55 protein-coding genes (2 of these 55 only partly in view) are annotated in these 57,133 nt (G+C 68.5%); 31 read left to right on the forward strand and 24 right to left on the reverse strand.

Annotated elements, in window-relative coordinates:
• From ACFOWZ_RS00760 to ACFOWZ_RS00815, 12 genes are all read left to right on the forward strand, one after another.
• Positions 1–316, forward strand: partial view of a hypothetical protein gene (locus ACFOWZ_RS00760; protein WP_382367135.1) — the final stretch only. The gene continues 506 nt to the left of window position 1, outside the view; only the last 316 of its 822 coding nucleotides appear in the window; the start codon falls outside the window, past its left edge; the stop codon is at positions 314–316.
• A gap of 38 nt (positions 317–354) precedes the next feature.
• Entirely contained in the window at positions 355–954 is a 600-nt protein-coding gene (locus ACFOWZ_RS00765; RefSeq protein WP_382367137.1) for a hypothetical protein, read from the forward strand.
• Positions 955–1,246: 292 nt separating this feature from the next.
• Complete coding sequence (locus ACFOWZ_RS00770) at positions 1,247–7,915, forward strand: LamG domain-containing protein (RefSeq protein ID WP_382367473.1); 6,669 nt, start codon at positions 1,247–1,249, stop codon at positions 7,913–7,915.
• Positions 7,916–7,934: 19 nt separating this feature from the next.
• Entirely contained in the window at positions 7,935–14,084 is a 6,150-nt protein-coding gene (locus ACFOWZ_RS00775) for an RHS repeat-associated core domain-containing protein (protein ID WP_382367139.1), read from the forward strand.
• Between the two features lie 25 nt (positions 14,085–14,109).
• On the forward strand, positions 14,110–14,544 hold the full coding sequence (locus tag ACFOWZ_RS00780; RefSeq protein ID WP_382367141.1) for a barstar family protein: 435 nt from the start codon (positions 14,110–14,112) through the stop codon (positions 14,542–14,544).
• A gap of 171 nt (positions 14,545–14,715) precedes the next feature.
• Complete coding sequence (locus ACFOWZ_RS00785; protein ID WP_382367143.1) at positions 14,716–15,249, forward strand: general stress protein; 534 nt, start codon at positions 14,716–14,718, stop codon at positions 15,247–15,249.
• A gap of 192 nt (positions 15,250–15,441) precedes the next feature.
• On the forward strand, positions 15,442–16,695 hold the full coding sequence (locus tag ACFOWZ_RS00790; RefSeq protein WP_382367145.1) for an ABC transporter substrate-binding protein: 1,254 nt from the start codon (positions 15,442–15,444) through the stop codon (positions 16,693–16,695).
• Between the two features lie 35 nt (positions 16,696–16,730).
• Complete coding sequence (locus ACFOWZ_RS00795; protein ID WP_382367476.1) at positions 16,731–17,654, forward strand: carbohydrate ABC transporter permease; 924 nt, start codon at positions 16,731–16,733, stop codon at positions 17,652–17,654.
• A complete protein-coding gene (locus ACFOWZ_RS00800; RefSeq protein ID WP_382367147.1) occupies positions 17,654–18,499 on the forward strand; it encodes a carbohydrate ABC transporter permease in 846 nt (281 codons plus the stop codon). Before ACFOWZ_RS00795 ends, ACFOWZ_RS00800 begins: the two co-directional genes overlap by 1 nt.
• A gap of 8 nt (positions 18,500–18,507) precedes the next feature.
• A complete protein-coding gene (locus ACFOWZ_RS00805; protein ID WP_382367149.1) occupies positions 18,508–19,692 on the forward strand; it encodes an ABC transporter ATP-binding protein in 1,185 nt (394 codons plus the stop codon).
• 252 nt (positions 19,693–19,944) lie between these two features.
• Complete coding sequence (locus ACFOWZ_RS00810; protein WP_382367151.1) at positions 19,945–20,832, forward strand: SDR family NAD(P)-dependent oxidoreductase; 888 nt, start codon at positions 19,945–19,947, stop codon at positions 20,830–20,832.
• Between the two features lie 72 nt (positions 20,833–20,904).
• Positions 20,905–21,750 carry a hypothetical protein gene (locus ACFOWZ_RS00815; protein ID WP_382367153.1) on the forward strand — a complete coding sequence of 282 codons (846 nt, stop codon included), beginning with the start codon at positions 20,905–20,907 and terminating at the stop codon, positions 21,748–21,750.
• 4 nt (positions 21,751–21,754) lie between these two features.
• Here ACFOWZ_RS00815 and ACFOWZ_RS00820 read toward each other — a convergent pair whose 3' ends face one another.
• Positions 21,755–22,555, reverse strand: a complete 801-nt coding sequence (locus tag ACFOWZ_RS00820) for a metalloregulator ArsR/SmtB family transcription factor (RefSeq protein WP_382367155.1) — start codon at positions 22,553–22,555, stop codon at positions 21,755–21,757.
• Positions 22,556–22,613: 58 nt separating this feature from the next.
• Between ACFOWZ_RS00820 and ACFOWZ_RS00825 the strand changes: the two genes are divergently transcribed.
• From ACFOWZ_RS00825 to ACFOWZ_RS00835, 3 genes are all read left to right on the forward strand, one after another.
• Positions 22,614–22,838 carry a hypothetical protein gene (locus ACFOWZ_RS00825; protein ID WP_382367157.1) on the forward strand — a complete coding sequence of 75 codons (225 nt, stop codon included), beginning with the start codon at positions 22,614–22,616 and terminating at the stop codon, positions 22,836–22,838.
• A gap of 90 nt (positions 22,839–22,928) precedes the next feature.
• On the forward strand, positions 22,929–23,921 hold the full coding sequence (locus tag ACFOWZ_RS00830) for a hypothetical protein (RefSeq protein ID WP_382367159.1): 993 nt from the start codon (positions 22,929–22,931) through the stop codon (positions 23,919–23,921).
• 60 nt (positions 23,922–23,981) lie between these two features.
• The gene (locus ACFOWZ_RS00835) at positions 23,982–24,257 is read left to right on the forward strand and encodes a hypothetical protein (protein WP_382367161.1); all 276 of its coding nucleotides are present in this window, start codon (positions 23,982–23,984) and stop codon (positions 24,255–24,257) included.
• On the opposite strand, the gene ACFOWZ_RS00840 is transcribed toward ACFOWZ_RS00835, so the two are convergent.
• The 3 genes from ACFOWZ_RS00840 to ACFOWZ_RS00850 form a co-directional block, all read right to left on the reverse strand.
• The gene (locus ACFOWZ_RS00840) at positions 24,250–24,726 is read right to left on the reverse strand and encodes a GNAT family N-acetyltransferase (protein WP_382367163.1); all 477 of its coding nucleotides are present in this window, start codon (positions 24,724–24,726) and stop codon (positions 24,250–24,252) included. The two genes, ACFOWZ_RS00835 and ACFOWZ_RS00840, sit on opposite strands and share 8 nt — an antisense overlap.
• Positions 24,727–25,231: 505 nt before the next feature.
• A complete protein-coding gene (locus ACFOWZ_RS00845) occupies positions 25,232–26,089 on the reverse strand; it encodes a hypothetical protein (RefSeq protein WP_030473025.1) in 858 nt (285 codons plus the stop codon).
• On the reverse strand, positions 26,079–26,747 hold the full coding sequence (locus ACFOWZ_RS00850) for a metallophosphoesterase family protein (RefSeq protein WP_382367165.1): 669 nt from the start codon (positions 26,745–26,747) through the stop codon (positions 26,079–26,081). The genes ACFOWZ_RS00845 and ACFOWZ_RS00850 overlap by 11 nt, the downstream gene beginning before the upstream one ends.
• Positions 26,748–26,811: 64 nt before the next feature.
• Here ACFOWZ_RS00850 and ACFOWZ_RS00855 point away from each other — a divergent pair, with 64 nt between their 5' ends.
• Positions 26,812–27,888, forward strand: a complete 1,077-nt coding sequence (locus ACFOWZ_RS00855) for a DUF2332 domain-containing protein (protein WP_382367167.1) — start codon at positions 26,812–26,814, stop codon at positions 27,886–27,888.
• Here ACFOWZ_RS00855 and ACFOWZ_RS00860 read toward each other — a convergent pair.
• Together ACFOWZ_RS00860 and corA are read right to left on the reverse strand one after the other, a co-directional pair.
• On the reverse strand, positions 27,872–28,249 hold the full coding sequence (locus tag ACFOWZ_RS00860; protein ID WP_382367169.1) for a hypothetical protein: 378 nt from the start codon (positions 28,247–28,249) through the stop codon (positions 27,872–27,874). The two genes, ACFOWZ_RS00855 and ACFOWZ_RS00860, sit on opposite strands and share 17 nt — an antisense overlap.
• Before the next feature lie 139 nt (positions 28,250–28,388).
• A complete protein-coding gene (gene corA / locus ACFOWZ_RS00865; protein ID WP_382367171.1) occupies positions 28,389–29,468 on the reverse strand; it encodes a magnesium/cobalt transporter CorA in 1,080 nt (359 codons plus the stop codon).
• Between the two features lie 291 nt (positions 29,469–29,759).
• On the opposite strand from corA, the gene ACFOWZ_RS00870 reads away from it, so the two are divergent.
• Entirely contained in the window at positions 29,760–30,266 is a 507-nt protein-coding gene (locus ACFOWZ_RS00870; protein ID WP_030473030.1) for a MaoC family dehydratase, read from the forward strand.
• Positions 30,267–30,280: 14 nt separating this feature from the next.
• Entirely contained in the window at positions 30,281–31,279 is a 999-nt protein-coding gene (locus ACFOWZ_RS00875) for a DUF2332 domain-containing protein (RefSeq protein WP_382367173.1), read from the forward strand.
• A gap of 28 nt (positions 31,280–31,307) precedes the next feature.
• On the opposite strand, the gene ACFOWZ_RS00880 is transcribed toward ACFOWZ_RS00875, so the two are convergent.
• Positions 31,308–31,727 (reverse strand): NUDIX hydrolase, encoded by a 420-nt coding sequence (locus ACFOWZ_RS00880; RefSeq protein WP_372497496.1) that lies wholly within the window; start codon positions 31,725–31,727, stop codon positions 31,308–31,310.
• A 135-nt stretch (positions 31,728–31,862) separates the two neighbouring features.
• Here ACFOWZ_RS00880 and ACFOWZ_RS00885 point away from each other — a divergent pair, with 135 nt between their 5' ends.
• Positions 31,863–32,021 (forward strand): hypothetical protein, encoded by a 159-nt coding sequence (locus ACFOWZ_RS00885; protein ID WP_167971300.1) that lies wholly within the window; start codon positions 31,863–31,865, stop codon positions 32,019–32,021.
• 64 nt (positions 32,022–32,085) lie between these two features.
• Positions 32,086–32,646 carry a PH domain-containing protein gene (locus ACFOWZ_RS00890; protein ID WP_382367176.1) on the forward strand — a complete coding sequence of 187 codons (561 nt, stop codon included), beginning with the start codon at positions 32,086–32,088 and terminating at the stop codon, positions 32,644–32,646.
• On the opposite strand, the gene ACFOWZ_RS00895 is transcribed toward ACFOWZ_RS00890, so the two are convergent.
• Positions 32,603–33,892, reverse strand: coding sequence for an RNA-guided endonuclease InsQ/TnpB family protein (locus ACFOWZ_RS00895; protein WP_382367178.1), 1,290 nt, complete (start codon positions 33,890–33,892; stop codon positions 32,603–32,605). The two genes, ACFOWZ_RS00890 and ACFOWZ_RS00895, sit on opposite strands and share 44 nt — an antisense overlap.
• A 258-nt stretch (positions 33,893–34,150) precedes the next feature.
• On the opposite strand from ACFOWZ_RS00895, the gene ACFOWZ_RS00900 reads away from it, so the two are divergent.
• Both ACFOWZ_RS00900 and ACFOWZ_RS00905 read left to right on the forward strand, forming a co-directional pair.
• A complete protein-coding gene (locus ACFOWZ_RS00900) occupies positions 34,151–35,008 on the forward strand; it encodes a PHP domain-containing protein (protein WP_382367180.1) in 858 nt (285 codons plus the stop codon).
• A complete protein-coding gene (locus tag ACFOWZ_RS00905) occupies positions 35,009–35,629 on the forward strand; it encodes a MarC family protein (protein ID WP_382367182.1) in 621 nt (206 codons plus the stop codon).
• Here ACFOWZ_RS00905 and ACFOWZ_RS00910 read toward each other — a convergent pair.
• Complete coding sequence (locus ACFOWZ_RS00910; protein WP_382367184.1) at positions 35,626–35,928, reverse strand: ArsC/Spx/MgsR family protein; 303 nt, start codon at positions 35,926–35,928, stop codon at positions 35,626–35,628. The two genes, ACFOWZ_RS00905 and ACFOWZ_RS00910, sit on opposite strands and share 4 nt — an antisense overlap.
• 100 nt (positions 35,929–36,028) lie before the next feature.
• Here ACFOWZ_RS00910 and ACFOWZ_RS00915 point away from each other — a divergent pair, with 100 nt between their 5' ends.
• Positions 36,029–36,865: a RecB family exonuclease gene (locus ACFOWZ_RS00915; protein WP_382367186.1), complete on the forward strand. Its 837-nt coding sequence runs from the start codon at positions 36,029–36,031 to the stop codon at positions 36,863–36,865.
• A gap of 230 nt (positions 36,866–37,095) precedes the next feature.
• Positions 37,096–37,398: a hypothetical protein gene (locus ACFOWZ_RS00920; RefSeq protein WP_382367188.1), complete on the forward strand. Its 303-nt coding sequence runs from the start codon at positions 37,096–37,098 to the stop codon at positions 37,396–37,398.
• 555 nt (positions 37,399–37,953) lie between these two features.
• On the opposite strand, the gene ACFOWZ_RS00925 is transcribed toward ACFOWZ_RS00920, so the two are convergent.
• From ACFOWZ_RS00925 to ACFOWZ_RS00970, 10 genes are all read right to left on the reverse strand, one after another.
• Positions 37,954–38,598 carry a response regulator transcription factor gene (locus ACFOWZ_RS00925; RefSeq protein WP_382367190.1) on the reverse strand — a complete coding sequence of 215 codons (645 nt, stop codon included), beginning with the start codon at positions 38,596–38,598 and terminating at the stop codon, positions 37,954–37,956.
• 108 nt (positions 38,599–38,706) lie between these two features.
• Entirely contained in the window at positions 38,707–39,594 is an 888-nt protein-coding gene (locus ACFOWZ_RS00930; protein WP_382367192.1) for a type II secretion system F family protein, read from the reverse strand.
• Between the two features lies 1 nt (position 39,595).
• The gene (locus ACFOWZ_RS00935; protein WP_382367194.1) at positions 39,596–41,212 is read right to left on the reverse strand and encodes a VWA domain-containing protein; all 1,617 of its coding nucleotides are present in this window, start codon (positions 41,210–41,212) and stop codon (positions 39,596–39,598) included.
• On the reverse strand, positions 41,209–42,561 hold the full coding sequence (locus ACFOWZ_RS00940) for a CpaF family protein (RefSeq protein ID WP_030474092.1): 1,353 nt from the start codon (positions 42,559–42,561) through the stop codon (positions 41,209–41,211). Before ACFOWZ_RS00940 ends, ACFOWZ_RS00935 begins: the two co-directional genes overlap by 4 nt.
• On the reverse strand, positions 42,558–43,721 hold the full coding sequence (locus tag ACFOWZ_RS00945; RefSeq protein WP_382367196.1) for an AAA family ATPase: 1,164 nt from the start codon (positions 43,719–43,721) through the stop codon (positions 42,558–42,560). Before ACFOWZ_RS00945 ends, ACFOWZ_RS00940 begins: the two co-directional genes overlap by 4 nt.
• Positions 43,722–43,729: 8 nt before the next feature.
• Positions 43,730–44,479 (reverse strand): Flp pilus assembly protein CpaB, encoded by a 750-nt coding sequence (cpaB, locus tag ACFOWZ_RS00950; RefSeq protein ID WP_382367198.1) that lies wholly within the window; start codon positions 44,477–44,479, stop codon positions 43,730–43,732.
• A 15-nt stretch (positions 44,480–44,494) separates the two neighbouring features.
• The gene (locus tag ACFOWZ_RS00955; protein ID WP_382367200.1) at positions 44,495–45,577 is read right to left on the reverse strand and encodes a TadE/TadG family type IV pilus assembly protein; all 1,083 of its coding nucleotides are present in this window, start codon (positions 45,575–45,577) and stop codon (positions 44,495–44,497) included.
• The gene (locus ACFOWZ_RS00960) at positions 45,565–46,038 is read right to left on the reverse strand and encodes a TadE/TadG family type IV pilus assembly protein (protein WP_382367202.1); all 474 of its coding nucleotides are present in this window, start codon (positions 46,036–46,038) and stop codon (positions 45,565–45,567) included. The genes ACFOWZ_RS00955 and ACFOWZ_RS00960 overlap by 13 nt, the downstream gene beginning before the upstream one ends.
• Positions 46,031–46,189, reverse strand: coding sequence for a Flp family type IVb pilin (locus ACFOWZ_RS00965; RefSeq protein WP_382367204.1), 159 nt, complete (start codon positions 46,187–46,189; stop codon positions 46,031–46,033). Before ACFOWZ_RS00965 ends, ACFOWZ_RS00960 begins: the two co-directional genes overlap by 8 nt.
• Positions 46,189–46,377, reverse strand: a complete 189-nt coding sequence (locus ACFOWZ_RS00970; protein WP_030474087.1) for a Flp family type IVb pilin — start codon at positions 46,375–46,377, stop codon at positions 46,189–46,191. Before ACFOWZ_RS00970 ends, ACFOWZ_RS00965 begins: the two co-directional genes overlap by 1 nt.
• 205 nt (positions 46,378–46,582) lie before the next feature.
• Between ACFOWZ_RS00970 and ACFOWZ_RS00975 the strand changes: the two genes are divergently transcribed.
• From ACFOWZ_RS00975 to ACFOWZ_RS00995, 5 genes are all read left to right on the forward strand, one after another.
• Positions 46,583–47,191 (forward strand): prepilin peptidase, encoded by a 609-nt coding sequence (locus ACFOWZ_RS00975; RefSeq protein WP_382367206.1) that lies wholly within the window; start codon positions 46,583–46,585, stop codon positions 47,189–47,191.
• Positions 47,192–47,281: 90 nt separating this feature from the next.
• Positions 47,282–48,595, forward strand: a complete 1,314-nt coding sequence (locus ACFOWZ_RS00980; protein WP_382367208.1) for an O-antigen ligase family protein — start codon at positions 47,282–47,284, stop codon at positions 48,593–48,595.
• Complete coding sequence (locus ACFOWZ_RS00985) at positions 48,592–49,020, forward strand: hypothetical protein (protein ID WP_382367210.1); 429 nt, start codon at positions 48,592–48,594, stop codon at positions 49,018–49,020. The genes ACFOWZ_RS00980 and ACFOWZ_RS00985 overlap by 4 nt, the downstream gene beginning before the upstream one ends.
• Positions 49,021–49,285: 265 nt before the next feature.
• A complete protein-coding gene (locus ACFOWZ_RS00990; RefSeq protein WP_382367212.1) occupies positions 49,286–50,593 on the forward strand; it encodes an O-antigen ligase family protein in 1,308 nt (435 codons plus the stop codon).
• Entirely contained in the window at positions 50,590–51,021 is a 432-nt protein-coding gene (locus ACFOWZ_RS00995; protein WP_382367214.1) for a hypothetical protein, read from the forward strand. The genes ACFOWZ_RS00990 and ACFOWZ_RS00995 overlap by 4 nt, the downstream gene beginning before the upstream one ends.
• 9 nt (positions 51,022–51,030) lie before the next feature.
• Here ACFOWZ_RS00995 and ACFOWZ_RS01000 read toward each other — a convergent pair whose 3' ends face one another.
• From ACFOWZ_RS01000 to ACFOWZ_RS01010, 3 genes are read right to left on the reverse strand one after another with little or no spacing between them, the layout of a single operon-like run.
• Positions 51,031–51,909 (reverse strand): alpha/beta fold hydrolase, encoded by an 879-nt coding sequence (locus ACFOWZ_RS01000; RefSeq protein ID WP_382367216.1) that lies wholly within the window; start codon positions 51,907–51,909, stop codon positions 51,031–51,033.
• A 7-nt stretch (positions 51,910–51,916) separates the two neighbouring features.
• Positions 51,917–53,260 carry an Rv3212 family protein gene (locus ACFOWZ_RS01005; protein ID WP_382367218.1) on the reverse strand — a complete coding sequence of 448 codons (1,344 nt, stop codon included), beginning with the start codon at positions 53,258–53,260 and terminating at the stop codon, positions 51,917–51,919.
• Between the two features lie 5 nt (positions 53,261–53,265).
• Positions 53,266–54,891: a DEAD/DEAH box helicase gene (locus ACFOWZ_RS01010; RefSeq protein ID WP_382367220.1), complete on the reverse strand. Its 1,626-nt coding sequence runs from the start codon at positions 54,889–54,891 to the stop codon at positions 53,266–53,268.
• Positions 54,892–55,192: 301 nt separating this feature from the next.
• Here ACFOWZ_RS01010 and ACFOWZ_RS01015 point away from each other — a divergent pair, with 301 nt between their 5' ends.
• The gene (locus ACFOWZ_RS01015; protein WP_382367222.1) at positions 55,193–55,834 is read left to right on the forward strand and encodes a ferritin-like fold-containing protein; all 642 of its coding nucleotides are present in this window, start codon (positions 55,193–55,195) and stop codon (positions 55,832–55,834) included.
• A gap of 43 nt (positions 55,835–55,877) precedes the next feature.
• Positions 55,878–56,102, forward strand: coding sequence for a DUF3107 domain-containing protein (locus tag ACFOWZ_RS01020; RefSeq protein ID WP_030474076.1), 225 nt, complete (start codon positions 55,878–55,880; stop codon positions 56,100–56,102).
• 69 nt (positions 56,103–56,171) lie between these two features.
• Here ACFOWZ_RS01020 and ACFOWZ_RS01025 read toward each other — a convergent pair whose 3' ends face one another.
• Positions 56,172–56,474: a DUF4873 domain-containing protein gene (locus ACFOWZ_RS01025; RefSeq protein WP_382367224.1), complete on the reverse strand. Its 303-nt coding sequence runs from the start codon at positions 56,472–56,474 to the stop codon at positions 56,172–56,174.
• On the reverse strand, positions 56,475–57,133 hold the 3' portion of the coding sequence (locus ACFOWZ_RS01030; RefSeq protein WP_382367226.1) for a TetR/AcrR family transcriptional regulator. It continues 25 nt past the right edge of the window; the window shows 659 of its 684 coding nt (coding positions 26–684); its start codon lies beyond the right edge, outside the window; the stop codon is at positions 56,475–56,477.

Consider the following 57,133-nt stretch of genomic DNA (forward strand, 5'->3'; position numbering starts at 1 on the left):
GGCGTCCGGTGGCTGGATCACGCTGGACAGGGTCGGCGTGCGGACCGCGCACGAGGTGGCGGTGGGCGTGGGGCTCGACGAATCCCTTTTCATGGCAGCGGAGTTGGCCCGCGGCCCGCACTGGGCGACGTTGCTCGGCCCGCGTCAGGTCGCCGCTTTGGGTGGCGTGCAAGAGGTCTGCGCTTCCGCACCGTGCTTTTCCGTTGAGCACCTGGGTGGTGGCCGCATACTTCTGCAGCTGACCGAACACCTCGACGAGGTGCCGCAGGACGCGGTGGAGAAGCTGACCGAGTTCCTCCGGCCGGTGCTGCACTGACCCTGCCGAGTGCGGTCATCGGTGGGACGCTGTCGTCCGTGAGGCCTTCCCCGAAAACCGACGTGCTCGTGGCCGTGGACACCGCACTGCGCCCGACGGGCTTCGTCCGCCGCGGCCACGTCTGGCTGCAGAACCGCGGCGACGGCGTCTCCGGCTGGCTCGGCTTCGGCGTGTCCGGGTCTCTTGAGCTCACCCCGCTGGTGGGCGTGTGCTTCCGCCGCTACGACGAGGTCTGCCGAGCCCTGGGCGTGGGGATCGCGGGGACGCCCCTGGTCTCGGCGCCACTCGGCTCGCTGATGGGGGACAAGCCCGTCTGGCAGTGGACGTTCGAGGCGGGCGGCGACCACGCGGCGGTCGCTTCGTCACTGGTCGGCGCGTTCCTCGAGCACGGCCTGCCGTACGTCGACAAGCACGCGAAGTGGGACGCGCTGGCTCGCGAGCTCGTCGCGAAGCCGGAGTCGTTGCTCGACTTCGAACGGGCGCGCAAGCTCGCGATCATCCACGTGCTGGGCGGGAACGTCGGCGCCGCTCGTGAGGTGTTGGCGAAGGAGCGGGAACGGGTGGCGGACAGCGCCGACGTCTACGCACGGTCGTACCGGGCTTTCGCACACCGGTTCGAGCTGGCGTTCCGAGCCTGATCAGTCTCGAACACGTGTTCGATCATTTCGGCCCAATCAATGCTGATTGAGCGGCTTTTATCCGAAATGCCCGAAACCACACTTCGCTCACACGTGACGGGTATCACCCAGTTGGACTATAGGTAACCCCCGCACCGTTTGTGACTATTCGCGGGTCGATGTTTAGTCCGCGTGTTGTCGGGGGACATGCGCGTGACCACGGGGGACCCACGTGTTCAACCGCCGCCCTGCGGCGAGGCAGTCATGCCTGCGCGCGCCCAGAAACGTTGTAGCGGCACTTCTCGCCGTGACCATGGCGGCCACCGCCGTGGTCGTCACCGCGAGCGCGCCGCAAGCGCCGCCCGTGGCAGTTCCGATCACCGAGGCCCCCGACACCGGCAGCGCGCTGGTCGCCGCCCGAGCTCAGGGCACCGAGGTCGAGGCGATCAGCATGCGGACTTCGACGCGTGAGGTGTTCGCTCAGCCGAACGGACAGCTCAAGGCCCTTCTCTCCGCTGTTCCACAACGGCTTCAGCGCGACGGCAAGTGGTTGCCGATCGAGACCGCGCTCGAGCCCGGAAGCGACGGCATCACGCCCAAGGCCACCGAGACCGGCCTCACCTTCTCCCGTGGCGGCACCGAAGAGCCGCTCGTGCGGTTGCGCAGGGACGGCAAGTCGTTCGCGCTCACGTGGCCGGGCAACCTGCCCGCGCCGGCGCTCGACGGTCCGAACGCGACCTACACCGAGGTCCTGCCCGGCGTCGACCTGCGGATGACCGCGAGGAACGACGGGTACCAGCAGCTGATCATCGTGAAGAACCGTGAGGCGGCCCGGCACGTCGAACGCGTCCGGCTCGGCGTGAAGACCGACGGGCTGGAGCTGAAGCCCGGCGAGAACGGCGCGTTCACGATGGTCGACGCCGCGGGCGCCAAGGTGTTCGAGGTGCCCTCCTCGCTGATGTGGGACTCGAAGAAGCAGGAGAACCCGGACGCGCCGCGCACCGACAAGCAGCCGGTCGGGGTGGAGATCACGGCCGACGCCCTCACGCTGGTGCCGCACCAGGGCATGCTCGCCGACGGCGCGACCGTCTACCCCGTCTACATCGACCCGGCACCGCACGTCGGGGTGAACGACGGCTGGACGACCGTCTACGACGACGGCACCCACGCGATGCGCGAGGGCAAGCACTGGAACGGCTACGACACCGAGGCCGAGAAGCCGGAGTACTGGTGGATCGGCGTCAGCCCCACCGCGCGGTCCGGCCGTGCCTACGGGTGGAACCTGAAGACCAGGACGTACTTCCAGTACAACACCAGCTTCCTCGGCAGCAAGGACATCTCCTCCGCCCGGCTCGACGTCGAGGTCGTGCACTCGCCCACGTGCAACGTGGAGCACAACCACCGCCTGTACCAGTCCCGGTGGGACGTCGACTGGAACACGAACTGGAACAACCAGCCAGCCGACTGGGGTGTGATCAGCGAGATCTCGGTGCCGTCGGTGTACAGCAACTGTTCCGGGCACAAGGCGCTCTCCTTCACCAGCCCCAACTTCCCGGCCCAGATCGACAAGACCGGCAACTCGACGTTCTCGATCCGCGCGGCCGACGAGGGCAACCAGGACTACTGGCGGAAGTTCGATCCCGGCAAGACGAAGCTGGTCATCTACTACAACGGCACGCCGAACACGCCGGAGGAGCCGTCGACCGACCTCAACCTCCAGGCGTGCGCCAACTGCGGCGGCATGCCCTGGGTCGGCGACTCCACCATCCAGCTGCGGGCGAAGCTGTCCGATCCGGACGGTGACCAGGTCAACGGCATCTGGGACGTCTACGACGACGTCGTCCCCGGTGACCCGGCGAAGCAGAACAAGCGCGTGTTCACGTCCGGCCCGCACGGTTCCGGGACGACGGCGGCGAAGGACGTGCCGCTCTCCGGCGTCGCGGACGACCGCCTGATCACGTGGTTCGTGGCGGCCAGCGACGGTGACAAGAAGGGCGGGTACGTCATCGGGCCGAAGCAGTTCCGGATCGACCGGACCGCCCCGGTGAACCAGCCTGACATCAGCAGCCTCGCCTACCCCGACGACAACCGCTGGCACGGCGGCACCACCGTGCCCGGCGCGTTCACGTTCACCGCGAAGGACGCCGATGTCGACAGGTTCGACTACGGCTGGGACGACTCCATGATCAACTCGGTCGTCGCGAACGGCCTCGGCGGCAAGGCCACCGTCACGCTGACGCCGCCCGGTGACGGACCGCGCGACCTGTTCGTCCGGTCCAGGGACAAGGCGGGCAACCCCGGCCCGAAGCGCGTGCACCACATCTACGTCCGCGCGGGCAGCGGCGCGATCTCGCAGTACGCGTTGGACGGCAACGTCAACGACAGCGCGTACCTCGGCGACCGCCACGGCACCACGCACGGCACGACGAGCTACACGACGGGTGCCTCGGGCTCCGCGCTGGCGCTCGACGGCATGGGTGGTCACGCGACCGCACCGAATGCGGTGCGCACGGACTCGAGCTTCAGCGTGTCGGCGTGGGTCCGGCTCGACGGCAGTCTCGACAACTGGTGGCGCACCGCGGTGAGCCAGGACGGCAACTCGGTGTGCGCTTTCTGCCTGCAGTACCAGGCAGACAGCCGGCGCTGGATCTTCGTGATGCCGCAACAGGACTCCGCCAGCCCGTCCAACTGGGCGTTCGTGAAGTCGCTGGAGGAACCGACGCTGGGTGCCTGGACGCACCTCACCGGTGTGTTCGACGCGGAGACGAAGCAGGTTCGTCTGTACGTCAACGGAATCCCGCAAGGCACCGCCCTCGCCACCTCGCCGTGGAACGCGGCGGGCGAGCTGCGCATCGGCCAGGGCAAGGCGCAGAACGGCTTCGGCAACAACTGGCTCGGCGCGATCGACGACGTGCGCATGTACGACCGCGCGCTGACCGAGGCCGAGGTGCGCGGTGAGGTCCGGCGCGACAACGTCCAGGCGGGCCACTGGCGGTTCGAGGAGGACCTGGCCACCGTCGCGCGCAACTCCGCGGCCAACGGCGAGTCCGCGATGCTGTCCGGCGGTGTCTCCTTCTTCGAGCAGCGCACGCAGCCGCTCGACCACGCGGTGCGCTTCGACGGTTCGGGGCAGGTCCGCACGACCGGCCCGGTGGTGCGCACCGACAAGAGCTTCACGGTCTCGGCGCACGTCACGCTCGCGGACACGGACGGCCCGATGACCGTGCTGTCCCAGGACGGCCCGGACTCGAGCGGATTCGTGCTGCAGCAACGTGACGGGCGCTGGCAGTTCGGCATGACCGAGGGCAACGGCAGCACCGACTGGAACGTGATTGCGCAGACCGGTGCCGGCACCGCCGTCAAGGACACGCCGACGCACCTGACCGCGGTCTTCGACTCCGGCACCAAGAAGGCGACCCTGTACGTGAACGGCGGGGGAGCCGCGGTGAGCACCGCCGCCACCAAGCCGTTCTGGGACTCCGCCGGCGCGTTCGTGATGGGCAACGACCAGCAGGGCGCCGCACTGCGCGGTGACCTCGACGACGTCCGGGTGTACAGCAGGACGCTGGCGGCGGACGAGGTCGCCGACATCGTGGCGCTGGACGCCGCCCCGGTCCGCCAGTGGCGGCTCGACGGCGACAAGGCGGACTCGTCCGGCAACAACGGCACGCTGACCCTCGGCGACCCGGTCGAGTGGGTGAGCGGGCAGAACGAGAACTCCGACCCGAAGGACCTCGCCGTCCGCCTGACCGGTGTCCTCGGCGCGTCGCTGCGCACGGGGCACGCGGTCGACGCGTCGCGCAGCTTCTCCGTCAGCACGTGGGCACGGCTCGACAAGGTCGTCACCGACCGCTACTCGGCGGTGCTCTCCCAGGACGGCAACACGGTCAGCGCGTTCCAGCTGCAGACGACCTCGGACGGGCACTGGGCGTTCGCGATGTTCGGCAAGGACCAGACGAACGGCGGCGGCACCTCGGCGCGGGCGATCGGATCGGTGGTGCAGCTCGGCACGTGGACCCACCTGGTGGGCACCTACGACGCGGCTCGTGGCCGGATGACGTTGTACGTCAACGGGGTCGAGGCCGCGTCCACCGCGCACGCGAACGCGTGGGACCGGCCGGACGGCCAGTTCCGCATCGGCCGCGCGCAGTGGAACGGGGCCGACGTCGACCACTTCCCCGGCGCGATCGACGACGTCGAGGTCCACAACCGCGTGCTGTTCGGGGGCGAGATCGTCGCCAAGGCGGGCCGTGACCTGAACCTCGTGCACAAGTGGCAGTTCGACGAGAGTTCCGGCACGAACGCCGCGGACTCGGTCGGTGGCAAGGCGGGCACGCTGACCAACGCCGCGTTCGGCGTGGGCAAGCTCGGCAACGCCGCGACGTTCAACGGCACCAACTCCGAGGTTTCGACCGGAGCCGTCGTGCGCACCGACCAGAACTTCACCGTGTCGGCGTGGGTCCGGATGCCGGAGGGCTGCGCCACGAACTGCAAACGGGTCGCGGTGAGCCAGGACGGCGAGCACAACAGCAAGTTCCGCCTCGGGTTCCTCAAGGACCGCGACCACCTGGGCAACTGGGTGTTCGAGATGACCGAGGACGACACCGACGCGACCAGGGTGACCGTGGCCGCGGTGTCGGCGGAGGTCGACGACTTCACCGAGTGGGTGCACCTCGTCGGCGTGTACGACCGCGCCGCGAAGCAGGTGCTGCTGTACGTGCAGGGCAACCGCGTGGGCGACGGCGTGGTCAACTCGACCTGGCCGGCGAGCGGTGGCCTGCAGATCGGCCGCGCCAAGCTCCGCAGTGCCCCTGCCGAGCGCTGGACGGGGTCGATCGACGACGTCCGCTTCTACACCGGTGCCCTGGACAACGAGGGCGTGTTCAGCCTTTTCCGGTCGTACCCGGAGAAGGACCAGCCCGCGGCGACGTTGCCGGTCGCGAACGCCGGCCAGTGGAAGTTCCGCGAGGCCACCGGTCTCACCGGCGCCGACACCAGCGGCCGCGGCAACACGGTCACCCTCAGCCCCGGCAGCGGGTGGATCTCCGGCCCTGCGCACGGTGGTGTGTGGCTGAACGGGTCGAACCAGGCCGGTGAGACCACCGGTCCGATCATCGACACCTCGCGCAACTACAGCGTGTCGGCCTGGGCGTACGCGGAGAACGGCATCACCGGGAACAGGTCGATCGTGGCGCAGGACGGCGTGTACGACAGCGCGTTCGTCCTGTCCTACAACGGTGATTCCGGCAGGTGGGCGGTCGTCGCGCCGAAACACGACGAGAACGGCGGCTCCGCGACCGTGCTCGTCTCGTCGGAGCCGGCGCAGATCACCCGCTGGACCCACCTCACGGTGGTCTACGAGACCAATCCGAACCCCGACCTGAACCAGCTCCGCCTGTACGTCAACGGCGTGCTGTCCGCCGTGCAGGTCGGCGTGGTCGGGTGGAACGCCACCGGTCCGTTCACGATCGGCCGCAGCAAGTGGGACGGCGTGAAGGGCAGCTGGTGGTACCGCGGCATCGAGGACGTCCGTGCCTTCAGCGGCGCGTTGACCTCTGGTGAGGTCGCCAAGGTCTACGGCGATCACCCGCCGTCGGAGTTCGGGCTCTACGACTTCAACGCCGGCACCGCGAACGACGGCTCGTGGCGGGCGAACCACCTGACTCCGACGGAGGGAACTTCCTACGTTCCAGGTGTTTTCGGCCAGGCCGTCAAGTTCGACGGGAACGCCTCGGCCCCCGCCAAGGCGTTCGGTGCCAACACCCGCGACAGCTTCACCGTGCAGGCGTGGGCTCGCCTCGCTGACGACGCGCGGACCTACACCGTGTTCAGCCAGGACGGCAACCGCGTGAGCGGCTACGCCCTGCAGTACCGCGCGGAGTCGAAGCGGTGGTCGTTCGGTTCGCACACGCAGGACGCGGACGCGGCACCGATGGTGAAGGCGCTCTCGGCCGATCAGGCCGTGCCGGGCCGCTGGACGCACCTGGCCGGTGTCTACGACCACGCGGCCGGACAGCTGCGCCTGTACGTCGACGGGAAGCTCGCGGGCACCGAGAAGTTCGTGATGTGGAACGCCGAAGGCAGGTTCGTGCTCGGCCGGGCGAAGGCCTCCGGTGCCGACTCCGACCGCTTCTCCGGCCTGATCGACGAGGTGCGCGTGCAGCAGGGCGTCGCTCCTGAGGCGCGGATCCTCGCCAACGCCACACGGCCGTTGCCTGCGACGGGCCAGCTGGGCCGGTTCCTCAACGACAAGGGCGAGCACTACACCGGTCTCACCGACGTGCCCGCGCTGCCCGGCTACCGCTTCGAGACGCCGCGCGGCATGACGGTGCCGGCGACGGACCCGAACACCGCCCGCCTCTACTCGTGCAAGCAGGGCGAGGACCACTTCAGCTCGACCCAGGCCGACTGCGAGGGAGCGACGCTGCTGAGCGAGATCGGTGCGATTTACGCGGTCAAGCCGGCCAACGTCGCGGTGATCGGGCTCTACCGGTGCTCCAACGGCGTCCAGAGGTTCGACTCGACCGCGCAGAACTGCGAGGGGTCGATCTTCCAGAAGCAGCTGGGCTGGGTCCGCGCGTACACGATCCTCAGCCGTCACTTCAACAACCAGTGGCCGACCGACCACTGGAGCTCGCCGCACAACACCGCGCCGGGCTACTACCGCGAGGGTCCGCTCGGCACCGTGCTGCTGATCGACATCCCCGGCCAGACGGCGTCGCTGAACATCTGCCAGGACGGCTCGGACGTGTACACGTCGCTCGACGCGAACTGCGACGGCAAGACCCGCATCTCCGGTGGTGGCCGCGTGTACACCTCACCGCCGGAAGGGCTGCCGTCCAAGCCCTTGGACCGGTGCAGGGAGCTCGGCGTCCCCAACGTCAACCGCTTCGACTCGGTGGCGGGCTGTGGCACCCACGAGTTCCAGCAGCGCCTGGGTCACGTCCTCGTGTCCGCACCGACCATCGCTCCGACCTTCTGAACCGGGGGAGAAGGACCACATGAAACTGAAGCGCGCCCTCTTGAGAGGGATGGCGGTCTGCTTGGCGCTGACCGCCGTCACCGCGACCGTCGAACAGCAGGCGATCGCCGCCCCCGGCCCGTCGGTGAACGCGCCGGACGTGAAGTCCGTGCCCGTCACCAACGGCTCCCTCGCGTCCCGCGGCCCGGACGAGGCCACGTCGCGAGCGCTGTCGGGCAACCAGCCGGCGGCGAGCAGCACGCCGGGCGGTGGCTCCTTCGCCGCCACACCGTTCTCCGCATCGGCGTCGTGGGAGGTGTCGAAGCAGAGCGGAGACTTCAGCTGGGCCTATCCCTTGCGGGTGCCACCGGCACCCGGTGGATTCGCCCCTTCGCTGGGCCTGTCGTACCGGTCGTCCGCTGTGGACGGTCTGACGGCGGTCACGAACAACCAGCCCTCGTGGGTCGGTGAAGGCTGGGATCTCAGCGCAGGGTTCATCGAACGCGCCTACGGAGCCTGTGCCCAGGACGACACCGGTGGCACGACGCCTCCGAAAACAGGTGACCTGTGCTGGCGCAGTGACAACGCCACCGCGTCGTACGGCGGCCGCGGCGGCGTGCTGATCAAGGACGACGCCACCGGGACCTGGCACGGCAAGTCCGACGACCGATCGCGGATCGAGCGGCTGACGGTGGCCGGCAACGGTGACAACGACGGCGAGTCGTGGAAGATCACCACGGCCGACGGCACGCAGTACCTGTTCGGCTCGCGGCCAGAGGCCAAGTCGACGTGGACTGTTCCCGTCTTCGGCGACGACGACGGCGAGCCGTGCCACCAGACGACATTCGACGGCTCGTCGTGCGACCAGGCGTGGCGGTGGATGCTCGACAAGGTCGTCGATCCTCGTGGCAACGTGATCCTGTACTCGTACGAGACCGAGACGAACAACTACGGCAAGAACCTCAAAGAAGCGGCTGCCACGTACGTACGTGCGGGCGCGTTGAAGCTGATCGAATACGGTCTGCACACCACCGTGCCGGGACAGGCGGCCGGCAGGGTCGAGTTCGGCCTGACCGACAGGTGTGTCAAGGAGTCCAGCTGCACCTTCGACAAGAAGGAGAACTGGCCGGACTCGCCGATCTCCGCACGCTGCGACACGGGGACGTGCAAGGACAACTACTCGCCCACTTTCTGGTCGACCAAGAAGCTCTCCACGATCACCACGCGGGTTCTGCGCGGTACCGGCTACACCGACGTGGACCGCTGGACGTTGCGACACGAGTTCCCGAAGGGTGACGACGTCTACCAGGCCGCGTTGTGGCTCAAGGGCATCACCCACACCGGACTGGTCGGCGGAGAAGCCGCGCTTCCCGAGGTCACGTTCGAGGGCACGGCGATGCCGAACCGCGTTGACACCCCGACCGGCATCGGTCCGTTGAACCGCTATCGCATCACCGGTGTCGTCTCCGAGGCCGGTGGTGTCACCACGGTCAAGTACGCGGCTCCGGACTGCGTTCCAGGCGGAACGATGCCCGCGAACGCGGAGTCGAACAGCCTGCGCTGTTACCCCGTGAAGTGGGCTCCCGACCTCGGCGCCGAACGCGACGACTACTTCCACAAGTACGTGGTCGAGTCGATCACGACCTCGGACCGGTACGCCGGCAGCGCCGAGCAGATCGTGAAGTACGAGTACCTGGACGGCGCCGCATGGCGTTACGACAGGTCGGAGTTCACGAAGGACGACAAGAAGTCCTGGAACGAGTTCCGCGGCTATGGACGTGTCCGCATCCGCACCGGCCACGAGAACGATGCCGGCGGTCCGGTGACCATGACCGAAGAACGCTTCTACCGCGGCATGCACGGCGACAAACTGCCGAACAACGGTGCGCGTTCGGTGAAGGTCAAGGACTCGGAGGGTGGCGAGAGGGAGGACTCCGACTGGCTGCACGGCTTCAGCTTCGAGAGCCAGAACCACAGCGGGACGGGTGAGGACGTCGTCACGAAGACGATCTCGACCCCGTCCTGGGCAGGTCCCACCTCGACTCGTGGGGACTACAAGGCGTACTGGACGGGTACGGCGTCCACGTCCTCCTACACGAAGCTCCGTGCCGGCGGCTGGCGCGTCACGAAGTCGGAGAGCGAGTACGACGACCACGGGCAGGTCGTCGCGAACAACGACCTGGGAGACGTCGGCACCGCGGCGGACGACCGTTGCACGAGGACGGTGTACGCGCAGAACCCGGCGAAGTGGATGTGGTCGTACCCGTCCGAGTCCGAGACCGTGGCCGTCAGCTGCACAACCGCGGCGGTCTTCCCCGCTCAGGCGTTGGGCGGAAGCAGGACCACCTACGACGACTCCGCGAACGTGACCAAGGTCGAGGTGATCGACCAGAGGCCCGCGTCGAGTCCGATCTGGGCAGTGGCTTCGACGACGACCTACGACGCGTACGGCCGGCCGCTCGCAGTCACGGACGCGTTGAACAACACTTCGCGGACGGAGTACATCCCGGCCACCGGCGGACCTTTGACCGGCACCGTTGTCACAGATCCCTTGGGACATGCCGTCACCAGCACGGTCGAGCCTGCTTGGGGCCTGGCCTCGAAGATCGTCGACGCCAACGAGAACACGACCGAGGCGGCGTTCGACCCGCTGGGTCGCACCATGCACCTGTGGAAGCCGAACCGCCCGCGTCAGGACTTCTCCGACCGGCCGAGCATGTCGCTGGTCTACGACGTCCAGCGGGACGCGCCGAGTTCGATCACCTCGACGACGCTGGCGCCGAACGGCAACTACCTCAAGTCCACGGTCGTCTACGACGGGCTCTACCGGCCGCGCCAGAACCAGTACCCGACCTACGGCGGCCGGCTGATCGTCGACACCAGGTACGACTCGCAGGGCCGTGTCGTCCGCGCGACCCAGGAGTTCTTCAACGCCAACCCGGTCGACAAGAACCTCCTGTCCTTCAGCGAGACCGACGTGCCGGGCCTCACCCGCACCGAGTACGACGACGCGGGCAGGGCCAAGAACACGATCTTCCAGGCAGGTGGTCAGGAGAAGTGGCGCTCGACGACTGCCTACGGCGGGGACCGCGTCGACACCACGCCGCCTTCCGGAGGCACACCGACGACGGTGGTCAACAACGCTCGTGGCGAGATGACCGAGCTGCACCAGTACAAGGGTGCCGCAGCGTCCGGTGACCACGACACCACCCGGTACAGCTACACCTCGTCCGGCAAGCTCGCGTCGGTCACCGACCAGGTTGGCAACACGTGGCGGTGGAGCTACGACCTGCGCGGCCGTCTGACGAAGACGGAGGACGTCGACAAGGGCACGTCGACCTACACCTACGACGCGCTCAACCGCGTCGAGTCCGTGACGGACGCTCGCAACACCACCCTGACAAACACTTATGACGCGTTGGGCCGGAAGAAGTCCGTCAAGTCCGGTACCACGGTTCTGCAGGAGTTCGCGTACGACACCGCTCAGTACGGCAAGGGCTTGCTGGCAACGTCGACCCACTACTCCGGTGGCCAGGCCTACGTCAACCGCATCAAGGCGTACTCGTCGCTCGACAAGCCGCTCTCCGTCGAGACGCAGATCCCGGACAGTGAAGGACCCCTCAAGGGCCTTTACAAAGCCAGTTTCACCTACAAGGCCGACGGCAGCCGGGGATCCATCGGGTACGGCTCCATCACCGCGGCGGGCATGCCGTCGGAAACCGTGCTGACCGAGTACGACGACTTCGGCAGACCCCTCAAGACGTCGGCGGGGTTGAGCGGTTCGGGAACGGACACGCTGGTCAACACCACGGCTTACACACGTCTTGGTGAGTTGTACCGGCTTGAGCTCGGCACGACCGGAAAGCGCATGTGGTTGTCGAACTACTACGACGACAACACGCGCCGGATGAACCGCTACATCGTCGACGCCGAAGTCGCGTCACCGATGCAGGCTGATGTGAACTACGCCTACGACGCTGTCGGCAACATCAACTCGATCACCGACGCCGTGCAGGGCAAGGCCGTCGACCGCCAGTGCTTCAAGTACGACTACCTCCGCCGGCTCACCGAAGCGTGGACCCCGGGCGGTGACTGCGCGGGTGCACCGTCAACGGCGTCGTTGTCGGGGCCGGCCCCCTACTGGCAGTCCTTCGGCTACGACCAGACCGGCAACCGGCTCACCGAGACGCGGCATGCCGCGTCCGGCGACACGACGCGGACCTACGGCTACCCGGCGAGCGGTTCGCCACGGGCGCACGCGGTGAACTCCGTGACGACGACAGGTCCTGGGTTGAACCAGGTCGACGAGTTCACCTACAACGCGATCGGTGCCACCGCGACGCGCAAGGTCAAGGGCAACAACCAGACCTTCGACTGGGATGCGGAAGGTCGCGTGACCAAGGTGACGGAAGGCACCAAGGTCACCGAGTTCGTCTACGGCGCCGATGGTTCGAGGCTGATCCGCCGCGACCCGAACGGCACCACGCTCTACCTGGGAGACCAGGAGCTGCGGCTGGACAAGGGCGCCACCACTCCGACCGTGACCCGTTACTACGCGCACGGCGGCAAGGCCGTCGCCATGCGCGAGGGCAAGACCAAACTGACCTGGCTCGCCTCGGACATCCAGGGCACGAACCAGATCGCGGTCAACCGCTCGACGATGGACGTGCAGCAACGTCGTCAGCTGCCGTTCGGTGAACTTCGCGGAACCGCAACGGACTTCCCTGGCGAGCGTGGCTTCGTCGGAGGTACTGATGACGATTCCACCGGTCTGGTGCACATCGGGGCGCGGCAGTACGACGCGGCGCTCGGCAAGTTCACGTCGGTCGACCCGATCATGGACCACGCCGACCCGCAGCAGTGGAACGCCTACGCGTACGCCAACAACAGCCCGATCACGTTCAGCGACCCGACCGGCCTGGCTTACTGCGACTACAACGTCTGTGCGGGCGACTCCGGCTACAACCCCAACGGGCCGCGCAACAACGTCAGTGGCCAGTGCGTCCACAACTGCCACCTCAGCCACAACAACTACTCGAGTGGCAGTGACGCTCCGGGAGGCGTGGCACTTCAGTCCGTCAAGGACTACGGCAGCGGGTTCGTCGCCGACTACACGGAAGGTGCGGCCTACCTCAACGGTGTGAAGTTGCCGTGGACCCCCGCTGAGGCCGACGTCCACATCCCTCGGGCCATGAAGACGTTCGGGGGGCCGATCTACGGGGAGCTCGGTTCAGAGGACAACGTCGAGAACACCTTCAACACGCTCATCGCGTACTGCAAGCGAAGCTGCTCGATCGAGGACTACAACGAGATCAGCCTTCCCTGGTTGTTGTTCCTCGGTGAGACCGGGGCTCTCTCCGGCAACGGACGAGGCGGAAACGCCCCCTTGGCGAGGTCCGTCCAGCGATTCGTGAAGCGGGTGTGCGGCCGCAACAGCTTCACCGGGGACACCCTGGTGCTGATGGCGGACGGCACGACCAAGCGCATCGATGAGATTGAGGTCGGATCGGATGTCGCCAACAGCGAGCCGGCGAGCGAGCAGGTCGAACAACACGAAGTGGTCGCGGTCATCGTCACGGACGAGGACAAGGAATACGTCGATCTGACGGTCTCGACACCGCGCGGACCGGAGGTCATTCGCACGACGGCGCACCACCCGTTCTTCGATGCTGGTGCCGACCGGTGGGTCCCGGCTGTTGAGCTGGAGTCCGGCGACCTGCTGCAAACTCCGGGCAACGGCCGAGCCGCACTGGTCGCAGTTCGTCACTACAGCGCGTCTCAGCGCACCTACAACCTGACGGTCGACTCAGTCCACACGTTCTTCGTTGCAGTGGGTGCCACTGCGGTACTCGTGCACAACTGCAATGCCAACGGTCTGAAGCGAGGCGTGTTCGGTCAGAGCAAGGCTGACCTCGAAGAACGTATCAACTTCGTGGTCGACTTCTTCGACATGAACAACCGGCCACCCGCTCACACGATGCAAGGGCAAGCGCCAGGCCGTCCTGTCGGCGAGTTCCAGAACAACCGGAACCGCTTGCCGGTGAAGCCGCTCGGTTACTACACGGAAACTGACATCTGGCCTCTGGGAACCCTGCAAGGCGGCCGAGGGGCGGAACGCCTGGTGCTCGGAAAGAACAATGAGGTGTATTACACTGGTGATCACTACAAGACTTTCATCAGACTGCGCTGAGCTGCTCGGGATTGGTTGAACTGGCATGAAGTGGCATTCGCTGTACAGGGTGTTTCCTGAATGCCCTGAACCGCCTTTTCTTCTTGATGGCGGGGGCGAGGACGCGGCGATCCGCCGCCTGCGCAGCTTCGGTCTGGACTCGAAGGTCATTTCGCTTCTGGGTTGCGCGGGTGAACGTGAGACGGTCGAGGTCGTGGCCGGCGCGATCGGCATGCCTCAGGACGTCGAGAACTGGGATGCCTTCTGGGATCTCCTCCAGGAGTTCTTCGTGGATCCGGAGAAGACCGTGGTCGTGCACATTTCTGATGCCGGTCAGATCGCAGAGCGGGATGTTCGCCGTTTTGCGCGCATGGTCGTCCGGTTTTCGCGGATCACCGAGTCGGTCGAGAGGGGCGGGCAAGGAGCTAGCCAGCTCGAGTTCGTCTACTGGGGCTCCTGGGGCCGTGTGACGGGAGGCTGACTCGGCAGGCGGTCAACGACGTCGTGCGCCCGGCGGGCATGTCCTGCCGGGCGCACGCGCATGTCCGTGCGCGGTGGTACGTGTGGGCGATCCCGGCAAACCACCCGTAGGCGTCTGAGCACACCGCACCGGGCACTGGCAGGATGGAACGATCAGCGCGTCGCGACAGAGGTGGTCCCTGTGACGAGTCCGTTCGCCAGCTCGAACCGGCCCGGCGTCCCGCCCCGCCTGCCCACCCCTCCGACGGGGTGGCCCATCGGCTCGTACGCCACGTACGAGGAAGCGCAGCGTGCCGTCGACTTCCTCGCCGTCGAGGACTTCCCCGTGCAGGACGTCATGATCGTCGGCGTGGACCTGATGCTCGTCGAACGCATCACCGGGAAGCTCACCTGGGGGCGCGTTCTGGCGACCGGTGCGGCCAGTGGTGCGTGGTTCGGGTTGTTCGTAGGTCTGCTGCTCACCCTTTTCAGCACCGAGCCCGGGGTCACGGTCGGGCCCGTGCTGACCGGTCTGATCACCGGTGTGTTCTTCGGGCTGGTCTTCGCGGCGGTCGGGTACGGGTCGGCGCGCGGCAAGCGGGACTTCCAGTCGGCCAGTCAGCTGGTGGCCGGCCGGTACGACGTGCTGTGCCACCCGAAGTCGGCCGAGAAGGGCCGTGACCTGCTCGCCAAGCTGGCGATGAGGCCCGTGAACCCCGGCAGCTGACCCTGAAAAAACACTCAGTTCGGCCAACGATCGATAACGATTGGTTCTGAATCGTTGCTCCTCTTGGTTGCGGCTCCTGATCACCGGGCCTAGGTTCGGTTGACCGGTCTGCCCGGTGCGGCCGGTGGCACGACGAGGTGCCGGGCGCTGGCGGTCTGGCTCCTCCGTGTAGTCGGGAAGGAGGCAGGGCCGATGGGTGCGACACGGCGCTATCGACTCGCCGTCGGGGCGGGGGCCGCATTGCTCGCGGCTACAACGCTCACGGCGTGCGGTTCTGGCGGCCAGGGCATCACCGTGAACGTCTACAAGTACAACCAGGAGAACTTCCAGGCCATCGTCGACAGCTGCAACGCGAAGGCCGGCGGGCGCTACAACATCGTCTACAACAAGCTGCCGCGTGAGGCGGACGGTCAGCGCGAGCAGATGGTGCGCAGACTCGCCGCCGAGGACGACAGCATGGACGTCCTCGCGCTCGACGTCACGTGGACCGCGGAACTCGCGAAGGCCGGGTGGATCAGAGAGTTCACCGGCTCGGTCAAGTCGCAGGTGGAGAACGGCACGCTGCAGACGCCGCTCGACACCGCCACGTACGAGGGCAAGCTGTACGGGGCTCCGGACAACACCAACGTCCAGCTCCTCTGGTACCGCTCGGACCTCGTGCCCACGCCGCCGAAGACGTGGGACGAGATGATCTCGATGGCCGAAGCCCTGGTCGCACAGGGAAAGCCCGGCCTGATCGTGGGACAGGGCAAGCAGTACGAGGGGCTCGTCGTGCTGTTCAACACCCTCGTCAACTCCAACGGCGGCACCATCCTCGACGAGAACGGCACCAAGGCCATCGTCGACGACAAGGCCGTGGAAGCGTTGGGAGCGTTGAAGAAGCTCGCCACCTCGAAGGCGATCGACCCGTCGTTCTCCAACTCCACGGAGGATCCCGCACGCCTCCTCATGGAGTCCGGCAAAGCGGCGTTCGAACTGAACTGGCCGTACGTCTACGCGGCCGCGCAGAAGAAGCCGGACTTCGCGAAGAACTTCAAGTGGGCGCCGTACCCCACCGTGAGCGGTGACGCCGCGAAGGTCACCGTCGGCGGCATCAACTACGCCGTCAGCAACTACACCACGCACCCGGACGAGGCCTTCGACGCCGTGCTGTGCCTGCGCGGTGCGGAGAGCCAGAAGCTCGCCGCCCTCAAGGACGGTGTGCCGCCGACCATCAAGTCCGTCTACGACGAGCCCGAGATGGTCGACGCGTACCCGATGAAGGACGACATCCTCAAGACGCTGGAGAACGCCAGCGTGCGGCCGCGCACGCCCGCCTACCAGAACGTCTCGACGGTGATCTCCACGATCCTGTCGCCGCCCGCGAGCATCGACCCGAAGGCGACGGCGGACCGGTTGCGCGAGGAACTCCAGAACGCACTCGACTCCAAGGGGGTGCTGCCGTGAGTCACGCGACCACGGAGGACACGGGGACGTCCGACCTGACCGCCGCGCAACCCGTCGCCCCCAAGAAGAAGGCCGCGCTGAGCGAGGGCAAGAAGGCCGAGCGCAGACTCGGCTGGCTGCTCTGCGCGCCCGCCGCGCTCACCATGATCGCGGTGACCGGCTGGCCGATCCTCTACTCGATCCTGTTGTCGATGCAGCGGTTCGACCTGAAGTTCCCGGACCGCACCGAGTGGATCTGGTTCGACAACTACGTCACCGTGCTCAGCAGCCCGTACTGGTGGGATGCGGTGTGGGTGACGGTGCTGCTCACGGTGGTCACCGTCGCGGTCGAACTGGTGCTGGGCATGGCGCTCGCGCTGATCATGCACCGGGCGCTCGTCGGCCGCGGCATCGTGCGGACGACGTCGCTGATCCCGTACGGCATCGTCACGGTCGTGGCCGCGTTCTCCTGGCGGTTCGCCTGGACGCCCGGCACCGGCTACCTCTCCGAGGCGCTGGGCGGCGAGCCCGTGCTCACGGAGAAGATCCCGGCGCTGATGGTCGTGGGTCTCGCGGAGATCTGGAAGACCACGCCGTTCATGGCCCTGCTGCTGATGGCGGGTCTGGCCCTCGTGCCGGACGACCTGCTCAAGGCCGCCGCGATGGACGGCGCGAGCGCGTGGCAGCGGTTCATCAAGATCACCGTGCCGATCATGAAGCCGGCGATCCTGGTGGCGTTGCTGTTCCGCACGCTGGACGCGTTCCGCATCTTCGACAACCTCTTCGTGCTCACCGCGGGTTCGCAGGGCACGTCGTCGGTGTCGATGCTGACCTACAACAACCTCATCAAGGGCTTGAACCTCGGTATCGGGTCGACGATGTCGGTGCTGATCTTCCTCATGGTCGCGCTGATCGCGTTCGTCTTCATCAAGCTCTTCGGCACCGCTGCGCCCGGCAGCGACGACGGGGGGAAGCGCTGATGGCTGGCATCGGAGGAGCCGACACCACCGGCAAGAAGGTCGGTTGGGGCCTGCTCAACACGGTCGTCGTGATCTACGCGCTGATCCCGGTGCTGTGGATCGTCTCGCTGTCCTTCAAGTCGTCGAAGACGTTGGCGGACGGCAACTTCATCCCGCGCGAATGGAGCCTGGAGAACTACCAGAACATCTTCTCCACGACCGAGTTCACGCGGGCGCTGGTCAACTCCATCGGCATCGCGATCATCGCGACCACGATCGCCGTGGTGTTCGGCACGATGGCCGCCTACGCCATCGCGCGGCTGGACTTCCCCGGCAAGAACCTGCTGGTCGGCGTCTCGCTGCTGATCGCGATGTTCCCGCAGGTCTCGCTGGTGTCCCCGTTGTTCGAGATCGAGCGTTCGCTCGGCCTGTTCGACACGTGGCCCGGCCTGATCCTGCCGTACATCACGTTCGCGCTGCCGCTCGCGATCTACACCCTGTCGGCGTTCTTCCGCGAGATCCCCTGGGAGCTCGAGAAGGCGGCCAAGATGGACGGAGCGACGCCGGGGCAGGCGTTCCGCCGCGTCATCGCGCCGCTGGCCGCGCCGGGTGTGTTCACGACGGCGATCCTGGTGTTCATCTTCTGCTGGAACGACTTCCTGTTCGCGATCTCGCTCACCTCGACCGAGCAGTCGCGGACCGTGCCGGTGGCGCTGTCGTTCTTCACCGGCAGCTCGCAGTTCGAGGACCCGGCCGGGTCGATCGCGGCGGCCGCCGTGGTCATCACGATCCCGATCATCCTCTTCGTGTTGTTCTTCCAGCGCCGGATCGTCGCCGGCCTGACCTCCGGCGCCGTCAAGGGGTGAGTTGACCAATGGCAGAAATCGTTCTGGACCAGGTGACCAAGAGGTATCCCGACGGCGCACTGGCCGTGCAGGAGGTCAACCTGGAGATCGCCGACGGCGAGTTCATCATCCTGGTCGGACCGTCCGGCTGCGGGAAGTCCACCACCCTCAACATGATCGCGGGCCTGGAGGACATCACCGAGGGCGAGCTGCGCATCGGCGGGCAGCGCGTCAACGAGAAGGCGCCCAAGGACCGCGACATCGCGATGGTGTTCCAGTCCTACGCGCTCTACCCGCACATGACGGTGAAGGAGAACATGGCCTTCCCGTTGCGGCTGGCCAAGGTGGACAACACGACCGTCGAGAAGAAGGTGCGCGAGGCAGCCGAGATCTTGGACCTCACGCAACACCTTGAACGCAAGCCGTCCAACCTGTCCGGTGGCCAGCGGCAGCGCGTGGCGATGGGCCGTGCGATCGTGCGCAACCCCAAGGCGTTCCTCATGGACGAACCGCTGTCCAACCTGGACGCCAAGCTGCGCGTGCAGATGCGGACCTCCGTGTCGCGCCTGCAGAAGCAGCTCGGCACGACCACCGTCTACGTGACGCACGACCAGACCGAGGCGATGACCCTCGGCGACAGGGTCGTGGTCATGCGCGGCGGTGTCGTGCAGCAGATCGGCGCGCCCCAGTTCCTCTACGACCACCCGGCGAACCTCTTCGTGGCGGGCTTCATCGGCTCGCCGTCGATGAACTTCGTGCCGGCGACGCTGGAGAACGGCTCGCTGCGGTCGGTCCTCGGCGACTGCACGCTGACGGACCGGGTGCGGCAGCTGGTGGAGGGTGCCGACGCGCCCCGCGAGGTGATCATGGGCATCCGCCCCGAGCACTTCGAGGACGCGGCACTGGTCGACGCGGGCGCGCTGTCGTCCGGTGGCAAGTTCACGTCCCAGGTGGACGTGCTGGAGTCGATGGGCTCGGACAAGTTCGCCTACTTCAACCTCACCGGTGAGCAGGCGGCGTCGGCCGAGCTGCAGGAGCTCGCGGCGGACGCGGGATCGGACGACGTGCCGGGTGACGGCATCTCGCTCGTGACGCGCCTGTCGTCGGCGTCCGGCGCGGTGGAGGGAGCCTCGGCGGACATCTGGTTCGACGCGGACAAGATCCAGCTCTTCGATCCGTCCAGCGGCAGGAACCTGACCTACACGGAACGCTGAATTCTCGTTTTCCGGGCCGCCTTCCCCGCTTCGTGGGGAGGCGGCCCGTTTTTGTCACTCGTTCGGGTTAGGGCCGATTAGTCGGGACCATCTGCCGGGCCGAACTCGGTTCGCCATTGGGCGCTCGGCAGCGACTTCTCATCGAAACATCTAGTTCGCGGCTTCGGTTGGTCAGCACGCTTGTCGAAGGCGGGTACAGGACCACAGGGGGGTTCCGGGGAGCCGCCGCCGAGTGATGAAAGAGAGCGTGCAATGGGGATCCTGGACGGAAAAGCGGTCGTCATCACGGGGGCGGGCCGAGGTCTCGGCGAGGCCTACGCGATGCACGCGGCCCTCGCGGGCGCTTCGGTGGTGGTCAACGACAACGACGGCGACCTGGCGGAGCGGGTCGCGGAGCACATCCGCGGGTACGGCGGCCGTGCCGTCGCCTCGAACCACACGGTCGCGGACCCGAGCGAGGCCGCCAAGATCGTCGACCTGTGCGTCGACGAATTCGGCCGCGTCGACGGTTTGGTGAACAACGCGGGACTGAACTACGAGACCGCGCCCTGGGAAGACGACCCCGAGACGATCAAACACGTTGTCGAGGTGAACGTCCTCGGCGTCATCTACGTCGGAATCGCCGCGATGAGGGCGATGCGTTCGTCCGGCGGCGGCTCCATCATCAACATTTCCTCCGGCGCCTCCTTCGGCCAGCGCAAACTCGCCACGTATTCGGCGACCAAGGGTGCGGTGGCGTCCTTGAGCTACTCGTGGGCTCTCGACCTGGAGTCGGAAGGCATCCGCGTGAACGCCGTGTGCCCGGTCGCGCACACGCGGATGGTGTGGAAGTCGGAACGGTCCCTGCGCGCGATTCCGGCGGACCGCACGCCGGGCAAGGTGGCGCCGCTGGTGCTGTTCCTGCTCTCGGACCGCTCCGAGGGCATCACCGGGCAGGTCGTCCGCTGCAACGGGCGTCAGCTCCACATCGTGGGGCAGCCGTACTTCAAGCAGCCGATCCTGGAGAGCGACAACTGGGACACCGCTTCGGTCGAGCGGGCGTTCACGGGCGTGTTGCAGGCTCACCTCGAACCGTACGGGTTGGAGAAGAGGATGCCTCCCCGGCTCCGTGCGCTGGTGGAGCCGTCGCAGACCGCCTGAGCCCCGCGGGAGGGGAGGCGTCGCTTCGCCCTGGGCGGCGCCTCTCCTCGTGTGATCGCCAGGTTGGCTGACATGCCCAACGGTGATCTTCCGATCCCGGTCGGCCGGACCGTGGAACTGTTCCTGACGACCGCGGACGACCTGGCGCCGGGCTTGGTCACGGGCTTCTACCTGGTCGGCTCGGTGGCCTTCGGGGACTTCCAACCGCACGGCGGCAAGGGACGGCTCAGCACCGCCAGCGACGTCGACTTCGTCGCGGTGACCGACCGCCGGGTCGAACCCGAGTCGCGCGAGATGGCGGCGTTGGCCGAGGCGCACGCCCGCACCGCGGCCCGGTTCCCCCGGCCGCACTTCGACGGCGCGGTGCTCACGTGGAGCGACCTCGCGGCCGGACCGGACCGCTGTCCCGACGTTCCCTGCGCGCAGGAGGGCCGGTTCGTCCCGTCCGGACGGTCCGGGATCAACCCCGTGACGTTCTGCGAGCTGGCGTGGCACGGGATCCGGGTGCGCGGGCCCGAGCCGGTCGACGTGGACCTGCGGGCCGACCTGGACGCCTTGCGCGCGTTCACGGTCGACAACCTCCGCACCTACTGGCGGCCCTGGTGGCGGCAGAAGCGGCAGCGCCGCGCCCTGTCCCTCGCGATCGGGCTCACCGCGTGGTTCCCGGTGTGGGCGGTGCTGGGGGTGAGCCGGCTGCACCACGTCCTCGCGACCGGAGAGATGACCTCCAAGACCGGTGCCGGCCGGTACGCCCAGGCGACGTTCGATCCGCGTTGGCAACGCATCGTCGCCGAAAGCCTGAGCTTGCGCACTGGCGGCGCCGAGGGCCGCCGGAGCTACCGCGACCCGCTGGCCCGCCGTCGCGACACCCTCGCCTTCCTGGACGTCACGATCGACGCCGCGCTCGCGCTGCCGTGACCGGTCACCGCCACGCCGGGTAGCTCGGTGCGAGTTGTGCGTAGCGCTCGCTCCAGTTCGGAGGCTCCTCGTCGTTCAGGTGCGCCTGCAGGCGGTCGAGGAAGGCGTGCGTGCCGGGGACGAAGCCGAGTGCGTTCCGTTCGGACAGTCCGCGGTGGGTGAGCGTCAGCAGGGTCTCGTCGCCGTCGGCCGTGAGCTCGTAGCGGACGACGCTGTCCTCTACGATCCGTTGCCGCCACTCGTGTTCGAAGACCGCGTGACCGTTGTCCGGCGGCTGCCAGGTGAGGATGCGGCCGGTGACTTTCTTCGCCTCCGCTGGAGCGGGCGGATCCTCCGGCTCGATGACGATGGTGCCGTCGTCGATGTGCGTCGTGCCGAGCCAGGCTTTGCGTTCTTGCGGGTCGGTGATCGCGGACCAGACCTTCTCGATCGGGAACTTGAGCCTGCGCTCGAACGTGAGGGTGGCGTGGTCGCCGGTCGTGGTCACGGTGCCGAGGTCGTTCACTGGTTTCTCCAGGTGCTGTTCGAGTGCGGTGAGGTGGTCGCGCCAGAAGCGGCGGTACGGGGTGATCCAGTCGTCGATGCGTTGCAGGCCATCGGGTTTCAGGGCGTAGACGCGGCGCTGGCCGTCCGGTCGCGCCTCGACGAGGCCGACCTCGCGCAGGATCCTGAGATGCCGTGACACCGCGGGCTGGGTCAGGGCGGGAAGGCTGTCGACCAGTTCGCCGGCGGTGTGGTCGCGTTCGGACAGCAGGCTGATGAGGTGGCGGCGGGTGGGTTCGGCCACGGCTTCGAAGACGTCCACAGGCAGTTGTATAACTTCTTGCGTATATAAGCGCAAGTCCATACGTCAGGATGTGCTGGTGAAGGACGGTCTCGAGGCTTTGCGGGCACTCGTCCCGTCTGGGCGGCCCTGGCTCGGTGAGCGCTCCTGGGAGTGGTTGTCCGCGGAACTGGGCACGCGGCTGCCCGGGTCGCTCTCGGACACGTTGCTGGAGTGGCTGAGCGGACGGCTGAGGGTGGCGGGGCTGTACAGGTTCGACAAGGACGAACTGGCGGAGGCCGCCACGTTCTCCGCTTCGGGCTAGTCGATCACCGGGTGGGGTGTTCGGGTGACGTTTCCGCACGTCACACGGATGGCTGCCGAAATTGTCAGGGGTGCCTGTCACCATCGGGACATGGCCGAACGCAAACCCAGAGTCACCGACTGGCGACTCGTCGTGCAGTCCCGGTTGGACCGGGTTCGCGCGGATCTGGCTGCGCTCGGACCGTCCGACCCGGTCGATCCCGAGGGCGACGTGTGGCGCCGCACCGCCGAGGATCAGGCGGCGGTGGTGGACCACATGCTCAGCGACCGCGAGCCGTGGTGGCGCATGCTGCCGTCGTGGTGGTCGGGCTGGCACATCGAACGGGCCTGGCGCGCGCTGCACGAGGCCGAGGTGGCGACGATCTCGGCGGAGCGCGGCTTCCTCGGCAGGTTGCCCGGTCTCCAAGCGCGCGTGGCGCAGTACCTCGACGACGACGATCCGCGCCGCCGAGCCCTGGAGGCGTTGCGGCCGGGGGAGTTCACGCCCGCGGTGGAGCGCGCGATCGTGGTGGACGCGCTGCGAGCGGCCTACGACAACTCGGACTTCGCCCACGCGGGCTCCCGTGCTTTGCGCAACAAGCTGATCGCGGCGTCTTTGGTGCTGTTCGTGATCAACACCGTGCTGGGCGTGGTCGGCATCGTGAAGCCGGGCATCATCCCGCTGTGCGTGGACCCGAAGGAGAACGCGCTGCCGACGGTGTGCCCCGGCGGCACCGCGAAGGCGTCCGGCGTGGACGTGTGGCTGGTGCAGGTCCTCGGCTCGTTCGGCGCGGTGCTGGCCGCCGTGGTCCTGCTCTTACGCCGCCGGCCATCGCTCTCGCCGTACGTGATGATCGGCTACCAGGCCCTGATCAAGATCATGCTCGGCGCGGCACTGGCGGTGGTCGGCATTCTGGCTCTCGGCGCGGGGGTCACGAGCGGGCTGATCGGCATCCCGTCCGCGGCCGCGCTGCTGCTGTGGGCGGTGATCTTCGGGTACGCGCAGCAGATCGGCACGCGGCTGCTGGACAAGTACACCGACGAGGTGCTGGACCAGGCGCGTCCGCTGCCGGACGCGGACGGCCCGCGGGTGGCGCCGCGGTGAGCGTGCCGAGAGGGGTGGTGGGCAGGTTCGGCCGTTGCCCGACGGGCAGCGGGTGTCGCGGTGAGCGTCTCGAACCGGGTCGCCGCACGCGTCGCCCGCGACTTCGGTGCTCATGCGGCTGAGGCGCTGGACGCGCTAGCCCTGGCCGAGTCCGGCAACCAGGTGGTGGAACGCGTGCACGCCGCCATCGTCCTGATGGCGGAGGGCAGCGTCGAGCGGCTGTGGCAGGCCGTCGAACTGAGCGCGCTCGACTGGCGCGACGTCCTCATGAACGGCGGCCTGGCGGAATGGGACTGGCCCGCGGTCCTCGACCGCGAGTTCGGTCCGGTCAGCTGACGGTGCGCTGGTAGCTGACCAGCTCGTCGGTGGCGGCACACCGGCTGAAGCCCGCCTTCTCCAGCACGCGCGCGGAAGCCGGATTCGACGGCTCGACGTTGGCGTGGACGGTGTGCACCTCGTTCAACGACAGAGCGAACTCGGTCAGTGCCGCGGTCGCCTCCGACGCGTAGCCGCGTCCCTGCCGTGAGGGCACCACGCCGTAGCCGATCTCCACCCGTCCGTCGGAAGGAGGCCAGAACAGTCCGAGGGATCCCACAACTTCAGACGTCGAGCGCTCGACGATCAGGCGGTGGCCGGACGGCGAGAGCCACTCCGGGTTCTCGGCGATCACACCGGCGATCACCGTGTCGCCCTCGGAGGGGAAGTCGGCCGCCCACGACGGTTGGCGCGCCTCTTCCACGACGGCCTTCACGTCGAGCTCGGACCAGGGGCGGAGGATCAGGCGTTCGGTTACAAGATCGGTCACCGGCGCACGCTAGCCACGGCGGAGGCGGCGGGGCGAGCGGGTTTCGCGCACGGTCCGGCTTCCCGGCGGCCGCAGCGGAAATCGCGCCAGGAGGGGATGGCCGTGTGCTGGTCGGCTGACGGCGTCTGCGGGGAAGGTCCCTCCGCCTGGGCTGGTCGGCTGACGGCACCCGGTAGGCACGGTCTCCGCCTAGGTTGGTGGGCAGACTGCGCCTGGTTCCGCAGACTCCGCCCGGCCGCATGCACCTGTGTCTGGCCGCACGCACTCGGCCTTGGCGGCACACATCTGGTCTGGCCGCAAGCACTTGACCGTGGCCACACTCACTCCGCCCGGCCACTCACCCCGGCCAGGCCGCACACCCCCGCCTCGACTAACCAGGTCGTGTATCGAAGTAGAGCGGTTCAGGCTTTTTTGGCGGGAAAAGCACGTTCGGGCCGATAGATGGCCCGAACGTGCTTTTCGCGCCAATCAGCAAGCGCTCGGGTGCCGACTTCGATACCAGGCACTAGCGGCGCCCGTGCCCCTGCGCCTCCTCCCGCACCGCGTTGATCACCTCCGCATCCCACCGGTGCGTCCGGATCAACCGGTACCGCTCCGCCGCCACCCACATGTAAGCCTCGGTCTCCGTCCGGTCGCCAATCATGTCGGCCTGCCGCAGCATCGCCACGACGGGCTTGTACTCGTCCGCGTACCACCGCCGAGCGACCTCGCCCCGGTCCAGGAACGAGCCCGTGTCCTGCATGAGACGGAACCCCCACGCCTCGACGGTCTCGCCGAGCTCGGCGTAGTTCCACGGGTCGGAGAGCACCACGGCGGCGCGGGCCTCGCCGGTCAGGGGGACTCGTTCCAGGAACAGGCGGCGGTAGTCCTTCACGATCAGGTCGCCGCGGTAGCGGATGCCGGAGGCGTTGATGCGCGTGACCACCTGGGTCACGTAGGCGTCGATCGTCGACTGGCCCATCGCGTGCGCCACGGACACGCGGTGGTGGCCGTCGACGATGAAGTGCAGCTCGCCGATCCGGTACACCTCGATCGGCGGGACGTTCTCGCCGCGGCGCTGGGCCAGGGCCAGGCGTTGCCAGCGTTCGCGCACTCGGCCGGAGGTTGGGCGGAAGCGGCGGTCGAAGTCGCGGGTGCGGTCGACGCTGCCGACGATCGAGTCCAGGCGGATCGACTGCAGGCCCAGGCGTTTCTCGGACACCATGCCCAGGGCCTCCACGACCTCGTGGAACGGCAGCATGATGTTCACGTCGTCCGGCTCGCGGCGCAGCCAGGCCGCGAGACGCGACATCACCTGGCGGCGGCGAGCTCTCAAGAAGTCGTTCTCGGCGTCGGCCACGGGAAAGCCGGTGTCACGTCTCATCGCGAACCCCCGAAATCTCCAGCACCTTGTGCGGAACCACGTTGATCACGCGCGTCGAGCCCAGAACCCGGTCCGGGCGCGGCACCCCGTGCGGGTGGATGTGGCCGTGCAGCAGGTACGACGGCCGCAGCCGCGAGACGAGTGAACTGAGACAAGCGAAGCCCCGGTGTGGTGCGTCGGGTTCGTCGCCGCAGCCGAGCGGTGGTGAGTGGGTCAGCAGCACGTCCACGCCACGTCCGTCCCGCAGCCTGCGCCACCCGGCCAGCCGGGACACCCGGCGGGCGCGGCGGGCCTGCTGCCGTTCCGTCCACTGGTTCGGGCCCTTGTTGTAGCGGATCGAACCACCGAGCCCGGCGATGCGCAGGCCGGCGACGTCGACCACGCGTTCGTCCGCGTTCACCGCACCGGTTGGACCTGGCCAGCGCACCGGCACGCCCGCCTTGGTCCACAGGCCGCGCACGTTCGAGTAGCCGGAGAGGTCGACGTCGTGGTTGCCGGGTACGAACACCAGCGGTCTGTCCAGCGCGTTGGCGAGGAACTCCAGGTAGTCGAAGGGAAGATCGCCCGCCGCGACGATCAGGTCCACCTCCAGGGAGTGCACCTGATCAGTCCACAGCTGTTCGACGATCTCGTCCGCCACCGCGAGCACCCGAACCATTCCAGCAGCGTAATGAGGCCGTCTGCAGATGACGCGGGACAGCGCTGCCACTAGCGTCAACGCCGTGCTTGCCGAGCTGTTCGCCGCGGCCGCGAGCGGGTGCCGCGACCGCAGTCCGCTGACCCAGCGACTCCTCGACGACGCTGCCGCAGACCTCCGGCAGGGCGGCGTCACCGCCAGGATCATGGCGGGCTCCGAACGCGACCGGGAGGGCCAGGTGCCCGGACTGCGGTTCGCGGGCGCCGTGCACCGGCTCGTGCTCGAAGGGCGCGCGCCGGACCTCGCGAAGCACTACCCGTCCGTCGGCGGCCGGCCGCACCTGCCGACGCTGTGGGAGGACGCGCTGCCCGCCCTCACCGAGCACGCCGACCTGCTCCGGCACCGCGTTCAGGCAACTGTCGTGCAGACCAACGAACCCGGCCGCAGCGCGCCCCTCTACGGCGGCCTGGTGGTCGCCGCGCAGGAGGCCGCGAAGGCCGCGAACAGGCACGTGCCGTTCTGCGTGCGGCTGCTGGAGGTCGGCGCGAGCGGCGGGCTCAACCTGCGTCCGCACCACGTCGGCTACCGGCTGGAGGACGGGGTTCTCGGCGACCCGGACAGCCTCCTCGTCCTCGACCCGCAGTGGACCGGCAGGCCGCCCGCCGACCTCAGCCACCGGCCGCGCGTCGTCGGCAGGGCCGGTTGCGACCTCTACCCGGTCGACGTGTCCACAGAGGACGGACGACTGCACCTGAGCTCGTTCGTCTGGGCCGACCAGCTCGACCGGTGGAACCGTCTCAGGGACGCGCTGGACCTCGCCGCCACCGACCCGGTCAGGGTGGAGCGGTCGGCCGGCCCGGAATGGCTCGCCAAACAGCTCGCCCGCGTCGAACGCGACGTGCTGACGGTCGTGTGGCATTCGGTGGTGTGGCAGTACGTCTCGCCCGCCGACCGCGCGATGGGCCGGGCCGTCCTGGCCGACGCGGCGGCGAAGGCGACACCCACGACACCGTTGGCACTGCTGGTGTTCGAGCCGCGCCGGGAGATCGACTACAAGTTCGCGCTGATGCTCAAGCTGTGGCCGGCCGGGATCTCGCTGTGCCTCGGCGTCGGTGAAGGGCACGGCATCCCCTTCACCTGGGACGTCACCCCTTGGGAGTGACCAGCGGGTTCACGACGAACCGTCCGTCCCGCACCTCGACCGGCAACCGGAACTCCGCACGGGTGCCGTCGTGCGTGTACTCGACGACGACGGCACCGTCGCGGTAGACACCGCGCTCCACCTGCGCGGCCTGGAAACGCTCGACGGTCGACTTCGCCACGTCCTCGCCGCCGACCGCGAGCAACGGCTCCAACTTGTGGAAGTCGTGTGCGCGCAACGCGTTCGTCACTTCGACGGCCAGCTCGTCCGGCGACTCCCCGCCCGGCTCCGGCCAGAACGCGATGAACACGAACACCATCAGCAGCCAGCCCACGGCGAACACCAAGATCCAGAACCGCAGGTTGGTCAGCTGGCGGTGCACGTCAGGGCGTTCCGCTGATCAGGACGAACACGGTGGTGATCCAGCAGAGCAGGAACGCGAGGATCCAGAAGCGGATGTTGGTGAGCAATCTGGTCATGACGAAGCCCTTCTACAACGAACAAAGCGAGCGAAACCGGGACTACAGCCAGCGATTTCGGCGCAATATTCGGTAGAGCGTCAGGCAGGCCACGAGGACCAGACTCATGATCAGCGGGTAGCCGAACTTCCACTTCAGCTCCGGCATGTAGTCGAAGTTCATGCCGTAGACACCGACGACCATGGTGGGCACGGAGATGATCGCGACCCACGAGGTGATCTTGCGCATGTCGGTGTTCTGCTGGAGCGTGATCTTGGCGAGCGTCGCGTCGACGAGCGTGGTCAGCAGCTCGTCGAACGCCGTCACGCGCTCGGAGACCTCGGTGAGGTGGTCGTCGACGTCGCGGAAGAACGCCCGCACCTGCTCGGGGATGAGCGGCGTGTAGCCCTCCGCCAAGCGGCGCAACGGGTTCGCGAGCGGCATCACCGCGCGGCGCAGCTCCACGACCTCGCGCTTGAACATGTAGATCTGCTCCGCGCTCACCTCGGTGCGCGGCGCGAAGACTCGTTCCTCCATGCGGTCGATGTCGTCCTCGATGTGGTCGGTCACCTCGAGGTAGTTGTCGACCACCTGGTCCGCGATCGCGTGCATCACCGCGGACGGGCCGATCTCCAGGCGCTCCGGGTCGGCCTCCAGCACGTGACGCAGCTTCGAGAGCCCGGAGTGGTTGCCGTGCCGCACGGTGATGACGAAGTCCTTGCCGAGGAACACCATGATCTCGCCGGACTCGACGATCTCGTTGGCGGTGTCGGGAGACTCGTTGGTCACGTAGCGGACGGTCTTGAAGACCATGAAGAGCGTGTTGTCGTACCGCTCGAGCTTCGGGCGCTGGTGCGCGTGCACGGCGTCCTCGACGGCGAGCTCGTGCAACCCGAACGTCTCCGCGATGCCCTCGATCTGCTCGGCGTCAGGCTCGTGCAGGCCGATCCAGACGAACCCGTCGCCCCGCTTGCGCACCTCTTTGACCGCGTCGGTGTGCGTCCACCGGCCGGGCAAGCGCTTGCCGTCCACGTACACCGCGCAGTCGACCACGTAGTGGGACAGCGGGACGGGGACGTGCGGAACTTGCCCTGCTGGGCCGCGCTGGGAGCCTCGTCCGCGGATCGAGGGCAGGCTGGGCATGGTGAGTTCCTCCAGGTACACACGCCGGCGTGGAAGTGCGAAAGCACGACGGGCGTCCTGACCAGGTGGAACTTCGGAACTTTCTAGATGGATCTAGAAGGCCACCTCGGTGAGGACGCGCTTGGTACTGGCAGGGTGGGGGTCCTTGCTCATTTAGGGGTCCTCACCTCCTCGGGGCGAAGGGCACGGGTGGTGGAAATCCTCACACACCGGTTGCCGAGGGTACTCCCTCCGTGTGAAGACTGTCTCCCCACCCGAGACAGATCTCGATCACACGTAGTTGGAGGCGCGGTGCAGTTCGGTCGGTACTACGAGGAGTTCGAGGTCGGAGCGGTCTACAAGCACTGGCCTGGCAAGACGGTGACGGAGTACGACGACCACCTGTTCTGCCTGCTCACGATGAATCACCACCCGCTCCACATGGACGTGAACTACGCGGAGAACACGACGGACTTCAAGAAGAACGTCGTCGTCGGCAACTACATCTACTCGTTGCTGCTGGGCATGTCCGTGCCCGACGTCTCCGGCAAGGCGATCGCCAACCTGGAGATCGAGTCGCTGCGGCACGTGAAGCCGACGTTCCACGGCGACACGATCTACGGTGAGACGGAGGTGCTCGACAAGACGCCGTCGAAGTCCAAGGACGACCGGGGCGTGGTCTACGTCGAGACGCGCGGTTACAAGCAGGACGGCACGGTCGTGTGCATCTTCCGGCGCAAGGTCATGGTGCCGAAGAAGTCCTACGGTGACGCGCGTGGCGGCGAGCAGCCCGGGCGCCCCGAACCTGCATCCGACTGATTTGGGGTAGTGACGTGACCTCTCTGGATCTGGCACAGCAGCGCCTGCGCGAGTTCGCCGCCCAGGCCGCGGGTGTCTCGCCGCTCTACGAGCACCTCGCGTCGCGTGCCGCAGAGGATCCGGAGGTCGCCGACCTGCTGACCGCCGCCAGCGAGGGCAACGCCACGGGCGAGCTCCTGCTGGCGGCGGCGCACCGGCTGGTGCAGGCCGAACCGTTCCACCAGCTCTCGAACTACTACCCGTCGCTCGGCGGGACCTACGGCGCGGACGAGAGCACCTGGCCGCTGTTCCGGGACTTCCTGCTGGAGCGCGGCGACCGGGTCAGATCGCTCGTCGGCTCGCAGGTGATCCAGACCAACGAGGTGCGGCGCGCGGCCCTGCTCTACCCGGCCGTGGCCGCGGCGGCGAAGCAGGCCGGCGGGCCGATCGGACTCGTGGAGGCCGCCACGACGGCAGGCCTGCTGCTCGGGCTCGACCAGTACTCGTACCGCTACCAGACCGCGGAAGCCGGCCAACTCGTCGCCGGGCCCGCCAAGGCCGCGCTGGGCCTGCACTGCGCGCTCGAGCTCGCGCCGGGCGCGGTGCTGCCGAAGCTGCTGCCCAAGACGGTCAAGGTGGCCGCGAAGGCGGGCATCGGGGTGGCACCCGCCGACCTGGCCGACGAGGACGCGTACGCCTGGCTGGAGGCGTGCGTGTGGGCCGACCAGCCGGAGCGGCTGCGCCTGTTCGGCGTCGCCTGCGGGGTGCTGCGCAAGAACCCGCCGCGGCTCGTCACCGGTGACCCGGTCGCGGACCTCGCCAAGGCCGTCGAGCCGATCGACGCGCCGCTCGTCGTGATCACCAGCGGGTCGGGACTCGACCTGGTGCCCGCTTTGTCGGCTTTGGGGCGCCCTGTCTGGTGGGCCGCCCACGAGGCCGGTGAGCTGGGGCTCATCCAGGTGCGTGACGGCGAGGTTTCGAGGACCACTCTGGCGACCACCGAGGCCCACGGGCAACGTCTCGTTTGGCGTTGAGGGCCCGCCCCGATCGCGTGAACCCTGATCAGGCCCTGGGCAGGCAGTTCCAGTCGGAAAGCGCTTCCAGCAGGCCGGGAGCGGTCTGAAGTGTGGCCAACGTCGCACTGTCGACCCAGGCGACATCCGATGCGTCGTCGCCCGCTCGGAGCACACCCGACGTGACCTGGCATTCGTAGTCGAAGATCAAGAAAACCCCGTTCGGGGCCGGTCGTTCGACGCTGCCGACCAGGCGGCCGACGGTGACGGAGAGTCCCGTTTCCTCAACGAGTTCCCTAGTCACGGCTGCCTCATCCGTCTCATTCGGCTCCACGCGCCCACCTGGTATCGACCACGTGCCCTCACCAGGCGGATTGGCTCGTCGCACGAGCAGTAGTCGCCCGTTCGAGTCATGCACGACGGCTCCGACGCAACGGATCGTGCGCTCACTGCTGGCGGTCACGATCACGAAGCGTAGTCACACCGGAACGGCGGTGCTGTGCACTACCCCGGCTGCGGTACAAATCTCCCAAGGTCCTGAATCGTGCTGTACAACGGTCACGAACGGCGCCAAACGGGTGCGAACGCGGACGGGGTGGACACCGTGAACTTGAAGAAGATTCTCACTTTCGCCGGAATCGCCTTGCTGCTGTTCTTCCTCATCGCGGAGCCACAGCAGGCCGCACAGCTGGTCACGAACATCCTCAACTCGCTGCGAACTGCAGCTGAGGCCCTGATCACCTTCGTGCGACAATTGTTCTAGTCACCCGGTTCGCCGGGAGGCAGGGACAGAGCACTGGCTGGCACCAGGAAAGGGCTGGTAGCGCATGTTCGCACCACGTGATCCGGACGACTACCTGCTCTCGAGCGAGCGTCGGGTCATCCGGGTGCGCAGGCACTGGTCCTACCTGATCTGGGACGTGCTCGAGGCCGCGGCGCTGCTCGCCGGCTTCATGATGATCTCGTACCTGCTTCCCGCCGACGCGGGACTGTTCCAGAACGTGTTGTGGTACGGCGGGCTGCTCGTGCTGCTGCGGCTCGCCTACTTCATCATCGAGTGGTGGGTCGAGCGCATCGTCGTCACCGACAAGCGGTTCATGCTGACGTCGGGCGTCTTCGAGACCAAGGTCGCGATGATGCCCATCAGCAAGGTCACCGACCTCACCTACGAACGCACCGTGGGCGGGCGCATGCTCGGCTACGGCACGTTGATCGTGGAGTCGGCCGGTCAGATCCAGGCGTTGAACCGCCTGGAGTTCCTGCCGGACCCCGAAGAGGTGTACGACGCCATCTCGGAGTTGACCTTCGGTGACAAGAAGGCACAGGCCGAGCGGTTCTCGATGATCAAGGCGCAGCGGGCCGCGCGTGGGAAGAAGATGGTCCCTTGACATCCTCTCCGCCGTGAACGACGGAGACTCTCTCCACGCTGCGCGCGGACCGCGCGGCGTCCGAGTGGGTTACCGCTTCATGGCGCGGTGCCGACACGGATGCCGGTCTTACCTGCGCTCCACGGTCGTTTGAGTTGTCCGCCTGCCCGGCGGCCAACACATTCTTTGCGGCGTTGATGTCCCGGTCGTGGGTGACACCGCACGGGCACGTCCACGACCGCACGGACAGCGGTTTCGGGCCGTCGATCCGTCCGCACGCCGAGCAGGCTTGCGAGGTCGGCAGCCACCGGTCGATCCGTGCGAAGGCACGTCCGTGCCGTGTTGCCTTGTATTCGAGCATGCCGGTGAAACTGGACCACCCGGCGTCGTGCACGGACTTGGCGAGCCTGGTGCGGCCGAGACCGGTCACGCACAGATCCTCGACGTAGACCGCTTGGTTGTCGCGGATGATCGTCGTGGACAGCTTGTGCTGCCAGTCCCGCCGCGTGTCAGCCACCTTCGCGTGGACGCGGGCGACTTTGGTGACGGCCTTCTTGCGGTTGTTGGAGCCCTTGACCTTGCGGCTCAGCGACTTCTGCAACCGTCGCAGCTTGCGCGCCGCCTGGCGCAGGAACTTCGGCGCGGCCACCTTCGTGCTGTCCGAGAGCACCGCGAAATGCGTCAGCCCCAGATCGATGCCCACCTTGGACTCGGTCCGCGGCAACACCTCATTCTCGGTCCGCACGACGAACGACGCGAAGTACCGCCCGGCCCCATCCTTGATGATCGTCACCGAGGACGGTGCGGTGGGCAGCTCGCGTGACCAACGCACCCGCAGGTCACCGATCTTCGGCAACCGCAACCGCTTGTTACCGAGGATCGTGAACCGGGCGTTGCGGGTGAACCGGATGGACTGCCAGCTGTCCTTGCTGGACCGGAACCGGGGCACGGCCACCTTCCGCCCCTTGCGGATGCCCGTCACCGAGGCGAAGAAGTTGCGGTACGCGGTGTTCAGGTCCGCCAGTGCCTGTTGGAGCACTACGGCTGACACCTCACCCAGCCACGCTCGTTCCGGCGTCGACTTCGCGTGGGTGATGACCCGCTTGGACAGCTCACCGTCCGATGGGTACGGCTCGCCGTTCTCGTGGGCTGTCCGGCGTGCGCGCAGCGCGTCGTTGAACACCACCCGTGCGCACCCGAACGCCCGCGCCAGCGCGTCCTGCTGACTGGGCTCCGGGTAGATGCGGAGGTTGTACCGCAGCTGCACGAACACACCCTATGGTTCTCGTGACAGGACGGTGACGCAGGGTGACCCTTGGTGTTGGCCACATGCACGTGCTCGTGAGCTTCACGCCCAAGATCGCGATCTCGATGCTGTCGCAGTTCGTCGGCGAGGTCGCAGGTGCGCAGACCAGCGTGCTGCGCAGGTCCAGGGCACGCCGGACCGTGATCGCCCTCCCGCGCGCGCCTTCATCACGCAACCCAGCATCGGGAGCCCACAGGGACGTCGTCCACACTGGACGACGTGGTCATCGATCTGCACACCCATTCGTCCGAGTCCGACGGCACCGACAGTCCTGCCGAACTGGTGAGGGCTGCGGCGAAAGCCGGGCTCGACGCGGTGGCGATCACCGACCACGACACGGCGGCCGGCTGGGCCGAGGCCGCTGCCGCACTGCCTCCTGGCCTGCGGCTCGTGCGCGGAGCCGAGCTGTCGTGCGCGTGCCCTGACGGCCGCGGCCGCACGATCACCGTGCACCTCCTCGCGTACCTCTACGACCCGACGCACGCGGCGTTGATGGCCGAGCAGTCGCGGTTGCGGGAGGAGCGCCGCTACCGGCTGCAGAAGATGGCCGAGATGATGAAGGCCGACGGGTTCCCCATCGACCCGGTCGACCTGATGGCGCGGCTGCCGTTCGACGCGCCCGCGGGCCGCCCGCACCTGGCGCAGGCGCTGATCCGCGCCGGCATGGTCGAGTCGGTGGACGAGGCCTTCGCGACGTACCTGACCGGTGGGCGTTATTACGTGGGCCGCACCGACACGCCCGTCGAGCGCGCCATCGAGATGATCACCGAGGCCGGCGGTGTGACGGTGCTGGCACATCCGTTCGCGGTGTCGCGCGGCCCGATCGTGACGGCGGACGTGGTGCGGTCGCTGGCGTCCGCGGGTCTGGCGGGACTTGAGGTGGACCACCCCGACCACGATGTCGCCACCCGCGAGTCGTTGAGGTCGCTGGCGTCGTCGCTGGGGCTGATCGTCACCGGGTCGAGTGACTACCACGGCACGAACAAGACGGTGCGGCTCGGCGCGGAGACGACGGCGCCGGAGATGCTGGATGCTCTGGCCGAGCGGGCGACCGGCGGCAAGATCCTCGTGGGGTAGGTGGCGTCAGTGTTCAACTTGCGGCTGTTCATCGAGGCCTCGATCACGCTGCTGGTGATCATGGACCCGCCCGGCACCGTGCCCGTGTTCCTGGGCCTGGTGGGCCGCAAGTCGCGAGACGCGCGCAAGCGGGCCGCGCGGCAGGGCGTGCTGGTGTCGTTCCTGGTGATCACGCTGTTCGCGGTGGCGGGCAACTCGATCCTGGCGTACATGCACATCGGCATCCCCGCCCTGCAGGGCGCGGGCGGGTTGCTGCTGTTGCTGATCGCGCTGGACCTGCTGACCGGCAAGGGTGCGACGCAGCATCCCGAGGTCGAGGACGTGAACATCGCCCTGGTGCCGTTGGGCACGCCGCTGCTGGCAGGCCCCGGTGCCATCGCGGCGACGATCGTGTTCGTGCGGCAGGCCGACGGCTGGGGTTCTTACTTCGCTTTGGCTGCGGCGATCGTGGCCGTGCACCTGATCCTGCTGGGGACGCTGCGGTCCGCCGGCCTGCTGATCAAGGTGTTCAAGGAGAGCGGGATCCTGCTCATGGCCAAGATCGCCGGTCTGCTGCTGGCCGCGATCGCCGTGCAGCTGGTGGCGTCGTCGGTGCAGGGCTTCATCTCTTCGGGTGTCTAGCGCTCGATGTGCGCTTTGTCGCCGTCGATGATGATGGGGCGCTCGATGAGGCTCGGGTTCGCGACCATGTGCGCGATCCACTTGGCGCGGTCGTGCTCCAGCAGCTTGGGGTAAGCCGGTTCCTTCGTGCGGGCGATTTCCCACGGCTCCTTGTCCAGGAGCTTGAGGACGTGGTCGAGCTCCTCGGCGGTGGGGGCGTCGTCGAGGTAGCGGCGTTCGGTGTACTCGATGCCCTCGTCGTCGAGGCGTTGCTTGGCGGCGCGGCTCTTGGAGCAGCGCGGGTTGTGCCAGATCTCCATGCCCCGAAATGTAGCGAGACCGACTTCCCGACGAACTCGCCGCCATCTGCGGAGCAGGGGCGATCCAAAACTGTCAGGGGTGCTGAGTAACTTGGTTGGGGTGGAACAACTCGGCTTCGACTTCGGTGTACAGCCCCGGCGGCTGGTGCGCGTCACGCCCGCGAAGCTCGCGACGTGGACGGACTGTCCGCGCCGCTTCCGCATGACGTACCTGGACCGCCCGACTCCACCCCGCGGCGGCGCCTGGGCGCACAACACGCTGGGCGCGGTGGTGCACAACGCCCTGAAGGCACTGTTCGACCTGCCGGTGGAGAAGCGCACGCCGGACCAGGCCGTGGCGCTGGTGAGCAGGCAGTGGAAGTCCGAGGGTTTCCGCGACGTGGACCAGGCCGCCGAGTACAGGTCGCGCGCGCAGCGGTGGGTGCACGACTACGTGGCCGGCTTGGACGTCGACTTCGAGCCGCTCGGCGTGGAGCGCTGGGTGTCCTCCCCGACCGAGCGAATCGTGGCCGAGGGCCGCGTGGACCGCATCGACTACCGCGACGGCGAACTCGTGATCGTCGACTACAAAACCGGCCGCCACGTCCTGACCTCCGACGACGCCCGCGGCTCCCAGGCCCTGGCCCTCTACGCCCTGGCGGCCCGCCGAACGCTGCGCAAACCGTGCCGCCGCGTGGAGCTCCACCACCTGCCGTCGGGCTCGGTGGCGGAGTGGGAACACACGGAGGAGTCGCTGGCCCGGCACGTCCGCCGCGCCGAGGAAGCGGCGGACGAGATCGACCTGGCCACGGAGACGCTGAAGGCCGGCGGGGACCAGGAGATCCTGTTTCCGCCGGTGACGGGGCGGCAGTGTCAGTGGTGCGATTTTCGGCGGAGTTGTCCGGAGGGGCAGGCGGCGGCGCCTTCGTTGGAGCCTTGGGATTTGCTGGCTCCGTGAGGGGCGGCTTGTCGGGGGCCGCGGGGCTGGCTTGGTGAGGCGGCTGGTGGTGGGGTCGCCGGGAGGTGCTGGCTTGGTGAGGTGGCTGGCTGGCGGTGAGGCCGTGAGAAGGCTGGGCCCTGACGAACTGTCAGCGCCGCAGGGCGGGCGGTGCGGCTTTTGCCGTAGTCGTTTGGAGGGGCGCCGGGCCCTGGCCGCCCGAGGACCGGCGGCCCCGTAGGGTGGCTGGGGTGGACGTGGAAGCAGCAAAGCGGCCGTCGCGGACCTACGGAATCCTGCGTGCTGTGAGCGGTGTGCTCGCGGTGGGCTTGGTGCTGCTCGCACTGGGGAACATCGGCGTCCAGTTCTACGCGAACTCCCGCGACCTGCCCGGACCTGGCACGTTGTCGGTCACGGTGCACGTCGTGGCGGCGCTGTTCGCGGTGGCGGGCCAGATCGTGGCCGACCGGTACGCGGACTGGAGGGCGCCGGTGGCGTCGCTCGCGGTGCTGGCGGTGGCGGGGGCGACCCTGTGGACGTTCTGGTGGGCGTAGTTCGCTAGGCCCACTTCTGTGGGCGCGGTGGTCGGTGATGGGCAAGATCGCGAGTTGTCCACAGGGTTCGGCATTGCTGACCTGCGGTTTCGGGATGTCGCGTAGCCTGTGGATAGCCGGGGAACCGAAATCCCGATTTCTTCGTTCCGCAAGGGAGGAAGCGCGGGGGGCGGGGCGGTCGGCAGGGCCTGGGGCTGCTTCGTCGGTGTTCGGGGCCGGCTCGTTGGATCTTGGCCGCGATGGTGGAGACACGATCGCGCGGTGACGAGGGACCGGCGAGGCGGCTGTGATGGTGGGGCCCGGCGCGGCCGCCGTGACACGACACTGGGACCGGGGTGGCCGCGGTGACGGTGGGGACCGGGGCGGCCAGGCTGGGTTCAGGTGCTTGCCGGGCTGGCTTCAGGCGCTCGCAGGATTGGATGCAGGTGCGCTCGCCGGGCCGGGCTCGGACGTTCGCCGGGCCGGGCTGAGGCGCTTGCCGTGTCGGGCTCAGGTGCTTGCCGTGTCGGGCTCAGGCGCTCGCCGGGTCGGGTTCACGCGCTCGCCGGGTCGGGTTCACGCGCTCGCCGCGTCGCTCCTGATCAGGCCGTTCCTCAACGCCGCCATCAGCGCCTGCGCCCGGTTCGAGGCGCCCAGCTTCTCGTAGAGGCGGGACACGTAGGTCTTGGCCGTCGAGGGGGAGACGTACAGCGTGCGGGCGATGGCGGGGATGGACACGCCGTCTCGCAGGAGCATGAGCACCTCGCGTTCGCGTGGGCTCAGGGCCAGGCGGGCTGCTGTGGACTGGCGGCGGGCCATGGCGGTGGCCAGGCCCGCTGCGGTGAAGGACGAGGCTGCCACTGCGGCGTGTCTGATGGCGCAGAGGATTTCTTCCATCGGGGCGGCCTTGCCCACGAAGGCCGAGGCGCCGGTTTCCAGGGCCCGGAACAGCACGTCGTCCTCGCCCTGGGAGGTCAGCACGACGATGCCGAGCGTCGGGTAGCGGTCGCGGAGGTCGCGGGCCAGGCGGAGGCCGTCGGCGTCGGGGAGGCCCACGGCCACCGTCACGACGTCTGGGGAGGCTGCCGCGATTGTGTCGGGGGCCTCGGCTGCTGTGCTCGCCTCCGCGACCACCTCCAGGTCGGGGTGCGCGGCGGCGAGCGTCGTCAGGCCGAAGCGGGTGAGCGTGTGTCCGTCGACGACGACAACCTTGATCGCCATGAGTCGCCCCCTCTCGTTGAAGGTTCAACCCGCATGTCGTTCCGGACATCTCGGTTGGTTACACCGAAGGGACTAATAGGGCACTTGGTCCCATCGGGGCAGGGACCGTCACAGGTTCGTGAGGACTCGGGCGATGCTGATGGCGCCGGGACCGATGATGATCACGAACATGGCCGGGAACAGGCACGCGATCAGCGGGAACAGGATTTTCACCGGGACCTTCTGGGCCTGTTCCTCCGCTCGCTGGCGGCGGCGGACGCGCATTTCGCGGGCCTGCTCGCGCAGAACCGCGGCGATCGGGACGCCGAGTTCACCCGCTTGAGCGAGGGCTGAGACGAACGCGCGGAGCTCCGGGACGGTGGTTCGCGTGGTCAGGGCGCGCAGGGCCTCGTTGCGCGACTTGCCGATCTGCATCTCCTGCAGGACGCGGGCGCACTCCTGGGCGAGTGGGCCCGCGGTGTTGCGGGCGACCTGGGCCAGGGCCGCGTCGAAGCCCAGGCCGGCCTCGACGCACACGGTCAGCATGTCGAGGGCGTCCGGCAGGGCTCGCCTGATCAGGGTCTGGCGCTTCTGGCCCGCGTTGAGCAGCAGCAGGTCGGGCAGGAAGAACCCGAAGGCCGCGCCCACCGCCAGGCCGGTGATCATCCAGCCGACCGAGCGGAGGCCCAGCACGCCTCCGAGGCCGGCGCCGACCAGCAGGCAGAGGCCCTTGGCGGCGAGTACTCGATCCGGGGTCCACGTCGGCGGGTTGCCGGCCAGGTCGAGGCGGTGCTGCAACCGAAACGCCACGCCGGCCGGAGACAGCCTCAGGGCAATCAGTCGCAGCCAGCTCGGCGAGACGACGGCGGCCTGCTCGGTCGAGACGACGGACGCCGAGTAGCTCGTCTCGATCAACGCCAGGGAACCTGCGGCCGTGACGCGCGGCTTCAGCACGACGGCGACTACGCCCAGGGCGAGAGCGAGCAGAAGGCAGCCCAGTCCGATGACAAGCGCCATGTCACACCTCCACGCGCACGAGTTTGCGCATCCACAACGAGCCGATGACGACCATCACGGCGGCGAACGCGAGCATCACGATGCCGACGAACGTGGTGTAGAGCGGCCGCATGTACTCCGGCCGGATCCAGAACAGGAACGCGGCCAGGCCGATCGGCAGACCGACCAGGACGTAGGCGGACAGGCGGCCCTCCGCCGACAGCGCGCGGACGTGCCGCCGGGTCTGGGACCGGTCGCGCATGGTGGTCACGGTGGTCATCAGCACCTCGGCGAGGTTGCCGCCGACCTGGCGCTGGATCCGGACCGCCATCACGACCCACGACAGGTCGGCGCTGCGCATCCTCAGCGCGACGAGGTCGAGTGCGTCCTCCAGCTCGGCGCCGATGCGGGTGGCGGCCAGCGCGCGGGAGAACTCGCCGGCGGTCGGCTGGGTGTCGTCCCGCACGACCGCGTCGATGGACTGGGCCAGCGAGAAACCCGAGCGCAACGAGCTCGCGATCAGCTGCAGCACGTCCGGCAGCTGGTCGGCGAACGCCGCGCGGCGCTTCGAGGTCCGCACCTTCATCACCAGCGCCGTCGCGAGCCAGCCGAGCAGCGCGCCCACCGGCACGCCGATCCACCAGGTCGTCATCACGGTGAGCAGCGCGGCGAGCCCCGCGGCCGTGCAGATCCGCAGCAACGTCCACTCCGCCGGGCTCGCCTTCATCCCCGCGAGGTCGAGCCGATCGGACAGACGGGCGGCGCTGACGTCGCTCATGATCCGGCGCGTCCACACCACGGCGGTCTGGGCGGCCTGGCTCTCCTCCGGTGCGGCGACGGCTTCCTGCGCGCCGTAGTGCTCGAGGTGCCGTTCGAGCTTGCGGCCCGTCGCGGAACGGCGCGGCGTCAGCATCGTCATCACGACGACGAACACCACGAGGAACGTGCCGACGATCAGCGCCATCGTCTGCCAGTTCAGCCCCGGCGTCGGCGCGGGCACCGCGACAGGCAAGGGTTCGGGCGTGGCAACGGGTTCCGCCACAGTGGGAGGCGCGACCGACGACGGCACGACCAGAGCGGCGAACGCGGCGGCCAGTGCGGAGGCGTCCGAGGCCGTCAGCAGACGTCCACCCGCCGCGGCGGCGATCCGGCCCAGCGCGTCGTCGCTGTACTGGAACCCGATCACGTCGGTCGGCACGCCGGCCGCGGCGACAGCGGACACCGCGGCGTCCACAGTGGACTTGCTGACCGTGTCCTCACCGTCGGACACGATCACCATCCGCCGCTCGGAGATGCCCTGCAACGCGGACAGCCCGACCGGCACCGCGTCGAACAACGACGTGTCTCCCTTGGCCTGCAACCGATCCAGCGCCGCACCCACCGCACCCCGGTCGGCGGTGGGCGCCAGCACCAGCGACGGCTGCGAGGAGAACGTCACGAGACCGACCTGCACGTCCTCGGGCAGGCCCGAGACGTAGGTCGCGATCGCCTGTCGTGCCACCACGATCCGGTCTGGCGCCATCGAGCCGCTGGTGTCGAGCAGCACCACCACCCCGCGAGATGGTGCGGCAGAGGCGAAAGCCGTGAACACGAACGTCAGCAGCGCGCCGACCAGGACGCCCGCGAGGACCCGCTTCATCGCACACCACCCACGAACAGGTGCGGAGGAACGTCGACTCCGCGATCCCGCAACCGTTCCACGAAGTGCGGCCGCAGCCCGGTCGACTGCAGCTGGCCCCGGTAGAAGCCGCGCTCGTCGACCCCGGCGTGGAAGTCGAACTGGAAGATGTCCTGCAGCGTCACGATCTCGCCCTCCATCCCGATGACCTCGGTGATGTGGGTGATCCGCCGCGTGCCGTCCTTGAGCCGCGACTGGTGCACGATCACGTCGATCGCGGACGCCATCTGCTCGCGGATCGCCCGCGCCGGCAGGTCGACGCCCGCCATCAGCACCATGGTTTCCAGGCGGGACAACGAGTCGCGCGGCGAGTTCGAGTGCACGGTGGTGATGGAGCCGTCGTGACCGGTGTTCATGGCCTGCAACATGTCCAGCGCGGCACCGTCGCGGACCTCGCCGACGATGATCCGGTCCGGCCGCATGCGCAGCGCGTTGCGGACCAGGTCCCGCACGGCCACCTCACCGCGCGACTCCACGTTCGGCGGACGGGCCTCCAGCCGCAGCACGTGGTCCTGGCGCAGCTGGAGCTCGGCGGCGTCCTCGATGGTGACGATGCGTTCGTCGGCCGGCACGAACGACGACAGCACGTTCAGCGACGTCGTCTTGCCGGAGCCGGTGCCGCCGCCGATCAGGATGTTCATCCGCCCGTGCACGCACGCCTGGAGCAGGTACGCGGTCGCGGGCGTCAGCGTGCCGAAGCCGACCAGGTCGTCGACGGTGAACGGATCGGCGGCGAACTTGCGGATCGTCAGCACCGAGCCGTCCAGCGCGATCGGCGGTACGACGGCGTTGACGCGACTGCCGTCGGGCAGGCGGGCGTCGACCATCGGCGAGGCCTCGTCCACGCGGCGGCCGACCTTGGCGACGATCTTGTCGATCGTGCGGCGCAGGTGCGACTCGTCGGCGAACGCCACGGGCACCGGTTCCAGCCGGCCCGCGCGTTCCACGTAGACCTGGTCGTGGCCGTTCACCATGATTTCGGAGATGCCGGGGTCCCGCAGGTAGGGCTCCAGCGGGCCGTGACCGAGGATCTCGTCCAGCACCTCCAGGGCGATGCGGGCCCGGTCCGCGTTGGTCAGCGGCGTCTCGTCGCGTTCCAGCACGGCCTGCAACGTCTGGCGCACACGGGTTTCCAGCTCGCGCTGGTCGAGGTGTGCGTCGTAGAGCTTGGGGCCGAGCACCTCCAGCAGACCCGCGTGCACGCTGCGCTTGACCTCGGCGAACGGGTCCGCGGCACGGGTGTGGCGGCGCGCCACCGGTGTGGGCGACACGGATTCCCGTTGTGCGGCAATGCGATTGGCCAGGCTCAACGGAACCACCTCTTCGAGGACTTCGCGGCGACGGCGGGCTCGGCGAGCACGTGCTCGCGGGCGAACCGCGAGATGGCCTCGCTCACCGGGTGCTTCGGCAGGTCGAGGACGATCGGGTTGCCCTTGTTGACGGAGATCGGCACGTCCCGGCTGGACGGCACGTGCGCGCGGATGTCGCTGCGCACGACGCGGTCGATGTCGTCCATCGTCAGGCCGACCTTCGCGTCGGACCGGTTCAGCACGACCGACCGGATGTCGTGCGCGTAGGACAGCAGGTCCAGCATGTCGAGCGTCACGCGCAGGTTCTTCAACGCGGGCACGTCCGGAGTGGTCAGCAGGACGTGGTGGTGCGAGGCGTCCATCGCGGCCAGCACGTGCTCGCTGAACGCGGACGGCGTGTCGACCACGACGTAGTCGAACATCGTCGGCAGCACCTCCAGCAGCTCGCCGACCAGCGACGCCGGAATCCGTTCCGCGTCACCGGGTTCGACGGGCGCGAGCAGCGCGCTCAGCCCCGGCCGGCACGCCGTGAGCAGCGACGACGCGCCCGTCACGTCGACGTGACCGAGCATGCCGAGCCCGTGCACGATCGTGCGGACCGGCTCCGCCCGCAGGCAGATGCCGACGTCGCCGAACGCGAGGTCGAGGTCCACCAGGCACACCGACCGCGCACCACCGGCGGCGAGCACCGAGGCGAGGTTCACGGCGAGCGTGGTCTTGCCGCACCCGCCCTTCGCGGAGAAGACCGTGATCACCTGGCCGTGCCTGCGCTCGTCGGCCCGGGGCTGCGGTACTCCGGTGACCTGCGCGGACAACGCCCGTGAGCGAGCGCAGGCATCGGCCAGGGACGCGAGGTCGTCCCGCGCGACAACCTCACGGACACCCGCGCGCAACGCCCGCGTCAGCACCCCGACGTCGAGCACCTCGCGCAGCAGCACCACGCCGACCACGGGACGGTCGACCCGCAACGCCTCGGTGAACGCCAGTGCCTCGTTCAGGTCGACGGCCGCGCCGATGACGACGAGCAGTTCGGAGGGGTCGGCGGCGAGCAACCGGCCGGCCTCGGTGAGGGTCGCCGCGGTGAGGACGTCGCTGCCGACGGCACCGACGGCGGGGGAGAGCTGTCCGGCGCGGGCGGCCGGGTCGCACAGAATCGTCATGGCACGCCTCAGTTTCCGAACAGGGAGCGGTTGTCGACGCCGTTGCCCGGCGCGATCTCGGACTTGCCGCCGAGCAGCGCGAAGTAGAGCGTTCCCGTCTGCTGGCCGTGGATGAGCTTCTCCGCGTCCGCCTGCTTCACCGCGACGGTGACGATGGCCTTGCCGACGTCGCCGTCCTCAGCGGCCTTCTTCTCGTCGACGACGGAGAGGACCTCGAGACCGGTCAGCAGCAGGCGGGTGGACTGGTTGCGTTCGTACTGCTTGGAAAGACCGTCACCGGCCGGTGTGTTGCCCTTGCCGTCCATCACGGTGAAGGTGTCGAAGACCGCGACCTTCGAGCCCTTCTGGATGAGGCCGCCCGCTCGCTGCCACGCCTCCGTCGGCACGGTCACCGCGATCATCCCGTCGGGGATCGAGATGCCCTTGGCGAGCGAGGCCTCCTCGGTGAACAGCGTCTTGGTGACCAGCTGTCCCTCCGCGATCTCCGACGACGTCACGAGCTTCATCAGCGACGAGTCCACTTCGGACATGGTGTTGGCGGGAACGCTGCTCTTGGGCATCTGCTGCGTCTCGACGAGCTCCTTCAACGCCTCGGCGCCGGTGCCGGCGGGGATGCGTTCCTTCGCGACCAGCACCGACACGGCCTGCTGGCCCGCGATCGCCCGCGAGTCGGCGGCACGGACGTAGAGGAACACCCCGGCGCTGCCGCAGACGGCCAGCAACACCGCCAGGATGATGATGAATGCGCGGTTCTTCATGACTACTCCTGGGTTTCAGCCGGTGAGCTGGACGATGCGGGTACCGAGATCGGGGCCGCCGATGGTGCCGGTGCCGGGGAGGAGGCCCTGGACGAAGTAGCCGGCGATGCACTTGTCCGAGCCCTTGCACTCGTTCTTGTTCGTCAGCCAGTCCTTCTGCGACGCGCCGGGCAGCCAGTACCCGGTGACCACGAAGCCCGCGAAACCGGACAGCGTGTACGTGCCGCCGGTGCCGGTACCGGTGACCTTGGTGTAGATCGGGAAGTAGACGGCCTCACGCGAGGCGAACGCCGACGCGAGCGCGGCCTTGCAGTCGCTGCCGGCGGACGCGCCGGTGTCCGCGCTGTAGGTGTTGTTGCTGATCAGAACCGAGCAGTCGGAGCCGGTGTCGTCGACCCAGCCGAACATGCCGGGACCGTCCGAACCCGATGGGCCGCTGGGGCACGTCGTACCACCGGTGGTGTGCAGTTTGAGCACCCGGTGCACGGACACCGGCGGTGTCTCAGGAGGGGGCGGGCCGTAGTTGGTGCCGTTCGAGGTCGCCTCGCTCCACTCGCACCACGAGATCGTCATGGCCATCGTGGTGGCGGTCTTGGGCGGTCCCCAGGTGGCACGGGCACAGGCGTGCACGCGAGTGCCGTCGTAGGCGCTGTTGCCCGCCAACGCCCTGGCGAACGAGGGTGGCAGCAGTGTGTCGCCACCGGCGGTCTGCGTCGAGGTGTGCACGTCCACGTACTTGGTGCCGGCGGCGGGCTTGGCCGGGCAGTCGATCATCGTGCCGGTGGAGGCGCCGCACGAGGACAGCACGCCGTTCCCGTCGAACCCGCACACCTGCTCCACAGTGGACACGTTGTCCTTGGCGTTGTGGTTGGCGTAGTAGTTCGCCTTGTTCACCAGGCAGGTCGACGCACCCTTGGCGCAGCCCTGCGCCACGGCGAGCGCACCCGCGTCGGCACCGTTCTGCAGCTCCGCGCGCTCCTGGTACAGGAACCCGGTGTCGATGACGATCGCGCCCATGCCCAGCAGGACGCCGAACCCGAGCAGGATGGCGATCAGCACGCCGAGCGCGCCGCGGTCGTCGGTCCTCAGCCTTCGCACGGCATGACCCCCTTGGCGCTCAAGGTGATCGGTGAACCGAAGCCACCGCCGCCGAACAGCCCGGCGAAAGCGCCGACCGGCGTGATGAAGTCGAACGTGTAGGTGGCCTGCACCTCGGCACTGGAACTGCCGCCGGAACTCGAGGGGCAGGCGGTGACCGCGACACCGACACCGGACAGCCCCGTGGCGGCGTTCTGGGTGCGGGTGCTGGCACCGGACTGCTTCAACGCGGCGACGCGCACGCCTTCGCGTGCTGCCTGGGTGAGGGTGATCTGCGCGTGCAGCGCGCGCCCGAAGTCCACGACGCCCATCACCAGCATCAGCAGAATCGGCATCAGCAAAGCGACTTCGACAGCGGTCGCGCCGCGATCGCGAGCTTTCTTGGTCATGACCGCTCCGAAGAAAGGTGCGCGGCCGGCCGAGGGGGTGGCCGGCCGCGCGGGACAGGAGACTTCAGCCATCGATGACGTCGGCGATGAGCTCGAACATCGCGGCCATGTTGTCGCCGACGGCGGTGATGGCGACCATCGCTGCCACCACGATCAACGCCACCATCAGGCCGTACTCGACGGCGGTGGCGCCGCGGTCCCGATCACGCCGACGCGTCGTCACTACAGCGCGTCCGCGATCTGCTGGAACAGCGCGGCGAGGTTCGTGCCGAGCAGCGTCACCGCGGCGATGATGACGATCGCGATGAGGGCGACCATCAGTCCGTACTCGACTGCGGTCGCGCCCCGATCGTTCTCTTCGCGCCGGGTGCGGGTGAGGAAGGTCTGCACGTAGCTGAGGAAGGTGAGCATGTCGGTCTCCTGTGGGAAGGATCCGGTTTTCAGGACTCCGCAACTCTGCGTGACGGCCGGTCCGGTTCGGTATCGGGCGAAGAGGTGTAACGAACCTGCAGTTCGGGGGACATGTCGGTCGATCGGGGGACACGCTGTCGACCTCTCGGACACACCTCACGCTGTCACGTTCCGTTGAGAGCGGACGCGCCCTACCTTCGATCGCATGACTGTTCTCTGGGCCGTTGGCGGCGCCGTGGGCGGGCTCGCCTCCGGTGTCGCACTGCGCGAGCTCGTCAACCGGTTCACGCGCACCGGCATCGCGTTGCCGCTGGTGTCGGCGGCGGTGCTGGCGGTGCTGGCGACCAAGTTCGCCGGCTCGGTGGAGGTCCTCGCGTTCGCGTGCCTGGGCGCGGTGGGCGTCGCGCTGGCGTTCATCGACACGGCCGTGCGCCGGTTGCCGGACGTGCTGACGCTGCCCGCGTACCCGGCGGTGCTGATCCTGCTGACGGTGGCCGCGCTCACGGGCGGCACGATCGGCGCGCTCGGCCGCGCGGTGCTCGGCGGGCTCACCCTCGCGTTCGTCTACCGGGTGCTGGAGTTCGTCAACCCGGCCGGGATGGGCTACGGCGACGTGAAGCTGTCCGGTGTCGTCGGGATGGCGCTCGCCTGGCTGGGCTGGCCGGTGCTGCTGCTCGGCGCCGCACTGGCGTTCGTCCTGTCGGCCGTCGTGTCGCTCGTCCTGTTGCTCCTGCGGAAGGTGACGCTCAAGAGCAGCCTGCCGTTCGGGCCGTTCATGTTGCTCGGAGCGTTCGCCGCGGTGTTGCTGAGCTGAGACGACTCCGCACTTCCGCCAGGAGCCCCCGGCACCTACAGTGTGCCAATCCGCTTGGGGAGGCGGATTCGAAGCGCTGGGGGAAATTCAGTGGTCGCAGGGGACGTCGTTGGCGCGCGCCGGGAATCGGTCGCGTTGCCGCTGCCGGTGTTGCTGGTGGTCGCCGGGTTCGCCGCCGCCGTCGTCGCGCAGGGCGGGTACTACCTGCCCGGCAGGGTGATGTCCGGTCTGCTGGTCGGTGTGGCCGTCGTCCTCGCCCGCCCTCGGCCGAATCTCGTTGGGGCACTTGGTGGAGCGTTCGCGCTGTGGGCTGCCGTGCGCGGGCTGCTCGAGGGTGACGTGCTGTCCGCGTTGCCGGCCGTGGCCGCCGCGGGTGTGTTCGTGGGTGCTGTTCTCGTTGCGGCACAGGCTGGTCAGGAACAACGCGAGCTGCTGGCCACTGTGGTCGTCGGTGTCGGTGCGCTGGTCGCGTTCACCGGATGGGTCGCCGTGGTGTTCCGCGTGCCGTCCTGGACGACGGTCGCGGAAGGACTGTTGCGCGCCGCGTCCACTTTGACCTACCCGAACGCCGCCGCCGCGGTGATGGCGGCGGCCGCGGTGCTGTCACTGGTCGTGCGGCCTACGTTGCTGACCGTGGCGATGACCTTCCTGCTGTGCACCGGGATCGGCGCCACGATGAGCCGCGCGGGCTGGATCGCGCTGGCCGCCGGGCTGGTGGTGCTGTGCGTGTTCCGGGGCTTCAAGACGACCGTTGCCGCCGCCGCACCTCCGTTGCTGGGTGCCGCGGTCGCGGTCGCGGCGCTGCTGCCGACGATGCGGCTGGCCGACGAGCCGCAGCGGTTGGTCGCGGTCGCCGGACTGGTCGCCGGTGCACTGGTGGCACTGGGTCTGCGCAGGCTGGGACGGTTCGTGGTGCCGGTCGCGGTGTTGCTGGCGGCCGGTGGTGCGGCCGCGGCCGTCGGGTTCGCGGACCGGCTGTCCACACGGGTCTCGTTCAGCTCACCGGACCGCAGCCAGGCCGCGCAGGCAGCGCTGGAGCTGGTCGTGAAGTCACCCGTGCTGGGCGTCGGGCCAGGAAATGGATCTTTTTTCTTCGAGCGGGGCAACGAAGGCACCCGCGTCATGCGTTACGTGCACAACGAGTACCTCCAGGTGCTCGTAGAACTGGGGGCGGTGGGCCTGCTGCTGGCGCTGGGGGTCGTCGCAGCGGTGCTCATCGCACTGTGGCGCGGGCGCGGCACACCGTTGTGGGCAGGGGCGGTGGCCGCGGTCGTCGTCGTCTTGGTGCACAGCGGTTTCGACTTCCTGTGGCACCTGCCCGTCGTGCTGATCGTCGCCGGTCTCTGCGCCGGCCTGGGATTTCCGTCCACGAGGGACGGAGAAGTTGAGGGGACTACAGCATGAAGAAGTACTCCGGGGGCAAGACGCTGGCCGTGGCCGCCGTTGTGGGCGGGGCCGTTCTCGCCTCCGTCGCGCCGGTCATGGCCGAGGTGAGCGCGCAGTCGCCTTCCTTGTCGGCGGTCAGAGTGGACGCGCCGGGCAAGCTCAAGGCGTGGGGCGCTGCGGTCGAGGTGCCGGTCACCTACGCGTGCCCGCCGGGCTCGTCGCAGCCCTACGTGTACGTGAACCTCAGCCAGAACGTGCTGGGCCGCATCGCTTCCGGCAGCGGTTCGAAGCAGGTCACGTGCACGGGCGGGTTCGAGACCACCAAGGTCACCGTCACCGCGCAGAACCTGGCGTTCTGGCCCGTGGACGCGTTCGCGCAGGCCAACCTCAACGCGTACCCGAACACCGCGTCCCACGAGGCCGTGATCAGGCTCTCGTACTGATCAGGACGTCGGCCGCGGCGAAGTCCGCGCCCAGCCGCTCAGCGATGTCGCGCTGAGCGGCTGGGCTCCGCACGTCGTCGGAGTCGCCGCACACCACCGACGACCGCAGCGTGGGGCCCCACCCGTGCCGAGCAGTGCCGCGGACCGGGGGACATTCACCGCGGTCCTGCTCAGTTGGTCCTTCCGCAACGGCATCACCTGCCCCTACAGTGTTCTCAGTCCGCCTGGGGGGCGGACGTCTGAGCTTGGGGGAGCTCCAGTGGTCGTGGGGGACGTCGTTGGCGCGCGCCGGAATTCGGTCGCGTTGCCGCTACCGGGTTTGCTGGTGGTCGCGGGATTCGCGGTCGCCGTCGTGGCGCAGGGCGGGTACTACCTGCCTGGCCGCGTGACGTCCGGCCTGCTGGTCGGCATCGCCGTCGTCCTCGCACGTCCCCGGATGAACTTCCTCGCGGTACTCGGCGGAGCGTTCGCGCTGTGGGCCGTGATGCGTGGGCTGTTCGACGGTGACGTGACGGCGGCGCTGCCGGCCGTGGCCGCGGCGGGCGTCCTCATCGGCACCGTTCTCGTCGCGGCACAGGCTGATCAGGGACAACGCGAGCTGTTCGCCACGATCATCACCGGAGCCGCGGCCCTGGTCGGGCTCACCGGGTGGGCGGCCGTGGTGTTCCGGATACCGTCCTGGACGACGGTCGCCGAAGGGCTGTCGCGGGCCGCGTCGACGTTGACCTACCCGAACGCCGCCGCTGCGGTGATGGCGGCCGCGGCGGTGTTGTCGCTGGTCCTGAAGCCTTCGCTGGTCAACTCGGTGGTGACTTTCCTGCTGTGCACCGGGATCGGCGCGACGATGAGCCGCGCCGGGGTGATCGCGCTGGCAGCGGGGTTGCTGGTGCTGTGCGTGTGCCAGGGCTTCCGGAAGACCGCCGAGACCGCCACGCCGCCGTTGCTCGGGGCCGTGGTCGCGGTGAGCGCGCTGTTGCCGTCGATCCGGGTGGCCGATGAGCCGCAGCCGGTGCTCGCGGTCGCGGGACTGGTCGCGGGTGCGCTGGTGGCACTCGGTCTGCCCAGGCTGGGACGGTGTGCGGTGCCGCTCGCGGTGCTGCTCGCCGCCGGTGGCGCGATGGCGGCGTTCGGGTTCGCGGACAGGCTGGCCACGCGGGTCTCGTTCAGCTCACCGGATCGCAGCGGGGCCACCGGAGCCGCGCTGGACATGGTCGCGCGAGCGCCGTTGTTCGGCACCGGACCGGGACACGCGTCCTTCTTCTTCGACGCGGGCGACCGGGGCGTGCTCGTCATGCGTTACGTGCACAACGAGTACCTCCAGGTGCTCGTGGAGCTGGGGGCCGTCGGGCTGTTGCTGGTGCTGGGGGTCGTTGCCGCCGTGCTGGTCGCCATGTGGCGAGGGCGCGGAACCCCGTTGTGGGGCGGGGCGATGGCGGCTGTCGTCGTCGTGCTGGTGCACAGCGGCTTCGACTTCCTGTGGCACCTGCCCGTCGTGCTCGTCGTCGTCGGCCTCTGCGCCGGTCTGGGGTTTCCGTCCACACGGGACGGAATGTCTGAGGGGACAGCAGGATGAAGAAGTTTTCTGGGGGCAAGACGCTCGCGGTCGCCGCGGCAATGGGTGGCGCGGTCCTCGCGTCCGTCATGCCGGTCATGGCGGACGTGAGCTCCGACTCGCCCGCGGCGGGGACGGTCAAGACCGAGTCGCCCGCCAAGATCAAGGCGTGGGGTGCGGCGGTCGAGATCACGGTGACCTACAACTGCCCGACGAACTCCGGCCTGACGTCCAGCCTGAGCGTGGACATCAACCAGGCGGTGCTCGGCGGTCTCGCCAAGGGCTTCGCCAACAAGACCGTGCCGTGCACGAACAAGACCGAGACCACCACGATCACCGCCACCGCACAGGACAAGGCGTTCATCTGGGGCAAGGCGTACGTGAGGACCGGCCTCTACACGAACCCGTACTCCGCCCACGACGAGCGCGAGATCACCTTCCAGCCGTGATGCGGGTGATCACGAGCTGAGCCAGGCTCGCCACGTCGGCAGCAGCGTGGCCATGAGCTCGTGAGGTGCCTCGGTGTTCGGCGAGTGCATCACACCGGGCAGCACGGCGAAGTCCGCGTCCAGCCGCTCAGCCATGTCGCGCTGAGCGGCTGGGCTCCACGCGTCGTCGGCGTCACCGCACACCACCAGGCACGGGATGCCGGACGACCGCAGCGTGCGGGCCAGTTTCGCGACCTGGTCCGGTTCGTAGCGCAGGCCGTTGCCCATGCCGAGCAGCGCCGAGGCCGGCGACTTCAGGAACCTGGTGCGGTAGAAGTCCTTCAGCTCCTGCGGAAGCGCCACCCACGCCGGGTTCTGCGACGACCGCAGCTCGTTCAGCCTGTGCGTGCCCTCGACGCCCTGCTCGGCCAGCACGTGCTCGCCGACCTCCAGCACCGTGCGACGCTCGCCCGCGGGCAGTTCGGACGGACCCGACGACATCAGCGTGAGACCGGCGATCGGGGCACCGGCGAACACCGCGGCCCGCGCCACCAGGCCACCGTAGGAGTGGCCGAGCAGCAGGACCTTCCGGCCGTCCGCCGCGATCTTCTCGATCAGCTCGGCGATCACCGACCCGAGCGGACCCGGCCGGTAGAGCGCCTCGTCGTCAGGGCCCTGCGAGTCCTGCTGGCCCGGCAGGTCGATCGCGAGCACCTCGAAACCCGCGTCCGCGATCGAGTCGATCATCGGCGCGAAGTCCTCTTTGGAACCCGTGTAGCCCGGCACCAGCAGCGCTGTCGTGCGCAACGCGTCGTCGCCCACGGCGGGCGCACGCAGCGCCGCGATGGTGCCGTAACGGCCGGGCAGGTCGACACGTTGCGCCCGGTGCGGGCTGAGCTGCGAGTACACGAGGGAACTATCCCAGCGCGACCAGGGTTTCGCCACGCTGCTCCAGCACCACACGACCGGCTGTGGCGAGTTGCACAGGGCCGGTGTAGCCCTCGCGGTTCAGCCGGATCGTGCCGACGAGCTCACCGGTGGTCTGCTCGTACACCCGAAGGCCGTCCTTCACCGGGATGAGCGCACGGCCCGCGAGGGTCGTGCCGGCACCCAGCGTGCCCTCGGCCGTCCACTGTGGAGTGAGCGTGTCGAGCGCCAGAGCGATCGTCTTCGAACCGGAGAACCAGAAGACGTTCGTCTTGGTCGAGAACGAGCGCGCCACGTGGTTCGGCGGCTCGACGAAGTCCGCCGCGGGCACGTCGACCGGCGTCTCGGTGACCAGCGCGCCGCTCTCGGCGTCGTACACGGCGATCCGGCTCGGGTTCGGCAGCGCGACCGCGACGAGCTTGTCCGTCACGGCCACGACCTGCGCGTCCTTGCCGCCGGTGACGACGCTCGTGAACACCTTCGGCTCGTCGGACTTGTCCGGGTTCGGCTTGAGCACCGAGATCCGGTCGGAGCTGTCGTCCGGGCAGCGCTCGATCAGCGCGAACTTGCCGGACGACACCGCGACCGAGCCGTACGTGCACCCGGCCCGCGGCTGCTTGCCGGGGTTCACGATCGCGCGCAGGCTGCCGTACTCCAGCGACTTCACCAGGTCGTCGCGCCGGTAGACCTCGAGGTACTTCGACCCGGTCGCGATGAGGTGCGAGCCCTCGTTGAGCAGCGCCGTGCCCGGTTCCGCGTCGCCGTTGCGCTGCGCCCGCCGCTCGCCGGTGACGCCGTCGAGCGAGGTGAGCTCCGAGCAGTTCGTGCCCTTCGAGTACAGGGCCATGGCGCGGCCCCAGCCCGTGCTCACCACGCACAGCGGCAGATCGCGCTTGTACGTCCACCGGACGTCACCCGTCAGCGGGTCTCGCCCGTTGACCTCGCCGCCGTCGCCGGTCACCACCGTCGACGGCTTCTCCTCGCCCGTGTCCTTCGACGGGGTCAGCACGACCACGGGGGACTGGGTGGCGCCGCTCTTCGCGCGCCACACCTCGGCGAGCGACGGAGGCAGCGCGGTCACCTCGGGCAGCGGGTCCCACGACGACGGCCCGGTGACCGACGTCGTGGCACGAGCATCGCTGAACGCCCAGGTCAGCACGGACGCGACGATCGACACCACGGCGATCAGCGCGACCGCGATGAAGTCGGCGCGGGTGCGCCACGACCTGGCTGGCGGACGTTCGACGACGGGCGCGGCCTCGGACGCAGTCTCGTGCGCTGGCTCGTCGAGGACGTCCTCGATCTCGGTGACGTCGGAACCGGGGGACGACATGACGATCAGTCTGCCGAAGGTGCGGCCTGTTCGGCAGAGGTTCGGCGACGCCGACGCCTGCGAGGCTTGTCAGACGGGGTCTTGTCCGACGCCTCGGCAGCGCCCGAGTCGGCCTGCTCACCCTCGACCGGCACACCGGCGCGGCTGCGCGTGCGCGAGCGGGAGCGCTTCGGCCTGGTCTCCTCGTTCGCCTCCGGAGCCGCCTCGGCGCCGCGAGCGGAGCCCGTGCGACGACGGCGCTTGCGCTTGCCGGTGTCGAGGTTCTCCTCCTCCTCGGCGTCCAGGCCGGCGCGGGTGCGGTGGCTCATCGGCAACCGGCCCGTGGAACCGGACGGGATGCCCAGGTCCGCGAACAGGTGGTCGGAGGTGGAATACGTCTCCACCGGCAGCGGCTGGCCGAGGCCGAGCAGGTCGTTGACCGTCTGCCAGCGGTTCGTCTCGTCCCAGTCGACGAACGTGACGGCGACACCCGTGCGCCCGGCACGGCCCGTGCGGCCGATGCGGTGGACGTAGGTCTTCTCGTCCTCGGGGCACTGGTAGTTGATGACGTGCGTGACGTCGTCGATGTCGATGCCGCGCGCGGCGACGTCGGTGGCCACCAGCACGTCGACCTTGCCGGCGCGGAACGCCCGCAGCGCCTTCTCACGAGCGCCCTGGCCCAGGTCACCGTGCACGGCGGCCGCGGCGAACCCGCGTTCGGTCAGGTCGTCGGCGACCTTCTGCGCGGTCCGCTTGGTGCGGGCGAAGACCATCGTCAGACCCCGGTCGCGGGCCTGCAGCACGCGGGCCAGCATCTCCGGCTTGTCCATCGAGTGCGCCCGGTAGACGAACTGCGAGGTGTTCTCGTGCGTCTGACCTGCGTCGTTCTCCTCGGCGCGGATGTGCGTCGGCTGCGTGAGGAACGTGCGGGCGAGCGTGATGATCGGGCCGGGCATGGTCGCGCTGAACAGCATCGTCTGCCGCTCGTCGGGAACCATGGTCAGGATGCGCTCGATGTCCGGCAGGAAGCCCAGGTCGAGCATCTCGTCGGCCTCGTCGAGCACCAGCATCCGGACCTTGCCGAGCACCAGGTGACGCTGCTCGGCGAGGTCGAGCAGGCGGCCGGGCGTGCCGATGACGACGTCGACGCCCTTGCGGAGCTGCGCGATCTGCCGCTCGTAGGGGATGCCGCCGTAGATCGCGGCGACCTTCACCCCGAGGTGCTTCGACGCGTCGGTGAGGTCGTGCGCGACCTGGAGACACAGCTCACGGGTGGGAACGACCACAAGGGCCTGCGGGGTGCCGTCGCCGGGCGTGTCGATGCGGTGCAGCAGCGGCACGCCGAACCCGAGGGTCTTGCCGGTGCCGGTGCGCGCCTGGCCGATGACGTCGTCGCCGGCGAGGGCGATGGGGAGCGTCAGCTCCTGGATGGCGAACGTGCGGACGATGCCGGCCTCGCCGAGTGCCCTGACGATTTCGTCACGCACTCCCAGCTCGGCGAACGTGGGGGATTCGGACTGCACCGGGGCGTCTGCCAGCAGCGGGTGCGACGTGTCCTCTTCGGGAACTCCGGCCTCGCTGTGCTCCAGGAGGACCGGGTCCAGATGTGCTTCTACTTCAGCGGTCAGGGTGATCAGCCTCTCTCGTACCAAGCGCGTACGAGCCCTGGCCGGGCCTCTCGACCGCGCTCGATGAGCAGCTGCGGGAAAGGTGTACGCGCACCATTTCGTGCGCCTCGCGGCGGTTCGTCACACTCGTCACGCCGGGCGTCCGGACCCATTCTACCTGGACAGACCCAATTGACCACCCGTGTGCGGCGATTCCGGCCCCCGTCGACTGCTCGCGGCGCTCAGAAGGACGCCTCGCGGCACCGCCGGCGGCACCGCGATTCATCCGGCTGGCCGCGTCGATCGGTCGGTGAGTCTCGGCCTCGCCGCACTAGAGTTCGGTCTCATGGGTGTTGCGGAGGGTGTTGTCGATCTTCTCGGAGCGCTCGCGTATGGCGAGCTCTCGGCCTTCGACAGGATGACGGAGGACTCGCGCACGGCGCCGACGCTGGCCGGGCGCGCCGCGCTGGCGCAGATGGCCGCCGCGGAGATCGGCCACTTCACGCTGTTGCAGAAGTACCTCGCCGCCGAGGGCCTCAAGGTCGAGGACGCGATGGCGCCGTTCGTGAAGGGTTTCGACGCGTTCCACGAGTCGACGAGCCCCAAGTCGTGGCTCGAGTCGCTCGTGAAGGCGTACGTGGGCGACGGCCTGGCCGCCGACTTCTACCGCGAGGTGGCGGAGTGGCTGGACGAGCCGACGCGCGAGCTGGTGCTCGCCGTGCTCGCCGACACGGGCCACTCGGCGTTCGCTGAGCGCGAAGTCCTGGCCGCCGTCGAGTCGGATCCGCGGGTGCGCGACCGGCTCGCGCTGTGGGGCCGCCGGCTGCTCGGCGAGGCGTTGACGCAGGCCCAGTACGTGGTGGCGGAGCGGGACGGGCTCTCGGAACTCATCGTGCGGGGCTCGGGAGACCTCGCCGGGATCGGTCAGCTGTTCCGCCGGCTCCAGCAGTCGCACGCGCGGCGCATGACGCAGCTGGGTCTGGGCTAGGTAGGCTCGCTTCTAGATTTTCTCTTTGAGCACGGAGGTCAGCGTGGAGGTCAGGATCGGCGTCGCGGACAGCCCGCGGGAACTCGTCGTGACCAGTGAGCTCAACCCGTCGGACGTTGAGGCTCTGGTGGCGGACGCGGTGTCCGGCAAGTCCAGCGTGCTGTCGCTGGTGGACGCCAAGGGTGCTCGGTTCGTCGTGCCCGCTGGCCGCGTCGCGTACGTGGAGATCGGCCCGCAGGACTCGCGCAAGGTCGGTTTCGGCGCCTGAGGTCGTTTTTTGCACGATGAACGGCGCTTTTGTCCACCTCAGGTGGACAAAAGCGCCGTTCATCGTTTGTTAGGCGGGTTCCTGGATCTTGTAGGGCGGGGTTGAGATGCCGCCTACGCGGTAGCGGCCCCACGGGTCGGGGTCGGTGAGCGTGCCCTCGGCCTGGCCGGTGGGGGTGCGCAGCAGGGCGGTGCGGGCGCCGGCTTCCACGCGGGTGGTGACCTCGTCGTTGGCCTTGATGCGGCCGTACCAGTGGTAACGGCCGTCGATCGGCTGGAAGTAGCCCCGCAGCTCGACCTCGACGGGCACTTCGTCGGTGCCGAAGGCCAGGGTGGCTGAACCCGAGTAGCCGTCTTCGTCGTGCTCGCTCATCTAGTCCACCAATCGGAGTGGGGTGAGTGGCTTCGCCGGGTCCGCCTGGACGCCTGCCGAGCGCAGCAGTCCGTCGATCGCGTGCCAGATGATCGTGGCGAGGTAGTCGCTGAGGTTCTCGCGCGACATGGTCTGGCGGTCGAGCCACCAGTCGCCCGCGTTCTGCACCATGCCGACGAGCGCGTGCGCCCACGGCTCGGCGCCGCCCGAGTCCATGTCGAACGCCCGCAGGTAGTCGCCGAGGATGCGGGCGAGGGTGTTCGCGATGAGGTTCTTGTCCTCCTGCACCACGTCCTTCTCGACCGGCCGGTCCACAAAGGACCCCTTCACCACGAACCGGTAGAGGTTCGGGTTGTCCTCGACGACGGACAGGTAGGCGTCGACGATCCTGCGGATGCGGTCCTTGATCGGGCCGTCGGCGGCGAGCGCCGGGCTCATCCGTTCCATCAGCAGCTCGGTGGCCCTCTGGCCCACGGCCAGGTACAGGTCCGACTTGTCGGTGAAGTGCCGGTACAGCACGGGTTTGCTGACGCCGGCCTCCGCGGCCACGTCCTCCATGCCGACGTCGGGGCCCTTCTTGGCGACGGCGGCGATCGTGGCCTCCACGAACTCCGCCCTGCGCTGCTCGCGATGCCCCTTCCAGCGTTCGCGTCGCGCGT

Origin of the sequence: Lentzea rhizosphaerae, from assembly GCF_042649515.1 — a bacterium.
Lineage (GTDB): Bacteria > Actinomycetota > Actinomycetes > Mycobacteriales > Pseudonocardiaceae > Lentzea > Lentzea aerocolonigenes.

Bases quoted from the DNA above. Each gene is read 5' to 3' on its own strand.
- ACFOWZ_RS00995 (WP_382367214.1), top strand. From the start codon at position 50,590: ATGAAGAAGTTTTCTGGGGGCAAGACGCTCGCGGTCGCCGCGGCAATG.
- ACFOWZ_RS00890 (WP_382367176.1), top strand. From the start codon at position 32,086: ATGTTCGCACCACGTGATCCGGACGACTACCTGCTCTCGAGCGAGCGT.
- ACFOWZ_RS00925 (WP_382367190.1), bottom strand. From the start codon at position 38,598: ATGGCGATCAAGGTTGTCGTCGTCGACGGACACACGCTCACCCGCTTC.
- ACFOWZ_RS00975 (WP_382367206.1), top strand. From the start codon at position 46,583: ATGACTGTTCTCTGGGCCGTTGGCGGCGCCGTGGGCGGGCTCGCCTCC.
- ACFOWZ_RS00850 (WP_382367165.1), bottom strand. From the start codon at position 26,747: ATGGTTCGGGTGCTCGCGGTGGCGGACGAGATCGTCGAACAGCTGTGG.
- ACFOWZ_RS00945 (WP_382367196.1), bottom strand. From the start codon at position 43,721: ATGACGATTCTGTGCGACCCGGCCGCCCGCGCCGGACAGCTCTCCCCC.
- ACFOWZ_RS00805 (WP_382367149.1), top strand. From the start codon at position 18,508: ATGGCAGAAATCGTTCTGGACCAGGTGACCAAGAGGTATCCCGACGGC.
- ACFOWZ_RS00790 (WP_382367145.1), top strand. From the start codon at position 15,442: ATGGGTGCGACACGGCGCTATCGACTCGCCGTCGGGGCGGGGGCCGCA.
- ACFOWZ_RS01025 (WP_382367224.1), bottom strand. From the start codon at position 56,474: ATGAGCGAGCACGACGAAGACGGCTACTCGGGTTCAGCCACCCTGGCC.
- ACFOWZ_RS01015 (WP_382367222.1), top strand. From the start codon at position 55,193: ATGGGTGTTGCGGAGGGTGTTGTCGATCTTCTCGGAGCGCTCGCGTAT.
- ACFOWZ_RS00830 (WP_382367159.1), top strand. From the start codon at position 22,929: ATGGCCGAACGCAAACCCAGAGTCACCGACTGGCGACTCGTCGTGCAG.
- ACFOWZ_RS00910 (WP_382367184.1), bottom strand. From the start codon at position 35,928: ATGGAGATCTGGCACAACCCGCGCTGCTCCAAGAGCCGCGCCGCCAAG.
- ACFOWZ_RS01005 (WP_382367218.1), bottom strand. From the start codon at position 53,260: ATGTCGTCCCCCGGTTCCGACGTCACCGAGATCGAGGACGTCCTCGAC.
- corA (WP_382367171.1), bottom strand. From the start codon at position 29,468: ATGCCCAGCCTGCCCTCGATCCGCGGACGAGGCTCCCAGCGCGGCCCA.
- ACFOWZ_RS00985 (WP_382367210.1), top strand. From the start codon at position 48,592: ATGAAGAAGTACTCCGGGGGCAAGACGCTGGCCGTGGCCGCCGTTGTG.
- ACFOWZ_RS00810 (WP_382367151.1), top strand. From the start codon at position 19,945: ATGGGGATCCTGGACGGAAAAGCGGTCGTCATCACGGGGGCGGGCCGA.
- ACFOWZ_RS00970 (WP_030474087.1), bottom strand. From the start codon at position 46,377: ATGCTCACCTTCCTCAGCTACGTGCAGACCTTCCTCACCCGCACCCGG.
- ACFOWZ_RS00770 (WP_382367473.1), top strand. From the start codon at position 1,247: ATGGCGGCCACCGCCGTGGTCGTCACCGCGAGCGCGCCGCAAGCGCCG.
- ACFOWZ_RS00845 (WP_030473025.1), bottom strand. From the start codon at position 26,089: ATGAGACGTGACACCGGCTTTCCCGTGGCCGACGCCGAGAACGACTTC.
- ACFOWZ_RS00800 (WP_382367147.1), top strand. From the start codon at position 17,654: ATGGCTGGCATCGGAGGAGCCGACACCACCGGCAAGAAGGTCGGTTGG.
- ACFOWZ_RS00775 (WP_382367139.1), top strand. From the start codon at position 7,935: ATGAAACTGAAGCGCGCCCTCTTGAGAGGGATGGCGGTCTGCTTGGCG.
- ACFOWZ_RS00780 (WP_382367141.1), top strand. From the start codon at position 14,110: ATGAAGTGGCATTCGCTGTACAGGGTGTTTCCTGAATGCCCTGAACCG.
- ACFOWZ_RS00960 (WP_382367202.1), bottom strand. From the start codon at position 46,038: ATGGCTGAAGTCTCCTGTCCCGCGCGGCCGGCCACCCCCTCGGCCGGC.
- ACFOWZ_RS00815 (WP_382367153.1), top strand. From the start codon at position 20,905: ATGCCCAACGGTGATCTTCCGATCCCGGTCGGCCGGACCGTGGAACTG.
- cpaB (WP_382367198.1), bottom strand. From the start codon at position 44,479: ATGAAGAACCGCGCATTCATCATCATCCTGGCGGTGTTGCTGGCCGTC.
- ACFOWZ_RS00930 (WP_382367192.1), bottom strand. From the start codon at position 39,594: ATGGCGCTTGTCATCGGACTGGGCTGCCTTCTGCTCGCTCTCGCCCTG.
- ACFOWZ_RS00935 (WP_382367194.1), bottom strand. From the start codon at position 41,212: ATGAAGCGGGTCCTCGCGGGCGTCCTGGTCGGCGCGCTGCTGACGTTC.